49 protein-coding genes and 2 other annotated features (1 of these 51 running past the window's edge) are annotated in these 57,671 nt (G+C 51.2%); of the genes, 28 read left to right on the top strand and 21 right to left on the bottom strand.

Features of this window, described 5'->3' with window-relative positions; all coding sequences use genetic code 11:
• On the top strand, positions 1–352 hold the 3' portion of the coding sequence (locus tag HMPREF3201_RS00245; RefSeq protein WP_062411192.1) for a 4-hydroxybutyrate dehydrogenase. The gene continues 761 nt to the left of window position 1, outside the view; the window shows 352 of its 1,113 coding nt (coding positions 762–1,113); the start codon falls outside the window, past its left edge; the stop codon is at positions 350–352.
• Positions 353–410: 58 nt separating this feature from the next.
• Here HMPREF3201_RS00245 and HMPREF3201_RS00240 read toward each other — a convergent pair whose 3' ends face one another.
• The 3 genes from HMPREF3201_RS00240 to HMPREF3201_RS00230 all read right to left on the bottom strand — a co-directional run bounded on the left by HMPREF3201_RS00240 (position 411) and on the right by HMPREF3201_RS00230 (position 3,816).
• Entirely contained in the window at positions 411–2,573 is a 2,163-nt protein-coding gene (locus tag HMPREF3201_RS00240; RefSeq protein ID WP_062411191.1) for a PTS sugar transporter subunit IIABC, read from the bottom strand.
• A 258-nt stretch (positions 2,574–2,831) separates the two neighbouring features.
• On the bottom strand, positions 2,832–3,245 hold the full coding sequence (locus HMPREF3201_RS00235; protein WP_062411190.1) for a flavodoxin: 414 nt from the start codon (positions 3,243–3,245) through the stop codon (positions 2,832–2,834).
• A gap of 13 nt (positions 3,246–3,258) precedes the next feature.
• Positions 3,259–3,816 (bottom strand): DUF3793 family protein, encoded by a 558-nt coding sequence (locus HMPREF3201_RS00230; RefSeq protein ID WP_062411189.1) that lies wholly within the window; start codon positions 3,814–3,816, stop codon positions 3,259–3,261.
• 198 nt (positions 3,817–4,014) lie between these two features.
• On the opposite strand from HMPREF3201_RS00230, the gene HMPREF3201_RS00225 reads away from it, so the two are divergent.
• The 3 genes from HMPREF3201_RS00225 to HMPREF3201_RS00215 are packed head-to-tail and all read left to right on the top strand — an operon-like array spanning position 4,015 to position 5,516.
• Positions 4,015–4,413 carry a PaaI family thioesterase gene (locus HMPREF3201_RS00225; protein WP_062411188.1) on the top strand — a complete coding sequence of 133 codons (399 nt, stop codon included), beginning with the start codon at positions 4,015–4,017 and terminating at the stop codon, positions 4,411–4,413.
• A gap of 13 nt (positions 4,414–4,426) precedes the next feature.
• Complete coding sequence (locus tag HMPREF3201_RS00220; protein WP_062411187.1) at positions 4,427–5,071, top strand: lactate utilization protein; 645 nt, start codon at positions 4,427–4,429, stop codon at positions 5,069–5,071.
• Between the two features lie 31 nt (positions 5,072–5,102).
• Entirely contained in the window at positions 5,103–5,516 is a 414-nt protein-coding gene (locus HMPREF3201_RS00215) for a SoxR reducing system RseC family protein (protein WP_062411186.1), read from the top strand.
• Between the two features lie 75 nt (positions 5,517–5,591).
• Here HMPREF3201_RS00215 and HMPREF3201_RS00210 read toward each other — a convergent pair whose 3' ends face one another.
• The 5 genes from HMPREF3201_RS00210 to thiS form a co-directional block, all read right to left on the bottom strand.
• Positions 5,592–6,113: a cysteine hydrolase family protein gene (locus tag HMPREF3201_RS00210; RefSeq protein WP_062411185.1), complete on the bottom strand. Its 522-nt coding sequence runs from the start codon at positions 6,111–6,113 to the stop codon at positions 5,592–5,594.
• 18 nt (positions 6,114–6,131) lie between these two features.
• A complete protein-coding gene (locus HMPREF3201_RS00205) occupies positions 6,132–6,722 on the bottom strand; it encodes a thiamine phosphate synthase (RefSeq protein ID WP_062411184.1) in 591 nt (196 codons plus the stop codon).
• Positions 6,723–6,940: 218 nt separating this feature from the next.
• Positions 6,941–8,107, bottom strand: a complete 1,167-nt coding sequence (thiH, locus tag HMPREF3201_RS00200; RefSeq protein WP_062411183.1) for a 2-iminoacetate synthase ThiH — start codon at positions 8,105–8,107, stop codon at positions 6,941–6,943.
• A 14-nt stretch (positions 8,108–8,121) separates the two neighbouring features.
• The gene (locus HMPREF3201_RS00195; RefSeq protein ID WP_062411182.1) at positions 8,122–8,892 is read right to left on the bottom strand and encodes a thiazole synthase; all 771 of its coding nucleotides are present in this window, start codon (positions 8,890–8,892) and stop codon (positions 8,122–8,124) included.
• Between the two features lie 50 nt (positions 8,893–8,942).
• The gene (gene thiS, locus HMPREF3201_RS00190; RefSeq protein ID WP_044505327.1) at positions 8,943–9,137 is read right to left on the bottom strand and encodes a sulfur carrier protein ThiS; all 195 of its coding nucleotides are present in this window, start codon (positions 9,135–9,137) and stop codon (positions 8,943–8,945) included.
• Between the two features lie 257 nt (positions 9,138–9,394).
• Here thiS and HMPREF3201_RS00185 point away from each other — a divergent pair, with 257 nt between their 5' ends.
• From HMPREF3201_RS00185 to HMPREF3201_RS00145, 9 genes are all read left to right on the top strand, one after another.
• Positions 9,395–10,666 (top strand): hexokinase family protein, encoded by a 1,272-nt coding sequence (locus HMPREF3201_RS00185; RefSeq protein ID WP_062411181.1) that lies wholly within the window; start codon positions 9,395–9,397, stop codon positions 10,664–10,666.
• Positions 10,667–10,815: 149 nt separating this feature from the next.
• Positions 10,816–12,216: a MocR-like pyridoxine biosynthesis transcription factor PdxR gene (locus tag HMPREF3201_RS00180; protein WP_062411180.1), complete on the top strand. Its 1,401-nt coding sequence runs from the start codon at positions 10,816–10,818 to the stop codon at positions 12,214–12,216.
• Positions 12,216–13,481: a metallophosphoesterase family protein gene (locus HMPREF3201_RS00175; protein ID WP_062411179.1), complete on the top strand. Its 1,266-nt coding sequence runs from the start codon at positions 12,216–12,218 to the stop codon at positions 13,479–13,481. Before HMPREF3201_RS00180 ends, HMPREF3201_RS00175 begins: the two co-directional genes overlap by 1 nt.
• Positions 13,482–13,485: 4 nt before the next feature.
• Positions 13,486–16,479, top strand: a complete 2,994-nt coding sequence (locus HMPREF3201_RS00170; RefSeq protein WP_062411178.1) for an AAA family ATPase — start codon at positions 13,486–13,488, stop codon at positions 16,477–16,479.
• Between the two features lie 207 nt (positions 16,480–16,686).
• Entirely contained in the window at positions 16,687–18,102 is a 1,416-nt protein-coding gene (locus HMPREF3201_RS00165) for a sigma-54 interaction domain-containing protein (RefSeq protein WP_062411177.1), read from the top strand.
• 281 nt (positions 18,103–18,383) lie between these two features.
• Complete coding sequence (locus tag HMPREF3201_RS00160; RefSeq protein WP_062411176.1) at positions 18,384–19,742, top strand: acyclic terpene utilization AtuA family protein; 1,359 nt, start codon at positions 18,384–18,386, stop codon at positions 19,740–19,742.
• A gap of 4 nt (positions 19,743–19,746) precedes the next feature.
• A complete protein-coding gene (locus HMPREF3201_RS00155) occupies positions 19,747–20,067 on the top strand; it encodes an AtuA-related protein (protein WP_172980554.1) in 321 nt (106 codons plus the stop codon).
• Positions 20,068–20,079: 12 nt separating this feature from the next.
• Entirely contained in the window at positions 20,080–21,267 is a 1,188-nt protein-coding gene (locus tag HMPREF3201_RS00150; RefSeq protein ID WP_062411175.1) for a CaiB/BaiF CoA transferase family protein, read from the top strand.
• 71 nt (positions 21,268–21,338) lie between these two features.
• Positions 21,339–22,634, top strand: coding sequence for a CitMHS family transporter (locus HMPREF3201_RS00145; RefSeq protein ID WP_062411174.1), 1,296 nt, complete (start codon positions 21,339–21,341; stop codon positions 22,632–22,634).
• 132 nt (positions 22,635–22,766) lie between these two features.
• Here the strand turns inward: HMPREF3201_RS00145 and ygiD are convergent, their stop codons facing one another.
• Positions 22,767–23,540, bottom strand: a complete 774-nt coding sequence (gene ygiD, locus HMPREF3201_RS00140) for a 4,5-DOPA-extradiol-dioxygenase (protein WP_062411173.1) — start codon at positions 23,538–23,540, stop codon at positions 22,767–22,769.
• Between the two features lie 278 nt (positions 23,541–23,818).
• Here ygiD and folP point away from each other — a divergent pair, with 278 nt between their 5' ends.
• The 10 genes from folP (at position 23,819) to HMPREF3201_RS00090 (ending at position 35,472) form a co-directional block, all read left to right on the top strand.
• Positions 23,819–24,658 carry a dihydropteroate synthase gene (gene folP / locus HMPREF3201_RS00135; protein ID WP_062411172.1) on the top strand — a complete coding sequence of 280 codons (840 nt, stop codon included), beginning with the start codon at positions 23,819–23,821 and terminating at the stop codon, positions 24,656–24,658.
• 118 nt (positions 24,659–24,776) lie between these two features.
• Positions 24,777–26,018, top strand: coding sequence for an ATP-binding protein (locus tag HMPREF3201_RS00130; protein WP_062411171.1), 1,242 nt, complete (start codon positions 24,777–24,779; stop codon positions 26,016–26,018).
• Positions 26,019–26,159: 141 nt separating this feature from the next.
• Positions 26,160–26,400: a binding site (T-box leader), on the top strand.
• Positions 26,401–26,489: 89 nt separating this feature from the next.
• Positions 26,490–27,500, top strand: coding sequence for a ketol-acid reductoisomerase (gene ilvC, locus HMPREF3201_RS00125; RefSeq protein ID WP_062411170.1), 1,011 nt, complete (start codon positions 26,490–26,492; stop codon positions 27,498–27,500).
• A gap of 55 nt (positions 27,501–27,555) precedes the next feature.
• Positions 27,556–29,253: a biosynthetic-type acetolactate synthase large subunit gene (gene ilvB, locus HMPREF3201_RS00120; protein WP_062411169.1), complete on the top strand. Its 1,698-nt coding sequence runs from the start codon at positions 27,556–27,558 to the stop codon at positions 29,251–29,253.
• Positions 29,250–29,753, top strand: coding sequence for an acetolactate synthase small subunit (gene ilvN, locus HMPREF3201_RS00115; protein WP_062411168.1), 504 nt, complete (start codon positions 29,250–29,252; stop codon positions 29,751–29,753). The genes ilvB and ilvN overlap by 4 nt, the downstream gene beginning before the upstream one ends.
• 46 nt (positions 29,754–29,799) lie before the next feature.
• On the top strand, positions 29,800–31,452 hold the full coding sequence (gene ilvD, locus HMPREF3201_RS00110) for a dihydroxy-acid dehydratase (RefSeq protein ID WP_062411222.1): 1,653 nt from the start codon (positions 29,800–29,802) through the stop codon (positions 31,450–31,452).
• A gap of 103 nt (positions 31,453–31,555) precedes the next feature.
• Positions 31,556–32,569, top strand: coding sequence for a bile acid:sodium symporter family protein (locus tag HMPREF3201_RS00105; protein ID WP_062411167.1), 1,014 nt, complete (start codon positions 31,556–31,558; stop codon positions 32,567–32,569).
• Positions 32,570–32,672: 103 nt separating this feature from the next.
• Positions 32,673–33,350 (top strand): DUF554 domain-containing protein, encoded by a 678-nt coding sequence (locus HMPREF3201_RS00100; protein ID WP_062411166.1) that lies wholly within the window; start codon positions 32,673–32,675, stop codon positions 33,348–33,350.
• Between the two features lie 63 nt (positions 33,351–33,413).
• Positions 33,414–33,989, top strand: coding sequence for a uracil-DNA glycosylase family protein (locus tag HMPREF3201_RS00095; RefSeq protein ID WP_062411165.1), 576 nt, complete (start codon positions 33,414–33,416; stop codon positions 33,987–33,989).
• Positions 33,990–34,128: 139 nt separating this feature from the next.
• Positions 34,129–34,381 (top strand) — a binding site (T-box leader).
• Between the two features lie 86 nt (positions 34,382–34,467).
• Positions 34,468–35,472 carry a bile acid:sodium symporter family protein gene (locus HMPREF3201_RS00090; protein ID WP_062411164.1) on the top strand — a complete coding sequence of 335 codons (1,005 nt, stop codon included), beginning with the start codon at positions 34,468–34,470 and terminating at the stop codon, positions 35,470–35,472.
• A gap of 113 nt (positions 35,473–35,585) precedes the next feature.
• Here HMPREF3201_RS00090 and HMPREF3201_RS00085 read toward each other — a convergent pair whose 3' ends face one another.
• The 12 genes from HMPREF3201_RS00085 to HMPREF3201_RS00030 all read right to left on the bottom strand — a co-directional run bounded on the left by HMPREF3201_RS00085 (position 35,586) and on the right by HMPREF3201_RS00030 (position 51,439).
• The gene (locus HMPREF3201_RS00085) at positions 35,586–36,212 is read right to left on the bottom strand and encodes a hypothetical protein (protein WP_062411163.1); all 627 of its coding nucleotides are present in this window, start codon (positions 36,210–36,212) and stop codon (positions 35,586–35,588) included.
• Between the two features lie 20 nt (positions 36,213–36,232).
• Positions 36,233–37,120, bottom strand: a complete 888-nt coding sequence (locus HMPREF3201_RS00080) for a radical SAM protein (RefSeq protein ID WP_062411162.1) — start codon at positions 37,118–37,120, stop codon at positions 36,233–36,235.
• 83 nt (positions 37,121–37,203) lie between these two features.
• A complete protein-coding gene (locus HMPREF3201_RS00075) occupies positions 37,204–38,100 on the bottom strand; it encodes a DMT family transporter (protein WP_062411161.1) in 897 nt (298 codons plus the stop codon).
• A 79-nt stretch (positions 38,101–38,179) separates the two neighbouring features.
• The gene (locus HMPREF3201_RS00070) at positions 38,180–39,166 is read right to left on the bottom strand and encodes an AraC family transcriptional regulator (RefSeq protein ID WP_062411160.1); all 987 of its coding nucleotides are present in this window, start codon (positions 39,164–39,166) and stop codon (positions 38,180–38,182) included.
• Positions 39,167–39,168: 2 nt separating this feature from the next.
• Positions 39,169–40,128 (bottom strand): alpha/beta hydrolase, encoded by a 960-nt coding sequence (locus HMPREF3201_RS00065; protein ID WP_062411159.1) that lies wholly within the window; start codon positions 40,126–40,128, stop codon positions 39,169–39,171.
• A gap of 36 nt (positions 40,129–40,164) precedes the next feature.
• Positions 40,165–40,929, bottom strand: coding sequence for an SDR family NAD(P)-dependent oxidoreductase (locus HMPREF3201_RS00060; protein WP_062411158.1), 765 nt, complete (start codon positions 40,927–40,929; stop codon positions 40,165–40,167).
• Between the two features lie 250 nt (positions 40,930–41,179).
• On the bottom strand, positions 41,180–45,742 hold the full coding sequence (gltB, locus tag HMPREF3201_RS00055) for a glutamate synthase large subunit (RefSeq protein ID WP_062411156.1): 4,563 nt from the start codon (positions 45,740–45,742) through the stop codon (positions 41,180–41,182).
• A gap of 186 nt (positions 45,743–45,928) precedes the next feature.
• Positions 45,929–46,609 (bottom strand): uracil-DNA glycosylase, encoded by a 681-nt coding sequence (locus HMPREF3201_RS00050; RefSeq protein ID WP_062411154.1) that lies wholly within the window; start codon positions 46,607–46,609, stop codon positions 45,929–45,931.
• Between the two features lie 16 nt (positions 46,610–46,625).
• Positions 46,626–48,236, bottom strand: a complete 1,611-nt coding sequence (locus tag HMPREF3201_RS00045) for an ArnT family glycosyltransferase (protein ID WP_062411152.1) — start codon at positions 48,234–48,236, stop codon at positions 46,626–46,628.
• A gap of 9 nt (positions 48,237–48,245) precedes the next feature.
• A complete protein-coding gene (locus tag HMPREF3201_RS00040) occupies positions 48,246–49,805 on the bottom strand; it encodes an ArnT family glycosyltransferase (protein WP_062411150.1) in 1,560 nt (519 codons plus the stop codon).
• On the bottom strand, positions 49,802–50,395 hold the full coding sequence (locus HMPREF3201_RS00035) for a DedA family protein (protein ID WP_062411148.1): 594 nt from the start codon (positions 50,393–50,395) through the stop codon (positions 49,802–49,804). Before HMPREF3201_RS00035 ends, HMPREF3201_RS00040 begins: the two co-directional genes overlap by 4 nt.
• 87 nt (positions 50,396–50,482) lie before the next feature.
• Positions 50,483–51,439, bottom strand: a complete 957-nt coding sequence (locus HMPREF3201_RS00030; RefSeq protein ID WP_062411146.1) for a hypothetical protein — start codon at positions 51,437–51,439, stop codon at positions 50,483–50,485.
• A gap of 382 nt (positions 51,440–51,821) precedes the next feature.
• Here HMPREF3201_RS00030 and HMPREF3201_RS00025 point away from each other — a divergent pair, with 382 nt between their 5' ends.
• The 5 genes from HMPREF3201_RS00025 (at position 51,822) to HMPREF3201_RS00005 (ending at position 57,584) form a co-directional block, all read left to right on the top strand.
• A complete protein-coding gene (locus HMPREF3201_RS00025) occupies positions 51,822–52,541 on the top strand; it encodes an MgtC/SapB family protein (RefSeq protein WP_062411144.1) in 720 nt (239 codons plus the stop codon).
• 154 nt (positions 52,542–52,695) lie between these two features.
• The gene (locus tag HMPREF3201_RS00020; protein ID WP_082709357.1) at positions 52,696–53,955 is read left to right on the top strand and encodes a pyridoxal phosphate-dependent aminotransferase; all 1,260 of its coding nucleotides are present in this window, start codon (positions 52,696–52,698) and stop codon (positions 53,953–53,955) included.
• Between the two features lie 505 nt (positions 53,956–54,460).
• Positions 54,461–55,504 carry an ADP-ribosylglycohydrolase family protein gene (locus HMPREF3201_RS00015; protein WP_227163170.1) on the top strand — a complete coding sequence of 348 codons (1,044 nt, stop codon included), beginning with the start codon at positions 54,461–54,463 and terminating at the stop codon, positions 55,502–55,504.
• Between the two features lie 100 nt (positions 55,505–55,604).
• Positions 55,605–56,354 carry an IclR family transcriptional regulator gene (locus tag HMPREF3201_RS00010; protein ID WP_062411138.1) on the top strand — a complete coding sequence of 250 codons (750 nt, stop codon included), beginning with the start codon at positions 55,605–55,607 and terminating at the stop codon, positions 56,352–56,354.
• 288 nt (positions 56,355–56,642) lie between these two features.
• Entirely contained in the window at positions 56,643–57,584 is a 942-nt protein-coding gene (locus tag HMPREF3201_RS00005) for a 4Fe-4S cluster-binding domain-containing protein (protein WP_062411135.1), read from the top strand.
• Positions 57,585–57,671: the final 87 nt, after the last annotated feature.

Genomic DNA, 57,671 nt, shown 5'->3' with positions numbered 1-57,671 from the left:
GAGTTATCCCTTGGGGGCCAATTATCACGTGCCTCACGGTGAATCGAATTATGCCATGTTTACCGGCGTCATGAAACATTATATGACGATCAAATCGGACGGGGAAATCGCCCGTCTCAACGCCTTTATTGCTGGCATCTTGGGCTGCGATGCAAAGGCTGTGTATGATGAGCTGGAAAAGCTGCTCAACGTCGTCCTGCCCAAGAAAGCGCTTCATGAATACGGCGTCAAGGAAGAAGAACTGGCTGAATTTGCCAAATCGGTCATGGAAAACCAAGGTCGTCTGATGGCTCATAACTTTGTGCCTTTGACGTATGATGATGTTTACGAAATCTATAAATCTCTCTATTGATTGTACAAAAAAAGGATGCTCCCAAAGGGGCATCCTTTTTTATATCCTATAATTTAGCTTAGAAGTAAACAGCCTGTTCGCCGGCTTTTACGTTTCCTGTCTTAACGAGGGATACGTCCGAAACTTGGTCGGTGTCGGTGAAGATGCACAGGCAAGCGTCAGAAGGCGCGTTGGCTTTGATGTATTCATCATCGAATTCCATCAGTTTGTCGCCTTTCTTGACTTCCTGGCCGTTTTCGACGAAGACTTTGAAGCCCTGGCCATTGAGATTGACCGTGTCGATGCCGATGTGCAGGAGGTATTCAACGCCGTCGGCGGTGGTCATGCCGATGGCATGTTTCGTTTCGAAGACGAAGGTAACCGTACTGTCTTCCGGCGCATAGACGACGCCGTCTTTCGGATAGACGAAGAATCCGTCACCGGTCATCTTGCTGGCAAAGGCTTCATCCGGAGCTTCCGTGATCGGATGGAGGGCGCCCGTGAAGGGAGAGTTGAAGTAGCGTTTTTCGGCGTCTGTTTTGGCCGGAGCGGCTGCTTCTTTTTTCGGTTCTTCTGCAGGAGCTGCTTCTGGAACGGCTTCGATGGGGCCGTCTTGAGGATTGGTCGCCAGGTAGTTTTCAAGATTGGACTTGATGACGGCGACTTGGGGACCGTAAACGACCTGGACGCCGGTACCGCGTTTGATGACGCCGACGGCGCCGGTAGCTTTCAGGGCTGCGTCATTTACCAGGCTGGCATCGGCAACGGAGCAGCGCAGACGTGTGGCGCAGGCGTCGACAGAGGTGATGTTCTGGCTGCCGCCGAGGGCCTGGGTGATCGTCTGGCTGATGGTATCGCTGGAAGCCTTGCCGTCAGCGCCGCCTTTACCGGCAGCATCGCGGGCCTTGACGTCGGCTTTTGTATAGAGCTTCGTTTCCGTATCATCGTCTTCACGACCCGGCGTCTTCAGGTTGAAGCGCTTGATGAGGAAGGTGAAGATGAAGTAATAGAGGAAGAAGTAGATGATGCCGACGGGGATGATGTACATCCAGCTCGTCTTGGCTTCCCCTTGGAGGATACCGAAGATGAAGAGGTCCAGTAAGCCGCCCGAGAAGGTAAGGCCTACGGCGATGTTCAGGATATGGGCGATCATGTAGGCTGCACCGGCCAGGATGACCTGGACGTAGAACAGCATCGGTGCGACGAAGAGGAAGGAGAATTCAATCGGTTCGGTAATACCGGTGAACATGGAGGTCAAGGCTGCGGACAAGAGCAGGCCGCCGGCAACCTTTTTCTTTTCCGGTTTTGCCGTGCGGTACATGGCAAGGGCAGCGCCGGGGAGACCGAAGATCATGAAGATGAATTCACCCGAGAAGTAGCGAGTAGCATCGGCACTGAAGTGAGCGACGTTCGGCGAGGCCAGCTGAGCAAAGAAGATGTTCTGGCCGCCCTGGATGAGCTTGCCGTCGATCATCATCGAGCCGCCGACGCCGGTCTGCCAGAAGGGCAGGTAGAAGACGTGGTGCAGGCCGAAAGGAATGAGGGCACGTTTAATGATACCGAAGATGAGGGTCCCGATATAGCCCGTACCGGTTACGAGTCCGCCGAGGGCAAAGATGCCGTTCTGGACGACAGGCCAGATGAAGTACATGGCAATGCCGACGAACATGTAGACGACGGTCGAGATGATAGGCACGAAACGGGAGCCGCCGAAGAACGATAAGGCATCGGGCAGGACAATCTTATGAAAGCGGTTGTGCAGGTAAGCGACGCCGATACCGACGATGATGCCGCCGAAAACGCCTTCCTGAAGGGACATGATGCCGTTGATGTTGGCAATGGTACCTTCGAGGACGTCCGGGGAGACGGTGTTGTCGGCGAGGACCTTACCAGTCAACTTCAAGACGGAACTCGTCGATGCGTGCATGACTAAAAACGCAATCATGGCCGACAAGGCGGCGACTTCTTTTTCTTGTTTTGCCATGCCGATGGCGACGCCGACGGCAAAGATGATCGGTAAGTTGCCGAAGATGATGTTGCCGGCATCACTCATGATGGTGAGCAGGGAATGAAGAATGGTCCCGTTACCAAGAATGTTTTCCAATCCATAAGTCTGGATGGTTGTGGCATTTGTGAAAGACGCGCCGATACCGAGGAGCAGACCGGCGATAGGTAGTATGGCTACAGGCAACATGAAGCTGCGACCGATAGCCTGTAAAATAGTAAAGACCTGGTCTCTCATGCAATAAAGCCTCCTTTAAAAATAAAAAATAAGAATGAATGTAATACGTTATTATTGTAGCATAGCCAGCAGGAATGCGTACCATGAAAGTAGAGAATACCTGTATCGATATCGCATGGGGTCTTGACAAAAACGTATAAAATTGGGATCAAAAACGTTCCCAATAGAGATTTTGGAGAAAAAATGCGAAAAGGGACCGCATACTGTGTCGGGTATGCAGCCCCTTTCCTAGAGGAGAATGAATATGAAGTTAAAAACTTATGCCTTAGCGGCAAGTTCGCCCAATTCTTTGCATTCGGGAGCATTATCCGGTGTTTCGTTGACGATGGCCGTCCCGATGATGGTGGCGCCAGCTTCTTCTGTACGCTGTTTCCAGTTATCCATCCATTCGCCGGTGCCCCAGCCATAAGAACCGAAGAGGCCGACTTTCTTGCCTTTTAATTTGGGAGCGAGATCTGCAAAGAATGGTTCGACAATCGAGTCTTCCAATTCTTCAGCACCCATGGCCGGGCAGCCGAGCAAAATAACGTCTTTACCGGCTACATCATCGACGGTTGTATCTTCGAAGCGAACCGATTCTACATCTGCACCGGCAGCTTTAACAGCTGCTTCAATTTCACTTGCCATTGCTTCCGTATTACCTGTTCCACTCCAATATGCGATTTCTACCATGATTAAATCCTCCTTATGCTACGATGAGCGATTCTAATGTTGTCCCAATTGCAAAGCGATTTAAGTAATCCTGTCGGCAACAGGTATAGCGCTGGAACGTGCGGGCTGCGGCGTGGACATCGCCGTAGACCTTCCATTCACCACAGAGTTTGGCGTGGTTTCCCCGGTTGGCAATGAATCCGCAGACATCTTCCAGTGGATAACCAAGAAAGATGCCGGCTTCGTGAGGAAAGCAGCCGTCTTCTGCAAAACGCGATGCCAGACGGTCTAAAAATGCCGATATATCCTGACAGTCTGCATAGCCGAATTGCTGTAAAAATGAAGAAATATCTCGCCGCTGTATGTACCTTAAGACCACATTCGGCCGGTATACATACAGTAAGGTGCGCTTGGGACAGGCATACAAGATGCGAAAATATAATCCTTTTACATTATATTTATGATTGTAATTTTCAATTAATTCATCATAAGTATGACCGTCTTCTAAGCGGGGGAGACAGAGAAGGGATGCCTGTTTAAGACCCGCTAAAGTCGGTGAACAATGATTAATCAGCACACAATCCAAATTCATATCGGTATGCCCTCCTTTCGCTTTGTTGCCTTTAGTATAGTGTATTTGAAATCGATTGTCAATATAAAGATGATAACCATTTTCGAATAAATAAACTTTCCTAAAAGGGTGAACTCCTTCACAAAGCTTGTCGAATCTTTCGCGAGACTTGCCAAATATAGTATAATAAAAGAGTATTGAAGTAGAGGAGGGTGTGTTATGGAAGGCGCTAGCGCTACGAATCATTGTTTCGGCTGCGGGCGTGATAACCCGATTGGCTTGAAACTGGATATGCATATGGAAGACGGCCGCTGTGTGGCTTATTTTACCCCCAAGGCGGAACATGAAAGCTATGGGGATCGGATGCATGGCGGACTGACCAGTACCCTGTTGGATGAAGTCATGGGAGACTATGTTTTTCGAACTGCCGGGAAGCCGGCCTATACGGCGCGGCTTGAAATCCGTTTTCGCAGCCCCATCCGCATCGGCGAAACGATTAAAGTCGAAGGTTGGCCTGAAGTACACCGTCGTCGCTTATTCATCATGAAAGGGCGGATAACCCATGCCGACGGCACGCCAGCTGCCGAAGCTACGGCAGAATTAATGCTGGCGAAATGAGGAGGTTTTTAGAATGGATAGAACCGATATGATTCACCGTATGTATGACATTAAGGGACCCTTGGTTGCTAAAAAGTTTGAAGCCCGTGGCTTTGAGGCTACATACTGTCCCACTGTAGAAGAAGCTTTGAAAAAGGCCGTTTCCTATATTCCGGAAACGGATGTCGTCTCTTGGGGCGGTTCGGCTTCGATCAATGAAATCGGCCTGCGGCCGTATGTCTTGGAACACAACCCGGTCATCGACCGCGATTCGGCTAAGACGCCGGAAGAACGCGTCGAATTGATGCGCAAGGCCCTGCTCTGTGATACCTTCATCATGGGCACCAATGCTGCCATTCAGGACGGTCAGCTCATCAACATCGACGGCAATGGCAATCGCGTCGCAGCTCTTTGCTACGGCCCGAAACAGGTCATCGTCATCGTCGGCATGAATAAAGTCGTTCCGACCGTTGAAATCGGCATCGAACGGGCTCATACCGTAGCCTCGCCGAAGAATATCGGCCGTTTCCCTAATGCCGGGACTCCCTGTGCTAAAACGGGGATGTGCGCTCACTGTACGAACCAGGAAAGCATTTGCGCTCAGGTTGTTCGGACCCGGGTCTGTAAGCCGCAGGGCCGGATCAAGGTCATCTTAGTTGGCGAAGATCTGGGCTTTTAAGTCTTAATTATCGATACGAGGGGAGATTTGTATGAGAACGGGAACGGGTGTTATTGAAGAAGTTTGTGCCGACGGCTTGGTCAAGATCCAGACCAACCGCAGTAATCTGTACTCGCCGTGCAGTGACAGCATGTGCGCCGACAACGTCGTCATCGACGCTGTCAATCCGATTGGTGCCAAGAAGGGCCAGTTTGTACAGTTTAATATTCCCGATGCCGGCATGGGGGTCAAGGGCATTGTCTGCTTTGGTGTGCCACTGCTGCTGATCATCGTCTGCGGCATCATCGGCTACGTCTTGGGCGGTCAGGTGAAGGCTGCGCCGGAAATGACGGCCTTTGCCGGCATGATCATCGGCGGCATCATCGGCTGCCTGATTCTAAAAGGCTACGAAAAGAAAATCAATAACAATCAGAACAAGGCGACGATTACGGGCATTATCGCGTAATTAAACCTTATTCCTGCGTCATCAGGATACAAAAAGGCTGCACACCGTGTGATGTGCAGCCTTTTACTTATGAAGTTATACGATATCGATTTGACAACTCTGCATGATCTTCAATGCCATTTCATGGGCCTCCGGCGTTGAACCGGCGCAGCAGGAGCTGTCGACGACGATTTCTTTTTCCGGATAATGGGCTTTCAGTAAGATGGCATTGGAAATGACGCAAATATCGGTGCAAAGACCCATGAGGACGAGTCGGTCATAATCTTTGACTTCATCGACCAGGTCCGGGCAGCCGAAGGATGGTTTTTCAAAAATCTCCGCCATTAGCGTATAAGGCAGGAGCTGTTTTGTGATGCGCCAGCCCCGCGTATCTTTGATGCAGTGGGCAATGGGGAGTTTTTGACCTTCCCGGGTTTCCCGATAATCGCTGCCGTGGGTATCCTGTGTAAAAATCAGATCCGTTTCTTGATCGGTATCTTTTTTGCTGGCAACGATTTTTGCTTCGACATGAGGTACGATGGCTTGAGCCCCCGGCGTGCCTAAGGAGCCGTCGATAAAATCGTTTTGCATGTCGATGATGATATATGCTTGAGTCATACAGCCCTCCCGTATCTGTTAGGAACGAAGTTCTTTCAAGTATTCCGGGACATCCGGGCAGGTCATGAGACCGGACATCAGGGCGACGCCCGTGATGTTGACGTCATGGAGCTGGGATACCGTCGTCGGTGTTACGCCGCCTAGGGCGTAGACCGGAATTTTTACGGCTTTGCAAATCGCTTCGACCGTATCGACGCCGATCGGTGAATCGGACGGCTTGCAGCTTGTCGGGAAAACGTGGCTGGCCATGATATACGTGGCGCCAAGCTGTTCCGCTCTGACTGCTTCTTCGACGGTGTGGACGGAAACGCCCAAGGTCGTCATGTAGTACAGCAGGGAAGAGTGGCTTTCCAGATATGACAGGGAGCATTGGAAACGGGGAATGTGAAGACGAATGGCAACTTTGCCGAAATGTTGAAGGATACACGTCTTTTGGTGAATGCTGCAGAGGCGCAGTGCTCGTTTGGCATAGTCCGTGTAGTCATCTTCAGAAAGCGTTTTTTCACGAAGTACGATGAAGTCTACGTCGGATGCAGCAATTTGTTCGAGCTGGTCCCAGTAGTTTGTCGCCGCGAGTTCGTGGTTTGTAATTGCAGCTACTTTTAACACAATTATCACCTGAATATTAGAGTATTTTATACTACAAATATACAGTAATCTCATACTAACGTCAATGATTATACCAATAGAATATATTGGAGGCCTCGTATGAGTTAAACGCTTTAGAACATGCGGTTTACGACAAAAGCAGGTCGGGGTGGATTAGGTCCTGACCTGCTTTCGTCGTTGTTCTATATAGGTATTTAATAGTGGATATCAGGTAAGTATTACAAATAAATATACTCGCTGGTAAGGGGCTGGAGGCCCATATTCTTGATGTCAGCGTACATCTGGTCGAATGAACGGCCATCGGTGATTTCAAACTGTTCATCACCCATTTCCGAGCCGTCCTGATGGAGGTGGCCGCCGATGCCGACGCAGACGCTGGCCGATACCTTGGTGGCTGCGATTTTCATGATGGCATTGCGGAAGGATGCGCTTTCGCGGCTCGATACGACGATATTGGCGTAGGGCATGAATAGGCGGTAAGCGCAGATGATCTGCGTCAGTTTCCGTTCATCGACGTCTTTGGGGTTGATCTTATCGTTGTTGATGATCGGGCAGAGACGCGGACAGGATAAGGAGATTTCAGCGTGCGGATATTTCCGCTGCATGAGCCAGGCGTGCATGCCCGTAGCCAAGGCGTCTTTCTGGTAGTCGTCGAGGCCTAAGAGTGCGGCAAAACCGACACCGCGCATACCGCCGAGGATAGCCCGTTCCTGGGAATAGAAGCGGTACGGGAAGATTCGTTTATGGCCGGCCAAGTGGAGCGTTTCGTACTTGTCGGAATTGTACGTTTCCTGGAAGACGGTGACGTAGTCGGCGCCGCATTTGTGGAGGTAGGTATAGTCCTTGGTGTTGGTCGGATAGATTTCCATGTTGATGACCCGGAAGTACTGACGAGCGATTTTGACGGCGTTGCCGATGTATTTGATGTCGCTCATCTTGGGACTTTCACCGGTCAGCATGATGACTTCTTCGATGCCCGAGTCGGCGATGTTTTTGCATTCCTGATGGAGCTCTTCGTCGTTCAGGCGGGCCCGTTTTATTTTATTGTGCGAGTTAAAGCCGCAGTAGATGCAGTGGTTGTCGCAGTAGTTGGCAAAATAAATCGGGGTCATGATGGAAATGTTGTTGCCGAAGTGACGGCGCGTGACCAAATGGGCTTTTTGGGCCATTTCTTCGAGGAAGGGGGCCGCGGCTGTCGATAAGAGAGCCATGAAGTCCCGCGGGTCTAAGCGTTCTTTCGATAAGGCCATGCGAACGTCTTTATCGGTAAAGTCTTCGTTATGAAAAGAATCGTGAATGGCAACGACCTGGTCGAGCATATCGGAATCGAGAATTTCCATGCCCGGTAAGTAGGTCATATGGTCGATACGTTTTTCTTCTGTCATAATCGCATTCCTCCTCAGGCACCTAAGAAACCGGTAAGCGGATCCGATGCAGAGGCCGTTTCGCGGATGCGGCCGAGACCGGAGAGATAGGCGTTGCGGCCGGCGCGGATGGCTTCGCCGAATGCCTTGGCCATGAGCGGCAGGTCGCCGGCCGTTGCGATAGCCGTATTCGCCATGATGGCAGCGGCACCCATTTCCATAGCTTCACAGGCCTGGGACGGACGGCCGATACCGGCGTCGACGATGATCGGCAGATCGACTTCGTCGATGAGAATCTGGATGAAGTCTTTCGTTGATAAGCCTTTATTGGTGCCAATCGGCGAGGCTAAGGGCATGATGGCAGCGGCACCGGCATCGACGAGGGCCCGGGCTGCATAGAGGTCAGGATACATGTAAGGCAGGACGACGAAACCTTCTTTGGCGAGGATTTCCGTAGCCTTGATCGTTTCGTTATTGTCGGGAAGCAGATATTTGGAGTCGCGCATGACTTCGATTTTGATGAAGTCGCCGCAGCCAATTTCCCGCGACAAACGGGCGATGCGGACGGCTTCTTCGGCCGTTCTGGCGCTGGACGTATTGGGCAGCAGGGTAACGCCTTTGGGGATGAAGTCTAAGATATTGTCTTTTTCACCGGCTTCGACGCGGCGCAGGGCCATGGTGACGATTTGAGCGGCACCTTGTTCGACTGCCGCCTTGATGAGGTCGACAGAGAATTTGCCGGAGCCTAAGATGAAACGGGACGTGAATTCATGGCCGCCAAGGACCAGTGTATCTTTCTTTTCCATTGGGAGACACTCCTTTTATATTGTGTAGGTTTTCTGCTTAGTCATGAGGGTTAACCCCCGCCGACAAAGTGGACGATTTCCATGGAATCGCCGTCTTTTAAGGTCACCGTGTCATAGGCTTTGCGCGGTACGATGGTGCCGTTCAGTTCGATGGCGATGCGGTCCGTACGATAAGCCTGATCGGTAAGATAGGACAGCAGGTTCTGGCCGTCTGCTGCGATGTCCTTGCCGTTGATGCGTATCATGATGGCCCTCCTTTCTATGCACTAAAAAAAGGCCGCACGAAGACTTACACCCAAGGTGGTGTACCCCTTCGTGCGACCTTTCGTTTCGGTCTCACTCTACCTTTGATTATAGACGATTGACTGGAAAAGTCAATCGTTTTATGCCAATCAGTACCAATCGGTATTCCTGACTGATATGGTCGAAATGGGCCGGACTGGCGGCATGACAGGGAACATAGTATAATAAATTTATAAACTTACGAGAGGTGATGACTGTCATGAAGGAACGGATGGATTGGACGGATATTGCCCGTTATTTTTATTTGCCCGATGAGCGGCTGCAAGCGATTTCCCGTGATTTTTCGGCCGATATCGACAGGGCCTTGGCCGGCGAGGCCGGAGCCACGGTATCTGCTGAAAAATCGTATGCATCCCTGCCGGAAGGGGATGAAACGGGTGTATTTTTAGCACTGGATTTTGGCGGGACGAATGTAAGAGCCTCGCGGATTCGCCTCTTGGGACGGCATTGCTATATCATTGAAAAAAAGGTATCTCGACCATTGAAAGTTGCCGGAGAATACGATTACCTGTCGTCTTCGACGACGGCAGTAGAACTCTTTGATTTCCTGGCCCGGCTCGTAGGCAAAGTAGCCCGCCGCGGCCAGTCTTATCGATTGGGGCATGCCTTTTCTTTTGCTTTGGAACGGACCGGCATCGAAGACGGCCGTCTCCTGGCCTGGTCTAAGGAAATCGCTGTTTCCGGCGTTGAAGGCGAGAACGTCAACGCCTTACTGAAAGCGGCTCTGGTACGACAAGGTCTCTGCGACATCGAGCCAGTAGCCCTTGTAAATGATACGACGGCCCTCTTATTGTCGGCGTCGTATACGATGGACAAGGTGCGCGTCGGCATGGTTTGCGGCACCGGGTTTAATGCTTGTTATTATGAGCCGGAATGGAAGATGATCGTCAACTTGGAAGCCGGCGATTACAACGGCGTTACGGGCCATCATTGGGATGAAGCCGTTGATGCCGGGTCGTCTCAGCCGGGGCTGCATAAGCTGGAAAAGATGATGAGCGGCGCCTATGCTTCGGAACTCTTTCGCCAAACCCTGTTGACCTACTTTGGCGTTCAAGAACTGCCTCCCTTTACGACAGAGGCGATGAATGCCATCCTTCGAAGTGAAGATGACCAGCAAGGCCGGCTTACGATGGGGAAGCTGTGGAACCGCATTGTCCGCTTAGAAGATGTGCGCCCTGTAAGGCATATCGGCGCGTCTATTTTTGTCCGCTCGGCTCAGTTGGTCGGTGCCGTCGGCTGCGGAATCCTGCATCATTTATATAAAGAGCGGCCCATTCCGAATCAGACCATTGCCATCGACGGCAGCGTTTTAAAATACGTTCGCGGCGCTCTGGTGATGATGGAAGATGCCATGCAGGCCTGCCAAAATGAAGGACCTGGACGGGAAAAACAGATTTCCGGCGATCCGATTCTCATCCAGGATGGCGTTTCCGTCGGAGCTGCTATTGCCGCTGCTATGAGCATAAGATAGTTTTTATAAGAAAATCTATGGATTTGCTAAGGAATCACGGCGTATCCCCCTTTTCAGGCGGCGCATTTTTCGGTACAATATAGTATTACAGAGACAACTATGGACATGGCAATGCCACAGAGGGGAGAAGGGGCCTTAGGCCGGATGCAATGCTGCAACTCGACAAATCCATCAGCAAACCATTTTACGTGCAAATTTATGAATATTATCGCCAAGAAATAGAATCGAGCCGCATGGTAGCCGGTATGCGTCTCGATTCTGTGCGTGAATTGGCCCAAGCGGCGGGCATCAGCAAGATGACCGTAGAGAAGGCCTATTACCAATTGGCCAGCGAAGGCTATATCCTGCGCCGTCACAAAGCCCGCTATGAAGTGGCCTCTTTGGGCCGGCGGGAACAAGTGCCGGAAGAAGACCGGCAAACGCGGGTGCAGGAAATCGTCCATCAGCCGGTGTATGACTATGATTTTGCCAGCGGCGACATGGCCTTAGAGCGATTTCCCCTCGACATTTGGCGAAAGTACATGAATCGGGTCTTGTCTGAGCCAGACCGCTTGCTAGCGGCCAATGACGACCAGGGAGTGCCGGACCTGCGCCGTGCCCTGAGCCGGTATGTTTACGAAACGCGCGGCGTTCATGCAGCGCCGTCCCAGATCATCATCGGTGCCGGCACGATTTCGCTGCTGGGCATACTGACGCACTTGCTGCGCTATAAATACGACTGCATCGGCGTTGAAGAACCGGGGTTCAGACTGGGGCGGGAAATCTTTCGCAACAGCGGCTATTCCATCGTTCCCATCCCTATCAAGGACGGTCTCCTTCAGGTCGATGAACTGGAGCGAAGCAATGTCCGCCTGGTCTATGTCAGTCCGTCCCATCAGTTTCCGACGGGAACGGTCATGCCTGCCGGTATTCGCCATCGCCTGCTCCAGTGGGCGGGCGAGACGGACGGCCTCATTATCGAAGACGATTACGACAGTGAACTTCGGTACTACGGGCGCCCGGTACCGGCACTTCAGGGACTGGACCGCAGCGGCCGCGTCATCTATATGGGGGCGCTTTCGAAGGTATTGCCCTTTTTTGTCCGCCTGAGTTATATGGTGCTTCCACCGGAACTCATGCCCTTATACCATGCGCAGCGGGGGCTCTTTCGTCAGGGCGCTTCGGTTCCTGAGCAGTGCGTGTTGGCAGAATATATTCAAAGCGGCGAGCTTTCACGTCAAGTCCGCCGGCTGCGCAAGGATTATCAGGAAAAAGGCGAGCTTTTGCGGAAGCTTCTCATGGAGGCCTTTGGCCCGGAGATCGTCGTCGGCCAACTCGTTTCCGGCATCTATTGCCATGTCCGCCTGCACAGTCCCCTGTCAGAAGCGGAGTTGCTCAAAAAAGCCGAGCAGCAAGGCTGCCGTGTCTTATCGATGCAGTCTTTTTATGAAACACCCTCACAGGAAACCGACAACGAGTTTCTCCTGTCATTTTCAAAAATTCCCAGCTGTAAGCTCCGTGATGCCGTTGCGGCCCTGCATGCAGCATGGTCAGAGAAGGAAGGATACTAATGGCGAAAAATTTGCGGTTTATTCAATGCGGAGATCTTCATTTAGGAAGCCCGTTCCATAATCTGGCCGCCATTGATGATCGCTGGCAGCGCATCATCGGCAAAGCTCCGGTCCGGGCCTTTCAGAAAATCGTACAGCTGGCCATCGATAAACAAGTTCACGCCGTCCTCATCACAGGCGACGTCTATACCAGCGCCAATCACAACCTTACGGCACAGCTCGACTACGTACGGCTGCTGCATAAATTGGCCCAGCACCAGATTCAGGTCTTTGCCGTCCTGGGCAATCACGACCCCCTCGAGGCCTGGAAGGCGAAGATTCCCTTCCCGCCCAACGTCCATATCTTTTCGGCAGAGGCCGTCGAACGGGTCCCCCTGCTCGTTGACGGAGAAGAAGCAGCGGCCGTTTACGGACAGAGCTATGCCAAAAGTGAACAGCGGGACAACCTGGCCTGGAAGTTCAACCGGGCGGCTGGCGATAGATTTTCCATCGGAATGCTCCACACCCAGGTCGGCAGCAGAGAGTCGACGTACGCTCCGTGTACCCTCGACGACTTAAAAGAGTGCGGCATGGATTATTGGGCCTTGGGTCATATCCATAAACACGATATTTTATGTGAAAAGCCATATATCGTCTATGCCGGCAATCCCCAGGGGCTGGACTGCACGGAAAGCGGTCCCCGTGGCTGTTATTACGTCGAAGTTGGACCCTATGGAACGACGAATATCGAATTCATCGATACCAGCATCGTCCGCTGGGAAAGCATCGACATCGCCATCGACGGCCTCGAGTCGGTATCGGAACTGCGCGGTGCCGTGCGCTTTGCCAAAGAAAAAGTGCGTCGTGATATCGGAAAACCGACTTTCCTGACCGTTAATTTTACGGGCAGCGGCAGCATGTACCATGTCATCAATAATCCGGAAGCGACGCAGTACTGGCTGGAAAGCTGGCGTGAAGAAGAACAGGGAAAGTATGCCTTCGTCATGGTCGAACGGCTGCGCAATCTGGCCCGCCCGAAAATCAACATGGATGAACGGAGTAAATTGCCCGACTCCATTGGCGATTATTTAAATGTTTTCGACAATTTAGAAAAATTGGAGCCCGCTGAAAAGGCCAAGGCCCTGCGGGATATCCTCATGAATCGACCGGAGTTCGAACGCCTCGGTGCGTACGGCCGGGCGATTTCGGATGACCGCCTGCTGGAAAACTTTGAAAAAGCCAAGTGGCTGGGCATGCAGCGCTTGCTGGAACATAGAAGAGGATAATGTCATGAAGATTATACAGATGGAATTAGCTGATTTCGGGATTTATCATGGAGTCAAATGGAATCCCCCTGAAAGCGGACTGATCGTCATGCACGGCCGCAATGAAAGCGGCAAGACGACCCTCATGAAGTATGTCCGCTCCATGTTCTTCGGCTACTTGCGGGGCGATTGGCACGGCTATTTCGGCAGTATGGATATCCGCCGGGAAGACGGAAAAGAGTACAAAATCGTCCGCAATGAAAAAGAATATACCTTATCCGATGGTGACGAAAACCTTCAGGAAGAACCGGCCGACTTGTGGTGGCACGGCCTGGATCGTCAGACCTACGATAAGATTTTTGCCATGGGTCTGGAAGACCTTCAGGGCTTTAAAATCCTGTCCAATGAAGCCGTCCGCAATCACTTTTTCAGTATTGAAGGCGGCGTCGCCATGGGCCTGGCCCGCAGCGAAGTGGCCAAAGAGATGGGCGAGCTCCTGGTGGCCTCACCTCAGGGGAAAAAGCCGATCAACGCCCTGCTCAATGAGCAGAAAGACTTCGACCGTCGGATCAGCAGCCTGGCCTTTGATGAAGATGAATTCGCCAAGCTTCAGGAAACGGAACGGACGACTCATGAAATCGAAAACCGTATCCGCCTCGATATCGAAGAATCGAAACAGCAGATCGAACAGATTTCCATGCCCATCGCGGCCTGGGATGTCTATAAACGCGGGCAGGATGCTCTGCAGCAGATGCAGAATTTGGCCGACGTATCGCAGTTTCCCATGGATGGCGCTCAAAAATGGGCCGATATGGACCAAAAGATTAAAGAAATCGACGAACAGATCCAACACCTAAAAGAAATCAACCAAAAGGGTCCGGCTTTTCAGGAATCTTGGAAGCGCTGGCTCGTCTGCGGCCCTCAAATCGACGATATTTACCGCAGCATCCCGGCCTGGAAGCAGGGCTTGGATGAATTAAAAGACCACGAAGATAAAGAAATCGATTGGGACTTTGAAAAAAATAAACAGGCCGAAACCCTGAAAGGGTGGACCGTTACCGGTGAAATCCCGGAAACCGTCGACTGGCCGCGCGGTATGGCGGCGGCATCGGCGTTGGAACACAGCCGTCAGGAAATGGAAAAATGGCAGGCAGCCAAGCCTAAGAACGTATCGGCGCCGGAACCTGAAGCAGAAGATACGGAAAAGACGAAAGACGAGTGGAATACCGTTGGAACAGCAGTCGCTGCCATCCAGTCGGCCGTTACGGAACGGCAGACCCTGCAGGAACAGCTCGATTGGCTTAAAAATGGGGCTACGGGCCCCTCCAAGGCCTTTACCGTATTGGGCGTCCTTTTCCTGTTGGCGGCTGTAGCCTGCGTCGCCGCCGTATATCTGGCGGACTTTGATTCGACGCTTGGCCTGGGGGCCGGCGCGGCCTGTGCCGTCATCGCCGTTATTTCCCTGGCCCGTCAAAAAACGGGGACCGATCGCATTCCCCGTAAAATCGCTGAAATAGAAGGCCAGTTGGGAACGCTTGACCAAAAAATCAGCGAGCTTTCAAAAGATGCTGAAATCACCTTGGACGTCGAAGCTGCCAACGACCGTTGGCAGCAAGAATTGGACGGCGTCCGCAAACAGTATATGGACTGGCAGACGCGGGAATCGAAGAATGCCTGGCAGAAAGAACAGAAGGTCATGTACGATGCCATCTATGAAACCTGGCAGGAAGACGGAAACGCCTGCAAGAAAAAACTCTTAGCCAGTGAAACGGCTTGGGAAGGCTGGCGCGATCAGTCGGGCTTTACGAAACTCGAAACGGCGGACATGGCCAAAGCCAAGGAAGCCTGGGATACATGGAAGCAGATGACGACGGCGTCGGCGGACTGGAAGCGGCGCAAGCTCGATGTCAACAGTTCTATTTCCCGCTGGACCGATACGGCTGAACAGATCTTCCGCGAAGTCGGCGTTAAAAAGCCCGTATCGCCCGATGCGGCAGAAGCCGTATATAAACAGTGGCAGGATATCCGCGTCCAGGCTGAGGTCGCGAAAGAGCAGGACCGTCAACAGAAAGAACGGGAAGCTCAGATTGAAAGCCTGTCTGAAGAACGGGAACATAAAGTTCAGATGCAGAGAGAACTGCTCAGTGCCGCCGGGGCCAAGACCGATGCGGAATTCCGTGGGAAATTACTGAAATTCCGTCAATTCCAGCAGTATAAAGAAGTCTATGACCAAACGGAGGCCCATATTCGGCTCATCGCCAAGAATCCTAAAAAGCTGTCGGAACTGCGCCATGAACTAAAGATACATACCTTGAAAAACTGGACGGACGAACGCGATTACTATCAGAAAAAAATCGCCGATGCCGAAAAGAAACTGGCCGAAGTCGCTGAAAAACGCGGCAGCATCATCGAACGCCTGAGTCAGATGGCCAAGAGCGACGAATACGGAAAACTACTCCAGACACAGCAGAACCGCAAGGCCGATTTGGACCGCCACGTCGACGATTGGCTGACCTATATGTATACCCAGTACATGCTCGAACAGGCTCAGGATTATTACGAACGAGTCCGCCAGCCCATCGTCATCCGCCAGGCCGGTGAATACCTCAATCTCATGACCCAGGGCCGTTACACCCTTCAGGCCAATCTCGACGGCAAGCAGCTCTTTGCCGTCGACGGTACCCAGCGCCGCATTCCGGAAAAACAGTGGAGCAGCGGCTTAGGTGACCAGATTTACTTAGCCATTCGGGTCAGCCTGGCCATGGCCTTTTCACGGCAGATCGAACCGATGCCGCTCATCCTCGACGACATCCTGGTCCGCTTCGACGAACAGCGCCAAAAAGAAGCCATTCATTTCCTGGCCTCCCTTGGGAAGAAAGAACAGATTTTCCTGTTCACCTGCTCGGCAGCGACCCAGAAAGTGGCTCAGGAAGTTCAAAAAGAACTTTCCGGGGAAACCGATACGATTCACATCTTTGAAATCGAAAAAGGCACCATTCAGCCCCAAACGGCTTCGTAAAGAGACTCTAAGTATAACTATTAACAGCTCGGTTCACGCCGGGCTGTTTGTTGTACAATGGGAAAATGTGATTTTTCGTTGACTTGAAATACGGCGGATAGGCAACCTATTGTTGGAATATGATGAAACCGGTTTTAATCCGATTGACATTACCCCATTGAGTAATATTTTGTTATAAATTATGTTTTTGATAAGGTAGGTGATTTTATGGGTGTACTGGCAGAAAACGATGCTATTGCCAGTGTGATGATGTGGGAGGCCATGGATGCGGTTAATGATGGGATCGTTATTGTCGATAAAACCTCCCGTATCCTCTATGTAAATAAGGCGTATACGAAAATTCTTGCTGTATCAAAAGATAAAGTCCTTCATAAGCAAGTAAAAACGATTGAACCAGGGGCCCTTATTTTGCAGGTTCTTCAGAATAAAGAGCCAGTTCTTCAGCAATTAGTAGAAGTAAAGACGAGGGGCAAAAAAATACGAGTCAATATTACACCGATCATGAAAGACGGTACACTTCTAGGCGCCGTATCGGTATTCAATGACATTACGGAACTGTCTCGGAGCCAGGAAGAGTTGGAAAAGGCACAACGACTCAATCAATCGATCTTTAAAGCGGCTGCAGACCGCGCGTTTCATGCTGAATTTTCTCATATCATTGGACAGAATCCTAACTTTTTGCGATGCTTGCGGCTGGCTGAACTAGTGGCACCGACAGATGCAACCGTTCTCATTGAAGGGGAGAGTGGGGCAGGGAAAGAAGTTTTCGTCAACGCCATACTAGCAATCAGCGGAAAAAGAAAGCAGCCTTATGTCAATTTAAATTGTTCGGCCATTCCAGAATCTTTAATGGAAAGTGAACTTTTCGGTTACACGTCCGGTTCTTTTACCGGAGCCGTCAAGGGCGGCAAGAGCGGAAAGTTTGAACAAGCTGATGGTGGTACGATTTTTTTAGATGAAATCGGGGAGATGCCCCTCTTTATGCAGTCAAAACTGTTGAGAGTACTGCAGTCCGGAGAAATCCAAAAAATAGGCTCACAAGTAGTTCAAAAGGCGGATGTTCGGGTGATCGCTGCTACGAATCGCGATTTGAAGCAAATGGTCCGAGAAGGTAAATTCCGCGATGACTTATATTTTCGCTTAAACACCTTTAAAATAACTATTCCTCCGTTGCGGGAACGTGGTGAAGACGTCCTTTTGTTAGCTGATTTCTTTTTAGAGAAATATGCGCGAAAGTATGGGAAAAAAGTTACAATCTCGCCCGAAGTGAAACAGTATTTTTTAACATTCCCTTGGAACGGTAACGTTCGTCAATTACAGAGCTGTATGGAATATGCTGTCATTGTTTGCAATGAAGGGATCATTCAATTAGAGCATTTACCAGACGACTTGCTGCAGCATGACAATCAAGTAAGCACAACTTCTTATTTTGATGCGGATGAGTTTGAAGCTGGTTGCGATTATTCCTTGAAATCAGGACTTCAGATGATGGAAAAGAAACGGATTCAGCAGGCAATATCAGAGGCCAATGGAAATAAAACGAAAGCCATGAAGGCCTTGGGGATTAGCCGGCGGACTTTCTACAAGAAGTGGAAACAATATGGGCTTGATGAAGAAAAATAAAGTGTATACTATGTAAACAAAATGAACATAGTGATTTGTATATTATGTAAACAATACGGCCTATTTAGGTATACAACTGTGTGCCTAAATGGGCCGTATTATTTTGCCAGTAAAATTTTAATTATGGAAGATAAATGGGATGGCTACTCGTTTTTCAAGAACGGAATATCATGGTTCTCCTCGCTTTTTTATTTCTTGGCATAAAAATTTCATATATAGAGTCGTGTTAGTAATATTACGATACTATATGTATACAATACAAAGAAAAGAGGTAAATCCGTATGAAAACAATTCGAATCGGTGGCGGACAAGGCTTTTGGGGCGACTTAAGTGATGCCCCCATTACGATGGCCAGAGAGGATAATTTAGATTATATCTGCTGCGATTATTTGGCAGAATTGACCTTATCTATCATGAGAAGGCAACAGGAAAAGCGCCCTGAAGCAGGTTATGCACGAGATTTTATTACGGCATTAAAAGGGATGCTGCCCTATATCACGCAGAAGGGCACGAAAGTCATCACCAATGCCGGTGGTATGAACGTCAAAGCCTGCGTTGAAAAGGCGAAAGAAGTCATTCGCGACGGCGGATACAACTTAAAAGTAGGGTATGTTCTCGGTGATGATGTGCGTGAAATGATTCCTCAGCTCAGAGAAAAAGGAATCACGATGAAGCATATGGACACCGGAGAAGATATTGACCGCATCTTACCGAATATGGTCAATGCCAATGTTTATTATGGTGTAGAACCTATTGTTAAATGCTTGGAAGACGGTGCCGATATCATTATTTTGGGCAGATCGACCGATACGGCTATGTTTGAAGCTCCGCTCATGTATGAATTTGGCTGGAAATCGGATGACTGGACCGCCAAGGCAACGGGGATTTTAGCAGGTCACCTTTGTGAATGCGGCGCCCAGGCAACTGGCGGTAACTATGATTATGATTGGGAACATGTTCCCAGTCCGGAAAATCTCGGCTATCCGATCGTCGAAGTCAGTGAAAAAGGCAGCCTCATACTGACGAAAACAAAGAATACCGGCGGTCTCGTCACGCCTCAGTCGGTTAAAGAACAATTGCTTTATGAAATTCACGATCCTTCAAAATATATTACGCCCGATACGGTGGCTGATTTCAGCAAAATTACGTTAGAAGAAATTGAACGAGATCACGTGGCCGTTCGCGGTGTTACGGGGACACCAGCTCCGGATACGTTAAAGTTGTGTGTAGGTTATCTTGAAGGGTATCGCACGATTGCTTATTTGCCTTATTCTTGGCCGCGAGCTTTAGATAAAGCGAAGATGGCGGCTGATATTCTCGATAAGCGATTGGCGATGAAAAATGCTCATATTGTTCGTAAACATATCAGTTATCTTGGGGTAAATGCGCTTCATGGTCCGTTGGCACCGGAACTTAATGCTGATCTCAATGAAGTTGTCCTTCGTTATGCCATTATGACTGAAAATAAGCAGGAAGGCTTGAAACTGACGCCGGAAGTAGCGGCTGTAAGTAATCTGAATGGTCCGGCACAGGGATGCTTCTTCGGTGGCCGCAGTCGTCCGAGCGAAGTCTTTGCTCTCTGGCCAACCTTGATTCCGAGAGATGCCATCAAGCTTACGACATACGTTGAGGAGGTATAACATCATGAAAGTACAGTTAAAAGACATTGCACACGGTCGTTGCGGAGATAAAAGCGATACGTCTAATATTTGTATCTATGCAAGAGAACCTAAATATTATAAATTTATGGAAGCGCAGTTGACGCCGGAAAATGTTCGCCGCCATTTTGAAGGCTTAGTTTTTGGTGACGTTACTCGTTATGACGTGCCTCAGTTAGACGGCTTTAACTTCGTCATGCATCATGCTCTTGATGGTGGAGCTACGCGGTCACTGCGCCTGGATACGCTGGGGAAATGCATGGAAGCAGCCCTCCTGCGGATGTATATTGAAGTGGATGATGAATAGGAGGCTGTCATTATGTCAAAACCGTTACAAGGAATTCGTGTCCTTGATTTGACGCGAGTCCTGTCTGGACCGTATTGCACGATGCTCTTGGCCGATATGGGGGCTGAAGTTATTAAGATTGAATCACCCAGAGGTGATGATAGCCGTGCCTATCCGCCATTTTCTAAGGGAATCAGTGCCTATTATGCCAATTTAAATCGCAATAAAAAAAGTCTTTGCCTGGATCTGCATGATGAAAAAGCAAAGGATGTACTTCGCGAACTCATCAAAATTTCCGATGTTTTTGTCGAGAATTTTAAACCTGGCACGATTGCCAAAATGGGCTTTTCTTATGAAGAAGTAAAGAAGTTAAACCCTAATATCGTATTTGCTTCTATTTCCGGCTTTGGCCAGACCGGGCCCTATCGACTGCTTCCTGGCTATGATGTCATTGCCCAGGCCTTGAGCGGTATGATGAGCGTTACCGGGTGGCCTGACTCGCCTCCAACTCGGACTGGGACGGCTATTGGCGACGTATTGGGCGGCCTTAATTGCTGCATCGGTATTTTAGCGGCCCTGCAAGGTCGGAATACACAACATCATGGTGAGTACGTCGATATCGGACTTGTTGACTGCTCGGTCAGCGCTATGGAAACGATTACTGAAATCTACATGGTCGAAGATAGAATCCCGCAGCGTGCTGGTAACCGTTATGAATTTATATATCCATACGATTCCTTTGAAGCTTCTGATAAATGGATTGTCATCGGTGTGGGCAATGATGCTATTTGGAACCGTTTTTGCAAGGCCATTGGACATGAAGATTGGTTAGCCGATGAAAGTCTTGCCCTGAATAAGGATCGGGCAAAACAAAAAGATAGATTGAATACGATGGTTACGGAGTGGACGAGACAGCATCCAGCAGTAGAAATTATTGAGTTATTGCGGGCTCATAGTGTCCCTTGTGCGCCAATCCATGACGTGGCCGATGTCGTAAATGATGAACACATTGCCAAAGCACGCCAGATGATTTGTGAAATTGATCATCCGATTGAAGGTAAAATGAGAGTCACCGGTAACCCCGTTAAGATGACGGAAGCAGACTCTTATACGTATGCCAAAGCTCCGACACTGGGGAAAGATACTGGGGATGTTCTTAGCAATCTGCTACATCTTTCTGATGAGGATATTTCGTACTTCATGAAGAAAACTACTGACTAATAGGCTGTATTACCACGATTCCCGACCTCTTAAAAAACGAGGTCGGACGAATCGGGATAAGGAGGTTTACTATGTTAGCTATTGTGGGTTTAGTTACGGTCCTATTGGTACTGATTAGTATATTAACTAAAAAATTATCGACAATGTGTGCGTTGATTGCAGTACCAATTATCGCTTGTTTAGTTTTAGGATTAGGCGGCGAAATGGGAAAATTTATGATGGCGGGGATTAAAAGTGTAGCGCCTACAGGTGCTATGTTCATTTTTGCAGTACTTTTCTTTACCATTATGGGAGATACAGGTGTTTTCGAACGCATTGTAAATAAAATTTTAAGCATTGTTGGTTCTAACCCTATAAAGATTTGTATTGGTACTTACGTTATTACACTTTTAACCCATTTAGATGGTTCTGGGGCGAGTACATTTTTGATTACGGTTCCGGCCATGTTGCCGATTTATAACAAGTTAAAAATGGATCGAAAGATTTTAGCGACAATTGTTGCACTGGGTGCTGGTACTATGAATATTGTCCCTTGGGGAGGACCTACGATTCGAGCTGCGACAGCACTAGATATTCCTGTTATGGATTTATTTTCTCCGATGATTATTCCTCAAATCTTTGGGATACTGGCTGGGGTTGCAATTTCTATTATGTTTGGCATGAAAGAAAAACGTCGTTTAGGGAATTTGTTGACTAATATTAGCTTGGAACCAGCACCGCTTTCTGAGGAGGAGGCTGCACTACGTCGGCCTAAACTTTTTTGGTTTAACTTATTGTTGATTGTTGCTACTATTGCGTTGTTGGTAAAAGGTACTTTTCCACCTGCAGGATGTTTTATGGTGGCATTGGTTATTGCATTAACTGTTAATTATCCCAGTATTAAAGTTCAAAGTGAGTTAATTGATAGTCACGCTAAATCAGCATTGATGATGGCAAGTGTATTGTTTGCAGCAGGTATTTTCACTGGCATTATGAAAGGTGCAGGGATGTTGAATGCTATGGCTCAAGGGCTAGTTTCTATTATTCCAGAAGCACTGGCAGCACATTTTGCGGTTATTATTGGCATTATCTCGATGCCGGCAAGCTTGCTATTTGACCCGGACAGCTTTTACTTTGCTGTATTACCAGTATTAGCTCAAGCGGCAAATGCAGTAGGTTTAGCCGGTGTTGATTTAGGTAGAGCGGCAATTTCTGGTCAAATGACGTTAGGCTTTCCTATTTCTCCATTAACTCCGTCTACTTTTTTACTGGTAGGATTAGCTGGTGTGGATTTTGGTGAGCATCAGAAGCATACTTTCTTTTGGGCTTGGTTAGTATCCCTGGTGATTTTATTCGTTGCGGTTATTATTGGTGCAATTCCGTTGTAGAATCACAGCTACATAAAAAGCGCAGTATATCGATGTAAACGCACCCTGTAACGTACACAAAAAGGCGATTTATTCTAAAATTTTAGAATAAATCGCCTTTTAGATACAAAACCTTACCTATAAACTGAATGTTTAAGCCCAGATGAATCCGGCCATGGACAGAGACCCCATGGTGCAGGTGTTGTTAAATACCGTTGCCGGATCGTCTCCGGCAGCGCCGAGACAGTAAAGAAGCGGCATATAGTGGTCCGGTGTCGGGACGGAATAGGCTGCGTTTTCGTGGTCTTGGTAGTGAATGGCGGCATCGACGTCGCCTTTAAGGACGCTGTCTACGATGTATTTGCTGAAGCGTTCGGCTTGGTCGGAACCGCCGCGGTTGTTCCATTCGATGCGCCGCAGGTTGTGGACGATGTTGCCGCTGCCCCAAATCAGGTAGCCCTGTTCACGAAGAGGAGCAAGCTTTCTCCCGATTTCGACACACTGTTCCGGTTTTAAATTGCCGTTTACCGACAGTTGTACGACGGGAATGGAGGCATCGGGAAACATATGGACCATGACGCTCCATGTACCGTGGTCGATGCCCCAGCTGTCGTTGATGGAAACGTCATCGCCGAGGAGGCAGCAGACTTCTTTCGTGAGTTCTGCATAGCCTTTGACAGGATACTGAAGCTGGTAGAGTTCTTCCGGGAAGCCGTACATATCGTATACTTGACGTGGTTTTTCGGCGCTTTGGATATACGTGCCCGGTGCGAACCAATGGGCGGAGACGGCTAAGATGGCCTTCGGTTTTTCCGGGCTGTTTAGAATGTCGGCGCCGATGCGCTGCATTTCGCGCGTAAGATCATTTTCGTCGATGGCCAGCATGGGGCTGCCATGTCCGACGAAGATAACAGGCGTCTTTTTCATAGAACAAATCCTCCTTTGTCTTGTATTTCGTAAATATAAACCCCTTTCAGTATATCATAAACATACTTTACGTCAACAAAGGGGCTTATTTCATATATTGAGTTGAAGAGAAACTTTTTCTAAAAAAACAAGTGTCTAGTCTGGACGGGCTTATTGCTCGAAAACGTTTTTTTTGGTATACTACATAGTAACGTACAGGTTACGGACTTTTTTAGGGATAACGACTGTGCGTCCTTTTGGACGCCTGGGTTATCTCTTTTTTTTATAGGAGGCATACTATGGAAATTCGTCACTATCGTTGGAATGATGGGAAATCCCTGACCGTCGGAGAAAAAACGCTGATCATGGGAGTTTTAAATTATACGCCTGATTCTTTTTCCGATGGCGGTAAGTGGAATGATGTCGACACGGCTTTACGCCATATGGAAGATATGGTGGCCGATGGTGCGGATATCATCGATATCGGCGCTGAATCGTCCCGACCGGGTTTTACGCCCATTTCAGCGGCTGAGGAAATTGAACGATTGGAACGGATACTTCCCCGCCTCGTCGAGGCCTGCCCGGTTCCCATTTCTGTCGATACGTATAAAGCGGAAACGGCAGACTATGCCATGAGCACCGGCGCCCACATCATGAACGATATCTGGGGCCTGCAATATGAACCGGAACCGGGGAAAATGGCTGCTGTAGCCGCTAAACACGGCGTTCCCGTCGTCGTCATGCATAATCAGGACGGGACGGAATATGGCGACATCATCGGCGACATGAAGCGTTTCTTTATTCGCTCGTCGATCATTGCCGACCGGGCCGGGATGAGTCAGGAACAGATCATTACCGATCCGGGCATCGGTTTTGGCAAGACCTTTGAACAGAATGTCTATGTCATGAAGCATTTGCGTGACTTAACGTCTCTGCCGTATCCCATGCTGTTGGGGACGAGCCGCAAGGGCTTCATCGGAAAAATCCTCGATCTTCCCGTCACGGAACGGATGGAAGGAACGGGGGCGACCTGTGTAGCCGGAGTCCTTTCGGGATGCACTATCGTTCGCGTTCATGATGTAAAACCCATTGCCCGCATGTGCCGCATGGCCGATGCCTTAGTGGATAACCTTCAGTAAAAATAGTATTATTTATGCATAAATATTGACATACCTCTTGACCATTGTCCTTTCTAGAAGTATAATAGCCCAAATACTGCGGACGCCATGAGCGGTTCCGCAAGGGGGAGATGGTTCCATGAAGTGTGAAAGTCTACGAAGCCTCGTCGTTTGTCGAGGCTTTTTGCATGATCCTGTTGTCAAAGCCTTGATGGCTGTTCAAGAAGATGAGCGTCAAGGCGATTCTTTTTCACGGCGAGCCGGTGCGGCGGTCTTACTGGAAGCGGCTGAGCGGTTAGGCTTGAGGGGCAATGTGCTGCGGCAGTATTTTTTTTACCTCTTTGGGGAGGGACGGACGGTTGCTGCCGATGTGATGGAACGAGTCGGCCGGACCGGCACGGGGATGACGAAGGCCCTGACTTTCGATATGGAGTTGATCTTTCCCTATTTACAGCAAAAGGCGTCGGACTTTTTCGATGTGGACTTCCTGGATGATTATGAACCGGCTGCAGTCCGAGACGATGCCTGTATCCGGACCTTAGCAGAAGCCTTTCAATCGGTGGATACGCCGGAAAATGCTGCCGCGGCCCTGCTCGATTACTATGCCGCTTTCGGCCGTGGGAAGCTCGCTCGCTTCATCGCCTTTCGACTGTCTGCAGACGGCCGTCTTATCGGGATTGAAGGGTTTCCGCAGTTTGATTGGAATGACCTCATCGGCTATGCCGCCCAGAAGGAAAAGCTCCTGGCCAATACCGAGGCTTTCGTCAACGGGAACGAGGCCAATAACGTCCTCCTGACGGGATCGCGTGGTACGGGCAAATCGACGGCCGTCAAAGCCTTGGTCTCACGCTATCATGAACGGGGGTTGCGCCTGGTCCAGCTTCAACGCGACCAGCTGCAGGGACTGCAGACCCTTATGGAAAAGCTGGGCGCTATTGGCAGCAAGCGATTCATCTTGTTCCTCGATGACCTGTCTTTTGATGAAAATGAAGCTTCCTATAAATACCTGAAATCGGCTATGGATGGCGGCGTTACGCCACAACCGAAAAATGTGGTTATTTATGCAACTTCCAATCGCCGCCACCTGCTTAAGGAGACCTGGCACGACCGCAATGACGAATGGGAAGAAGTCTACCGTGACGATAACACCAATGAAGCGATCTCTTTGTCAGACCGTTTCGGACTCATCCTTCATTACGCCGCGCCGACCCAGGATGAATACCTGGAAATCATCGGCCATGAATTGAAAAAAGCCGGCATCGATCTCGACCCGGAACAGCTGCGCATCGAAGGGCTGCGCTGGGAGATGGAACATTCCGGCCGCAACGGTCGAATCGCTCAGCAATTCGTCAAATGGTATCTCAATAATCACAACTCCTAAAAATATTAGGAAGTCAAGCGTTTAACTAAAGAAAATTAGATTAATTTCAAAAAAATCATTGACAAATGATGTGTCGTTTTGTAGAATGTGTTCAAGCTTTTCAAACGAGCCGAACTGATAAGGGCTCGCAAAAGCATAGAGTAAAATCTGATGACGGGAAAGAGTAGGTCGTCCGGACATTTTCAGAGAGTCGGCGGGTGGTGCGAGCCGATAATGGAAGTCGATTGAAAATCATCCCTGAAGAGGAGTGCTGAAGTACATTAAGCACTGACGACTTTTCCACGTTATAGGAAACGCGTATGTTGGTACGTTGTAGAGAGCCTGGCGCAGTAATGAGCTGGGAATCAGGGTGGTATCGCGGAATAAAAACTCCGTCCCTATTAGGGCGGAGTTTTTTTTGTTACCTCTTTCGACGCATCTCTAAATTCCAACGAGAATAAATTATTTTATACTCAAAGGAGCGATGTTATTATGGCAAAGGTTTTTTATGATCAAGATGTAAATTGGGATGTCATGAGAGGTAAGAAGGTAGCTGTCGTCGGTTATGGCAGCCAAGGTCATGCCCATGCCTTGAACTTGAAAGAAAGCGGCGTCGACGTCGTCGTCGGCTTGTATGAAGGCAGTAAATCCGTAGAAAAAGCGAAAAAAGCAGGACTTGAAGTCAAGACCGTTGCCGAAGCCGTTAAAGAAGCGGACGTCACCATGGTCCTTATTCCGGACGAAAAACAGGCGGACGTCTATGCTTCTGAAATCGCTCCGAATTTGAAATCCGGCAGTGCCCTGGCTTTTGCGCACGGCTTTAACGTTCACTTCAAACAGATCGTACCGCCGGCCGACGTCGATGTCTTCATGGTAGCGCCTAAAGGACCGGGCCATCTCGTTCGCCGTACCTTTGTAGAAGGCGGCGGCGTTCCTGACGTATTTGCCGTTGAACAGGATGCGACGGGAACTTGTTTCGACTTGGCACTGGCTTATGCCCGCGGCATCGGCGGCACTCGGGCCGGCGTCATCCAGACGACCTTCCAGGAAGAAACGGAAACGGATCTCTTCGGTGAACAGGCTGTCCTCTGCGGCGGTATCTGCCAGCTTATCACCAATGGTTTTGAAACCCTTTGCGAAGCCGGTTATCAGCCTGAAATCGCTTACTTTGAAACCTTCCATGAAATGAAATTGATCGTCGACCTCATGTATGAAGGCGGCATGGCCAAGATGCGTAAATCCATCAGCGATACGGCGGAATACGGCGATTATACGGCCGGCCCCCGCGTCGTCACCCAGGCTTCGAAGCAGGCCATGAAAGACGTCCTCGATGATATCCAGTCCGGTGCCTTTGCCAAAGATTGGCTCCTCGAAAATAAAGCCGGCGGCCGCGCTCATTTCCTGGCGATGCGCCGTCAGCACGCAGAACATCCGCTCGAACAGGTCGGTGAAAAGCTCCGCGCTATGATGCCCTGGCTCCACAGCAACGATCAGAACGACTAATGTCTCCATGGCCCATAGGCCATGATCTTTATACCATGATAACGAGGTGAATAGAATGAACATGACCGGCGCACAAGCTGTCCTTGAATGCTTAAAGCGAGAAGGTGTAGACGTCGTATTCGGCTATCCCGGCGGGGCCGTCCTAAGCCTATACGACGAAGTGTATAAAGCGCAGTTCCCTCATATTTTGACGGGACACGAACAGGGTGCTGTTCACGCTGCCGACGGTTATGCTCGAGTGACCGGGCGGCCCGGCGTATGCTTTGCGACCTCAGGGCCTGGGGTCTGCAACATGGTCACGGGCATTGCAACGGCCAACATGGATTCTATTCCCTTGGTTATCATCAGCGGTCAGGTAGCGACGCCGCTCATTGGCCGCGACTCCTTTCAAGAGGCCGATATTTCCGGCATTACGACGCCGATTACGAAGCACAACTATCTCGTAAAGGACGCGAAAGAACTGCCGCGGGTTTTAAAAGAAGCCTTCTACATTGCGTCCACAGGTCGGCCGGGACCGGTCCTGGTTGACATTGCCAAAGATGTATTCGATACGTCCTTTGACTTTGAATACCCGGAGGAGGTCCACCTCAGAGGTTACAAGGGCAATCCCGAAGGCTGCGAAGACGATGTAGCCCGTGCTGTTCAGGCCTTGGCTAAGGCCAAGCGGCCGGTACTCCTTACCGGCGGTGGTGTCGTCTTATCGGGAATGGCGGACACGCTGCGTTCCATTGTACAACAGCTGGGTGTACCGGTCGTCACGACGCTCATGGGGAAGGGCAGCATTCCCGACCAATGGGACTGCCACTTGGGCATGGTCGGCATGCACGGTTCCTATGCTGCCAATATGGCCGTTACCCAGTGTGACCTGCTCCTGGCCGTCGGCGCTCGTTTTGATGATCGCGTTACCGGTGACGCTGCCAACTTTGCGCCCCAGGCGAAAATCGTTCACTTCGACATCGACAAGGTTGAAATCAATAAAATCGTCCATGCCGATATCAGTGTCAACGCCGATCTTCGCTGGTCTCTGCCGCACCTCTGTGAGGGATTGAAATTCGATGGACAGGCACTCTATGAAAGATATGAGGATTGGCGGCACTCCGTTTTGGATATGAAGGCAGTGCATCCCTTTGCAACCCGTCATTTAGAGGGAACCATTTCTCCACAGTCACTTTTTGAAGCCCTTCAGGCTGTGACCGATGATGACACCGTCGTCGTTACCGACGTCGGCCAGCATCAAATGTGGTCGGCACAGTTCTTCAACTTGAACAAACCGCGGCACTTCATTACCTCCGGCGGCTTGGGAACCATGGGCTACGGCCTTCCGGCGGCCATGGGAGCGAAAATAGGCTGTCCTCAATCTACGGTCGTCCTCTTTACCGGCGACGGCAGCATCATGATGAACTGTCAGGAATTTGCTACCCTTCATAAGTACGGCGTCGACGTCAAGGTCGTCGTTCTCCACAATAACGTCCTCGGGATGGTCAATCAGTGGCAGCGCATGTTTTACAGCGGCCACTGTTCGCAGTCGGTCATTTCCGACAATCCTGATTTGACAGCCCTTTCTGGGGCGATGGGAGTTCCCGGACTTTCTGTCCGCAATCCGGAAAAACTGGATGATGCCGTAGCCTGGTTGTTCCATACCGAAGGACCGGCTCTACTTGATGTATTCATTCCACCTGATGAAAATGTCTATCCTATGGTTCCCGGAGGAAAACGATTGGACCAAATGGTACTGGGAGGTGTAGCCGAGTGACAAGACAACACCTGGCTCTGCTCTGTGACAATAAGCCCGGCGTTTTGACCCACGTTGCCGGCCTCATCAGCCGCAGAGCCATCAATATCGAATGCATTAACGCCGGGTACACGGAAGAATCCGATGTGACCCGCATCAATATCGTCGTTTCCGTCGAAAATCGATGGGAACTCGATCAAGCCGTCAATCAACTGGCAAAACTCATCGACGTCATCAAGGTCGTAAACCTTGATGATGCCCCCTTTGTCAGTTACGAACTGGCCATGATCAAGATCCGGAGTCTGACACCCGAAATCCGGGAAGAGTTGACCAATATCGCAAATTTATTCAAGGCTAAGATCGTCGACGTCCAGCGAAATTCGCTGACTATGCGCATTACAGGCCGAGAAGACCGCATCGAGGCCCTGCTTGAAATGTTGAAAGACTATGAAATCATTGAAATTGCCCGGACGGGCCAGATTTCTCTCTCTCGAGGGGAACCTGCCGTGAAGGATATGTAATAGATAGCTGCCGAAGCCAATACGGCAGGAAGAGAGGATGGATACTATGCGCAGTGATGTTGTAAAAAAAGGGGTTACCCGAACGGCCCATCGGAGTTTGTTCCATGCCATGGGCTATAGCGATGAAGATTTGAAGAAGCCTTTAATCGGCATCTGCAACGCCTTTAATGAAATTATTCCGGGGCATGTTCACTTAGGTGAAATTGCCCAGGCCGTCAAACTCGGCGTAGCTTCTGCCGGCGGTACGCCCATCGAATTCCCGTCTATCGGCGTCTGTGACGGCATTGCCATGGGCCATCGGGGCATGAGTTTTTCCCTTTCGAGTCGCGAATTGATTTGCGACTCCATTGAAGCCGTGGCGACGGCCCACGCCTTCGACGGCTTGGTCCTCATCCCAAACTGCGATAAAATCGTGCCGGCCATGCTCATGGCCGCTGGCAGACTGAACATCCCGACCGTCGTTGTCAGCGGCGGACCGATGTTGGCCGGACGCTATAAGGGACGGAACATCAGCGTCAGCACGATGTTCGAAGCGGCCGGTAAGGTCGAATCGGGCCAGATGACGGCTGATGAAATGCACGAAATGGAATTTCATGCCTGCCCGGGCTGCGGCTCCTGTTCCGGCTTATTTACGGCCAATACCATGAACTGCATGACTGAAGTCTTAGGCATGGGCCTTCCCGGCAACGGCACGATTCCGGCTGCCTATACGGGACTTCGCCGCATGTTGGCGAAAAAAGCCGGCGAAGTCGTCCTGGACCTCGTTCGCCGCGACGTAAAGCCGCGGGATATCATGACCCTCGAAGCCTTTGAAAATGCCATTGCCGTCGATATGGCTATCGGCGGTTCGACCAATACGGCCCTGCACCTGCCGGCCATTGCTCATGAAGCGGGAGTAGAACTGTCCCTCGATGAATTCGATGCCATCAGCCGCAAGGCTGCTTATATCTGCAAGATGAGCCCCGGCGGGACCTATCATATGCAGGACCTCGATGAAGCCGGCGGCATCTGTGCCGTCATGAAGGAAGTCTCCAAGTTGGGCCTCATCCATCCGGAAGCAAAGACCATTACCGGCACCGTCGGCGACCGCATCAAAGATGCAGAAGTCCTCAATCGGGATGTCATCCATTCCGTCGATAATGCCTATATGAATAAAGGCGGTATCGCCGTCCTTAAAGGAAATTTAGCGCCCCTCGGCTCGGTCATCAAGGAAAGCGCTGTCGACGAAGACCTATTGGTCTATGAAGGGACGGCCAAGTGCTACGATGCCGAAGAAGATGCCATCGAAGCGATTATCCGCGGCGATATTAAAGAAGGGCACGTCGTCGTTATCCGCTATGAAGGACCGAAAGGCGGACCGGGCATGCGTGAAATGCTCAATCCGACGGCGGTTATCACTGGCATGGGACTAAAAGTCGCCCTTCTGACCGACGGCCGCTTCAGCGGTGCCAGCCGCGGGGCCTGCATCGGCCATATTTCACCGGAAGCCATGGAAGGCGGGCCACTGGCCTTAGTCCACGACGGTGATACCATCTCCATCGACATTCCGAATCGTAAACTGGAATTAAAAGTCAGCGATGAAGAATTGAAGAAGCGCCGGGCGGCATGGAAGCAGCCGGAACCAAAGGTCAAGACGGGCTACCTGTCACGGTACGCCAAATTAGTTACGTCGGCCAATACCGGCGCCGTCATGCAATAAAGATAACTCCTGCTTCCTTCCCTTTCGCCGATGTGGCGGAAGGGGTGTCGGGGCAGGAGTTTTATTTTCTATATAAACAAAGCGTTATGAAAAGAGGCTTGCTATGAAACAGGTTTGTGCTCTCATCGGTAAATTTTTTGGCGTCATCGCCATCATCTTTCTCATCATCGGTCTTACGATGCCGACGAGTTTTTCTTGGGTCTTAGGAAACGTCGGCGGTATTTCCGTCTTATCGGTCCTCTTGGGCATCATCATGTTTGGCATGGGTATGACCATGAGTGCCCATGACTTTGTCCTCGTTTTGAAACAGCCTAAGGACGTCTTTTTCGGCGTCTGCGCCCAGTATTTTGTCATGCCTTTTCTGGCTTTCCTCCTGTCGACGGTATTTCGCCTGGATCCGGCTCTGACCGTCGGCGTCGTCTTGGTCGGGACCTGCCCTGGCGGCACGTCGTCCAATGTCATCACCTTCATGAGTAAGGGCGACGTTCCCTTGTCGGTCACGATTACCAGTATTTCGACCCTCTTGTCGCCGATTATGACGCCCCTTTTGACGTACCTCATCATCGGTCAGCGCATTTCCTTCAATCCGGTCAGCATGTTCTTATCCATCGTACAGATCGTCATCGTCCCCATTGCCTTGGGGCTCTTGGTCAAACGCTTCCTTCCGAAACTGGCTCAAGGGGCGCTCGATTACCTGCCGGCTGTATCGGCCATGGCCATTTCCTTCCTCATTGCCGGCATCATCGGTGCCAGCCGCGATTCTATCCTCAACAGTTCCGGCCTCATCTTGTTAGTCGTCATCTTGCATAACTGCCTGGGCTACGCCTTGGGCTTCTTTATCGGCCACCTCTGCGGCATGAGCTGGAAGAAGATGGTTGCTGTATCCATTGAAGTTGGTATGCAGAATTCGGGCCTTGCTACGGGCCTTGCCAAAACTCATTTTGCAGCCCTTCCCATGGCCGGCGTCCCCGGTGCCATTTTCAGCGCTTGGCACAATATTTCTGGAGCGGGGCTTGCCTATCTCTATGTCAATTATCTGAACAAGCGCTTTGACAGCGAATACGAAGGGGTAGAAAGTCCGTCGGCAAGGACTTCTTTGTCGACTGCTCATAAGTAGGTTGATAGCGACGATTCGTATTATAAAAAAGGTGTTGCTTTATGTGCGGCAGCACCTTTTTTTTGCTATAATAAACACAGTCAATGAGTCAGGAGGCAGAACTATGATCGGTATTATTGTCAATGCAGTGACTTCGTCCTTGGCAGCGCTTCTCGGGGTCGGGCTGAATAATCGGATTTCTGAACGATTTACGACGGCCATTTTAGGCGTCATTGCCCTGGGTCTGTCCGCCATGGGGATTCAAGGCGCGGTTCAAAGTCAAAATTTGCTCCTCGTCTTGGCCAGCATGGTCATCGGCACCCTCATTGGAACGGCTATCGGCATCGAAGACCGGATGAATCAATTCGGTGAATTTCTGAAAAAGCATTTGAGCCGCGGTGATGATTCTAAATTTGTCAAAGGATTTGTGACCTTATCGATGATGGAAACTATCGGCGCCATGGCTATTATCGGCCCCATTCAGGCGGCTTTGGGGAGCAATGACTTGCTCTATTTTAAAAGCGCCATTGACTCTGTGTCGTCCTTTATCTTCGGTGCCCTATACGGGATTGGCGTTGTCCCCGTCGGCATCGTCCTTTTTTTCTACGAAACGGTGTTCTACGTCCTGGCTACCTTTTTTATGCCCTTGATGACAACCGACGTCGTTCGCGAACTCAACGCCGTCGGCTGTCTCATGATCCTGGCTATCGCCCTCAACATGCTTCAAATGACGAAATTCAAGGTTGCCGATTTCTTGCCGGCCTTATTTATCCCCATCATTTACTATAACTTTTTAATATAATATTTTTGGGCAGAGATTGGGCTACCGATTTCTGCCTTTTTTCAAAAAAGGAGGACTTGCGTTATGAACTTACAGGATGTTATCGACCAGCTGCGTCGCGATGAACGAAATAAAGACTATACGGAACGAGGCATTGGGCCTATTTTTCAGATTCATGAAGAAGCTAAGATCTTGATTATCGGCCAGGCTCCAGGCCGAAAGGTCGAGGAATCGGGCATTCCCTTTCATGACAAGTCCGGTGAAACCTTGATGGATTGGATGGGCATCGACGCGTCTGTTTTCTACTCGAAGGCTGTTTCTATCATGCCCATGGATTTTTACTACCCCGGTAAGGCCAAGACCGGCGATAAACCGCCGCGCAAATTCATTGCCACCGAATACCATCCGGATATCCTAGCCCTCATGCCCGATGTGTCTCTGACGATACTGATTGGGAAATATGCCATGGATTATTATTTGAAGGGGCGGAAGGGGCGCAATCTGACTGAAACGGTGCATAATTTTGCGGCTTATTTACCCGATTATTTCCCTATCGTCCATCCCAGTCCTCTCAATTTCCGCTGGCAGGCGGCCAATCCCTGGTTTAAAGCCGACGTCGTTCCGGTGCTGCAGCAAAAGATTGCCCAGATTCTGGCGTAAAGAAGAATTTCTCTAGTAAAACGTTATAATAGATAAGATTACATTTTGTAAAACTTAACTTAGATATATAACATGAAAAAATACTTAATAATCTATTGACGACTGGCGAGAAGGGCTGTATAATTACAACAACAAATACAGAACAGTGTTGAATGGAAAAAGTAGTGTCAGGGACGCCATGACAGAGACCTGCTGAAAGCTGAGAGGCAGGATGGCCAATCGACATGAAACATCATCCAGGAGCTGCTGCCCGAACGCAGATTTGCTAGTAGACGCAGCCGGCAGGCAACCGTTATCCAGCCAGGCATTAGAAGGGGAACCCCGGAGATGCTGGAAAAGTGGTCGTTATGACAATAAGAGTGGTACCGCAGAGTGAAGGCTTTGTCTCTTTATGAGAGGCAAAGCCTTTTTTTGCTCCATCAAAACCGTTTGCGTATTTGTATATTATTCAGTGAGATTTGAAAGGATGTGCCTTACTATGATGGATTTCATCGGAAAGTTAAGCGGTTTTGTGGGAAAGAATTTGACGTACATCGTCCTCGTCGTCGTGGTGGCAGCTTATTTCATGCCGGACGCCTTTTTATGGGCCGTGCCTCATACGGTTCTCTTGTTGGGAATCATCATGTTCGGTATGGGCATGACGCTTCACGCCAGCGACTTTAAATTGGTCGTCCAGCGGCCGAAGGAAGTTCTCGTCGGCTGTGCCGCTCATTACACCATCATGCCTCTCCTGGCCTATGGTCTGGTCCTGGCTTTTGAAATGCCGCCGGAAATGGCCGTCGGCATGATTCTCCTCGGTTCCTGCCCGAGTGGTACGGCGTCGAATGTCATGGGCTTCTTAGCAAAGGCCGACGTTCCCTTGTCGGTTTCGATTACAACCTGCTCGACACTCTTGGCGCCGATCATGATGCCCTTTATCGTCTGGGGCTTGGCCGGACAGTGGGTTGAAGTATCCTTTACGGCCATGGCCATGACGGTTATGAAAGTCATCTTGGTTCCTCTGGTTTTGGGCCTCTTAGCACATCGACTCATGGGAGAAAAACACGTCGTCTCTCTGTCGAAGATCTTGGTCCTCGTTTCCGCCTTTGGCGTTTTAGTTATCCTCGGCGGTGTCATTGCCGTCAACGGGGCTAAGATTCTGGATATGGGTGTCTTCGTCATCGTCATGGTCCTCCTTCACAACCTCGGTGGTTTCCTCCTGGGATATGTCGTTACGGGTCTGCTCGGACTTGGAAAAAAGCAGCAGCATTCGGTTACCCTTGAAGTTGGGATGCAGAACGATGCCCTGGCTATTTCCCTGGTATCGGTATTCTTTGCCCCGGCAGTCGCGATTCCGGCTGCCGTCGGAGCCCTTGTCCATCAGGTAACGGGATCCATCTTAGCCGGTGTCTTTGCTCGTCATATGGAAGCTCGCGAAAAGAAAAACAGCGAAGCGAAACTTCAGGCTCAAGCTGTCGTCGATATGGTTCCGGGCAATCACTAAATTGAATCAGCGTAACGACTACACTAAAAAGCACCATTCCGTTAAAGGGAATGGTGCTTTACTGTATAAAAAATGGTAAGGCGAAAAGAGCCTTTTGTATCTTCCCGTCTTTCTTAAATGGACTGGGGGAAGGTATTGGTCAGGATTTTAGCGCCGCCGTCCGTCGTTTTTGTCTGCAGGCCCGGAATGGTGCTGCTCGTCGTTTCGATATCAGTCGGGATTCGTTTATACGGGAGCTTCTGTAAGATGCGGGCCATGGCCGGATAGAGGACGTCGTCAGGATTGTTTAAAATCGACGTCGATTCGATGTCGCGGCCGCTGTCGGAATAGCTGCTCATCCGGTCGGTCCGCTTGTCGTAGGCGTAGACCGTCAGGCGATAGCGGTATTCGGTATACATTTCACTGTCGGCGCGAAGGCGGTAGCCGCTCATGAACTGGCGCCAGTACCAGGTCTGGACGACTGGAACCAGGACGACATCGGCCTTATACTGCGAGGCCAGCCTTCGCAGGTTTTCTTCGGTCACGTCCGACGGAGATAAGATAGCCGGGGTGTCGATGCGGTTCCAATAGGGGATGCGGAAAGGCTGTACCAGGGCTCGTTTCATATATCGGGCCGCGTAATTGTCCTGCGTCGTATCAGCGATGACGACGGTGCGCATGTTGTCGAAGCGAACACTGTCAGCGCTGACGGCGATGGCTGAGAGCAGGAAGAAGAGGAGCAGAAGGACGATTTTTTTCATGGAGATCACCTCCCGTTACATTAGAAATTGCCGTTATCGTTTAAAAGGGGACGCGTATCGTCGGCCAGAGGGATATACTGTTCCAGGGCAGCCAGCATCTTTTCCTTGTCCATGGGCAGGGTGCCGCCGACGGGGAAGAGGTTTGATACGTGATTACTGCGGAAGATGCAGGGGCTGGTCATATCCGTATGGCGCAGGATCATGTCCAGTTCCTTGAGGAATCCCCGCGCCGTCAAGGGCGTGAATTTGCCTTTTACGACATCGTCGTAGAGGGGGACTTCATGGGGAATGATGAGGGACAGGGCACTGAGCATGGTCGGATTGATGGCCGAGACGACGTGAGCCGTGTGGAGGGCATGTTCTACCGTCCGTTCCTGGCCGCCGAGGCCGAGGAGAATCATCGTCGACAGTTTCATACCGGCGGCGAGGGCTTTTTTGCCCGCTTCGATGGTAAGGTCGGCTGTCGTCCCCTTGTCGACGTAGGTCAGGACGTCGTCGTCGCCACTTTCAATACCCATGTAGACGATGGCCAGGCCTGCTTCGCGGAGTCGCTTTAATTCTTCCGGCGTCTTGCGGATCAAGTCGGCCGGCGTGGCATAGGCGCCGATACGGGTGAGCTTCGGGAATTTTTCGTAGCATTTTTCCATGATGGCGATCAAGGTGTCGGTCGGAAGGACCAGGGCATCGCCGTCAGCCAGGAAGATGCGGCGGATAAAAGGCAAGGCTTCGGCACCGCGTTCGATGATTCCTTCGATTTCTTCGAGGGGGCGGATGCGGAATTTCGAGGCTTTATACATATTGCAAAAACGGCAAGTATTATGAGAACAGCCGATGGTTACGCGCAGGATAAAGCTGCGGGCTTCACTGGGCGGGCGAAAAACGAGGCCGCCGGCATCGTCAATGATCATAAGAATCACACCTTTCAATAAAGCGTATATAGGATACTCAGATATACTCTATTATACACGAAAAATACGCATTACGAAACAGATTATGCTGGCGTTTTTTTCTGAAGGATGATGATGAATACCGTGGCGATGATACAGGCATAGCCGACGAGTTCGACGGGATGGAAGGTCGTTCCCAGGACGATGGCTGACGTTACCGAGGCGATGACCGGTTCCAGTGTTCCGATCAAGGTCGCTTTCATGGGGCCGATTTCGCTGATGCCGGTAACGAAGGCCGTAAAGGAAATGGCTGTTCCGACGATGACGATGAAGGCTACGGCCATCCAGCCCATCATATCGAGGGTCGGCCAGTTCGTCCACACCTGTGTCGACAGGCCTAAGACGATGCTCCCGATGATCATGCCCAGGCCGTTGGTAATGAGGGCGCCCCAGTGGGCAGCCAGTCCTTGGGATAATACCGGGTAGGTCACGCAGGAGACGGCGCCGATCAGGCCCCAGGCAAGGCCCAGGGGAGAGAGGACCATCGTCGACGGATTGCCCTGTGTCGCCGCCAGGTAGACGCCGCCAAAGGCCAGGATGACCGAGATAATTTCCCTCGTCGTTGGCTGCTTGCGAAAGCGCACGGCCAGATACAGCGACATGAAGACGACACATAGCGTCTGCAATACCGTCGCCGTGCCGGCGTTAGAATTTTTTATGGACGATAAATAGGCAAATTGGCTTAGGATGAGGCCGAAGATGGAAAAAATAATTAAGTGCCGCAGACTGATCGGGTCGTGCAGCATTTGGCGGATTAAATGGCTTTTTTTCGGGATGACCATCAGTGTCAGGAGCAAGCCTGCCAGGCTCATTCGAATCGTGGCTACCCACGATGGCTCAACGGGATAATTGGAGAGCAAGAATTGACTGACGACGCCATTGATACCCCACGTCGTCGCTCCGATGACACAAGCCATGATGCCGTGCTGTGTTTTTGTCATGCTAAAACCTCCTCTGCCTGCGATGTACATTGTCATTTTAGTATACACGAGTGATTGGTCGCTAGCAAGAGGAGGTCGGTTATCGGTGTGTTTCTTTATATTGGGTGAGGCTCATGTTGGTCCATTTATGAAAGGCCCGCTGAAAGGTGCTGACATCCTGATACCCCAGAAGGTAGGTCATGTCGGCAAGGGTGAGCGACGGGTCGCGCAGATACTGTTTTGCCAGGAGAAAGCGGGTATGATCCAGCTCTTTTTGGAAGGTCGTCCCTTCATTGGAAAGAAAGCGCTGGAGCGATCGCCGGCTCAGTCCAAGCTTTTGGGCTACCAAGTCGATGGAGGCCGTTCCGCCCGGCAAAAGGTCGATGAGGGCGCTGCGGACGCGGACTTGAAAACTGTCTTCCAAGGTCATTTCGGAAAGGCGGCGCTTCAGTTCAGGCTCAAAATATTCCCACATGGCATCGTTGCGGCTGATGAAGGGGATTTCTAAATCGACCGGGCGAAAGATGATGCTGTTGGCGGTACCTTTCTTGACGGCGATGCCGGCAAATTTTTCGAAAGCCTGGCCGGGAGGGGGGACTTCCAGTATCAGGGATACGGGTCGGATGTCGGTTTTGGTGGCCCTTCTCAAGAGACTCAAGATGAAGACGAACTCTGTCTCCGCCAGGAACGGCGGCATTTTCCGCGGATCGGTCGGCATGGAAATGGTCAGCTGAAGGCCGGCATCGGTTTCGGTGATTTCAAAGAGAAGAGGGCAGATGAGCCGTTTATATTTTACCAGGCGATGGAGAAATTCTCTGCCGTCGGGACTGGAATAGGCTGCAAAAATGGGAGGCGAGAACATTTCTATTTTATCAGAAGATCCGATGGCAATGGGCAGTTCGTCGTCTTCTATCTGGCCGGCAATGGCTTCCATGAAATCATGATAGCCCGCCGTAGTCATGGACGGAGACGGATGGGCAAACAAATCTTCCGGCTGGTGCGCCCGGCGCAGGGCGGCGCCGACGTCGATGCCGTGCTTACTCAACAGTTCCCGATATTGACCGCTCAATAAGAATTTATCATTCATCATTATTTTCCTAACTTGGCGGTATAAAATTCATCCAGTTTATTGACGGCGGCATCGACGTATTCCGTCTTATAGTACATTTCGATATGCGTGGCGTCGGCGACCCAATAGAGTTCCTTTTCCGGTCCTGCTTTTTCAAAAGCTTCTTCTGAAAAATAGCGGGTCTGGGCTTCCGTGCCTGCAATGAGGAGCAGCGGCCGCGGGGACAGGGCGTCGACGTGACTCAAGGCGGTGAAATCTAAGATGCGTGAAGCCCGGGACAGGACGAACTGACTCGGTGCGTTGGGATGGGCTGCCGGAGAATTCCGGTAATATTCATAACCTTCGCGATAATCTTTGGGCATGGAGGCTGCGTTTTCAGCCGTTCTGGGGACAAAGGGACTGTAGACGACGGTTTCACCCCTGGCTTCTTTTGTCCGCTGTTCGGCAATTTGCTGCCGGAAGGCTGCCTTCATGTCTTCCGTCTGTGTGCGCTGGAGACCGTTTTGGAAGAGGTCGCCCAAATCGGCCATGCTCACCGTGGCGATGGCTTTGAAGCGGATGTCGGTCTGGGCCGCATGGATGGCGTAGCCGCCGGAGGCGCAGATTCCCAGGACACCGATGGTATCGGGGTTGACGTCAGATCGGGATAAGAGATAGTCCAAGGCGCAGCGAAAGTCTTCGACACGGGCTGCCGGGTCTTCCAAGTAACGGGGCGAGCCGCCGCTTTCGCCCTGATAGGCAGCGTCGAAAGTCAGTGTCAGGAAGCCGAGTTCGGCCAATTTTACGGCATAGACACCGGCTGTCTGTTCTTTGACGCCTCCCGTCGGATGGCCGATGACGATGGCCGTATAGCCGGCAGCGGGCTTTTCCTTATTGGGATCGAGGTAGACGTTGGCGGCGATGGGGATGGAATCGTGGAGAAACGTCGTGTGGCTTACGTTGACGTGGCTGTTGTCAAGGACTTCATCATAGTAATACATCAGGATACCTTCTTTCTGTTTTTAATAAAGGAAAATTTATGTTGACTGCTGCATATTATAAATCTGTTTCATGATCAGCTTTTTGGGCAGGAAGGGCAGGAGCTTGAACGAGAGTTTTTGGATGAAATTCAACTTTTCGATGAGCTCCATCTGTCCCCGCAGCATGGCCGCATAGGTCGGCTCTGCGATTTCACGTGGAGAAAATACCATCTGTTTGGCAAGACTGGTATTCTGCAGGCCTGAGGCGGCGGCAAATCCAGTGTCCATGCCGCCCGGCATCAGGAGGGTCATGGTGACGCCGCTTCCTTGGATTTCCTGCCAGATGGCATTGCTTAAGGAGGTGACGTAGGCCTTCGAGGCGTAGTAGACGGCCTGCAGGGGGCCGGGCATCAGGGCAGCCGTTGAAGATACGTTGAGGATGCGCCCTGATTTACGCTTTAAAAAGTCGGGCAGGAAGAGTTTTGTCATTTTCGTCAAGGAGATGATATTGACGGCAATGAGGTTCATGTCGATTTCCATCGAGCGTTCTGCAAAAGCGCCTTGGCCGCCGAGACCGGCATTGTTGATAAGATAATCTACCTGAAGGCCTTTGGCCTGGACTTCGGCATAAATTTCTTCCGGTGCCGTCTCTTTCGACAAGTCTTTTGAGATGATATATACGGTGGTACCGTATGTATCTTGAAGTTCACGGGCCAGTGCTTCGAGCAAGTCCTGCCTGCGGGCGACGAGGATGAGACTGCCGCCGCGCCGGGCATGGATGTAGGCCAGTTCTTTGCCAAGGCCGCTCGAGGTGCCGGTGATGAGCGCTAGTTTTCCTCTTTAGTCTTGGCTTTTCATATCGGTTGTCATGTAGATCCCTCCTGACTGTTTTTCGATGGGTGTGTTTTACAGCCTTATTGTACCCGGAAATAGACGCCATGAACATATCTTTTTACGCCAATAAGACAACAAATCGCGCCAAGTGAATGATAAAAAATGACCTCGCAGTCTGATCCGATACCGTATTCATGAAGATAGGCATCGGGTGTGATTTGCGAGGTCGTTTCTCTTATTACTTTTTACCGTTCTTACCGTGTTTCTTTTCGAAGGCAATCATATGGGCTTCTTCGTCGGAATGGCCGTCGGCTTTGGCCTTTTCGATGAGGGCTACCATTTCTTCATACGCTTCGGGGATAACCTTGGTCAAATGATTTACCGTGTCATCCCAGTTTTCGAGGAGAATATGGCCTAAGTTGCTGTCGGTGTAGCGGACGTGTTTTTCTAACATCGCCTTGACGGCTTCTTTTTCGGCTTCATCGGTGAGGGTTTCCAATTTTACTAAATCGGTGTTGCATTTTTTCGGGTCTAAGTCGTAGATATAGGCGATACCGCCGGACATACCGGCTGCAAAGTTGTGTCCTGTTTTGCCGAGGATGAGGATCCGACCGCCGGTCATGTATTCACAGCCGTGATTGCCGACGCCTTCGACGACGGCATCGATGCCGCTGTTGCGGACGCAGAACCGTTCACCTGCCGTGCCGTTGATATAGGCTTCGCCACTGGTAGCGCCATAGAAGGCGACGTTGCCGATGATGATGTTGTCTTCGGCGGGGAAGACCGATTCCCGCGGCGGCGAGACGATGATCTTACCGCCAGAGAGGCCTTTACCCAAATAGTCGTTCGCATCGCCTTCAAGGGACAAGGTCAGCCCGTGGGGAATGAAGGCGCCGAAGCTTTGTCCGGCAGAGCCGACGAAGGATAAGGCAATCGTGTCTTCCGGAAGGCCTTTTTCGCCGTAGGCTTTGGTGATTTCACTGCCGAGGATGGTCCCTGTGACGCGGTCGGTGTTTTGAATGCGCAGGCGGGCCCGGATATGCTTCTGCTGTTCCAAGGCTGGCCGGCACATGCGGACCAGTTTGGACATATCGAGGGTCGTATTGATCTGATGGTCTTGGGGAGTCGTGAAGTGATGGCCGACGGAGACGTCCGTATAAGGTCGGTATAAGAGATTTTTCAGATTAACCGTCTTGGCCTTCCAATGACCGACGTGGTCCTTCTGTTTTAAGCAGTCGTAACGGCCAATCATTTCTTCGACGGTGTGGAATCCCAGGCGGGCCATGATTTCTCGAAGGTCTTCGGCGACGAAATGCATGAAGTTGATGATGTATTCCGGTTTGCCCTTGAAGCGCTTGCGCAGTTTTTCATCCTGGGTGCAGACGCCGTAAGGGCAGGTGTTGAGATGGCAGACACGCAGCATGTGGCAGCCGATAGCAAGGAGGGGAGCCGTACCGAAGCCGAATCGTTCAGCGCCGAATAAGGCGGCAATGGCGACGTCGCGGCCGGTGAGGAGCTTGCCGTCGACTTCCAAGGTGACCCGGTCGCGCAGGCTGTTGAGGAGAAGTGTCTGTTGGACTTCGGAAAGGCCGATTTCCCAAGGCAGGCCGGCATGGCGCAGGCTCGTGCGCGGCGAGGCCCCGGTACCGCCGTCGTAGCCGCTGACGACGATCGAGTCGGCCTTGGCCTTGACGACGCCGGCAGCGATGGTGCCGATACCGGCGCCGGCCGTCAGTTTTACGCCGATGGAAGCCCGGCGATTGGCATTTTTCAAATCGAAGATGAGTTCGGCCAAGTCTTCAATGGAGTAGATGTCGTGATGCGGCGGCGGTGAAATGAGGGCGACGCCCGTTGTGGCGTGACGGGTCTTGGCAATATCCGGGTAGACCTTATTGCCCGGCAGATGGCCGCCTTCACCGGGCTTGGCCCCTTGCGAGCATTTGATCTGCAGTTCATCGGCGTGGATGAGGTAGTCGCTGGTGACGCCGAAGCGGGCCGAGGCGACTTGTTTGATTCCGTCGTTCTTTTCAGTATGGAAACGGGCTGCGTCTTCACCGCCTTCGCCGGTATTGCTCATGCTGCCGAGGCGATTCATGGCCGTGGCGATGCATTCGTGGGCTTCTTTGCTGAGGGCGCCGTAGCTCATGGCACCGGTGCGGAAGCGTTTGACGATAGCATCGGCCGACTCGACTTCTTCGATAGGGATGCTGCAGCCAGCAGGGTATTCAAAGTCGAGGAGGTCCCGCAGGCGGAAAACGGTTTCTCGGTTGACGTGAGCGGCGTACTGTTTATAGGTGGCATAATCGTTGGTCTGGACGGCTTTCTGTAAGAGCTGTACCGTTTCCGGATCGATGATATGAGGCTGGCCGCCTTTATGGTATTGGTAAAAATCGCCGCGGTCCAAAGTATCGCCGGTCTGGTAGGCTTCTTGATGGCGCATGGCGTTTTCGTCAGCGATTTCGGCGATGCCCAGTCCTTCGATGGGGGACGGCGTATGACAAAAATACTTGTCGATGAGGTCGCGGCTGATGCCGACGGCTTCAAAAATCTGGGCGCCGTGATAGCTGTGAATGGTCGAAATCCCCATCTTGGACATGACGGCTAAGATGCCTTTTACGGCAGCGTCGATATAGTTCTGACGGGCCTGTTCATAGTCGAGGCGGGGGAGTTTTTTGCCGGCAATCAGTTCTTTGATCGATTCTAAGGCGATGTAAGGATTGATGGCCGTAATTCCGTAGCCGATGAGGGTACAGAAATGATGGACTTCGCGCGGTTCTCCCGATTCCAGGACCAGGCCGACGTCGGAGCGGACGGCTTTGTCGATGAGGTAGTGATGGAGGGCGGCCGAGGCCAAGAGGGCCGGGATGGCTGCCATACGGGAGTTGATGCCCCGGTCGGATAAGACCAGGATGTTGGCTCCATTTTTAATCGCCTTCAAGGCGTCGATGCACAGGGATTCGATGGCCGTTTCCATCCCTTCGGCACCGTTGTTGACGGGATAGAGCATGGATAAGGTCGCCGTGTGCAGTTTGGGCGTCATGAGTGACTTGATGACCGCCAGTTGTTCATTGGTCAAAATCGGCGTCTTCAAGTAGAGTGCCGCTGTCGACGCTTCGTTTGGTTCCATGATATTGGCTACGTTACCGACCATGATCGATGACGACATGACTGTCTTTTCACGGACGCCGTCGATGGCCGGATTGGTTACCTGGGCAAAATTTTCTTTAAAATAATCATATAAGAGCTGGGGCCTGTCATTCAAGACCGCCAGGGGGACGTCGACGCCCATGGAATCGATGGCGTGGTGGCCGTCGCGGGCCATGGGCAGGATGACCTTGTCCATGTCTTCCTGGGTGTAACCGAAGACCTTTTCCTGTTCTTTTAAATCGTAAGGGATGATGGCTTCGCTGTGAGGCAGGGCCTGATTATCCATGAGGTCGTCCAGGTCGGTGATGTGTTCTTTATACCAGTCGGCATAGGGGTGTTCGGAGGCGATTTCGTGTTTGATTTCATCGTCGCCGATGATGCGCTGCTTTTTCGTATCGACGAGGAGCATCTTACCCGGTTCGAGGCGCCCTTTATAAAGGATGTCTTGGGGCGGAATGGTGACGACGCCGACTTCAGAACTGACGATGACCCGGTCGTCGAGGGTGACGTAATAGCGGCCCGGACGAAGGCCGTTTCGGTCGAGCATGCCGCCGATGACCGTGCCGTCGCAGAAGCCGATGGCCGCCGGCCCGTCCCAGGGTTCGAGCATAAAGTTATGGTAGCGGTAGAAGTCGCGCTTTTCCGGGCTCATGAGGGGATCCCGTTCCCATGGTTCCGGAATCATCATCATCATGGCATGAGGCAGAGAATGGCCGGTCATGTAGAGATATTCCAGGCAGTTGTCGAACATGGACGAGTCGCTGCCCGTATCGTCGACGACGGGGAATACTTTTTCCATGTCCGGGAAGAAGGCCGATTTTGACTTGCCTTCACGGGCATTGAGCCAGTTGATGTTGCCCTGGATCGTATTGATTTCCCCATTGTGGACGATGTAGCGATTCGGATGGGCCCTAGCCCAGCTGGGGAAGGTATTGGTACTGAACCGGGAGTGGATGAGGGCCATGGACGTGATGAAGTCGAGGTCCGATAAGTCGAGGAAGAAGTGGCGCAGCTGGACCGACGTCAGCATGCCTTTATAGACGATAGTCTTCGACGACAGGCTGGCAATATAGAAATCCGTTCCCTGTTCCTGGCTTTTGGGAACGATTGCTTTTTCCGCCAGTTTACGGATGACGTACAATTTTCGTTCAAAGTCCATCTGGGTCTTCATGGTCGGGTCTTTCCGGATAAAGACCTGCAGAAAATGGGGACACGTTTTTTTGGCGATATTGCCGATCAGGCTTTCATCGACGGGGACGTCGCGCCAGCCGAGGATAGAAAGGCCTTCGGAACGGACGATATCTTCAAAGGCATCCATTTGTTCCTTACGAAATGTTTTATAGCGATGGGCAAAAATCATGCCGACGCCGTAGTCGCCCTCGTCGGGAAGGGTAAAGCCTAAGACGCCGCATTCACGGCAGAAGAATTGGTGCGGTATCTGAACCAAGATACCGGCGCCGTCACCACTGTTGGCATCGGCTCCTTCGGCGCCGCGATGGCGTAGATTTTCTAAAATCGTAAGGGCGTCGTCGATGATGCTGTATGATTTTATCCCTTTTATATTGGCAACGATACCGATACCGCAGGCGTCGTGTTCGTATGACGGATCATACAGGCCTTGCGGCTCCGGCAGATCGCGCATTTTTTTGTTCATAGACAAGTCCCCCTTTGCGTATATAAAAACGAGCCGTCACTGTATGAGAGAGGGCTCGTGGATACTGTGGTGCATCTATGATTATAGACGATTTGTAAGGACGATGCAATGACTTTTTTGAATATATGAACAAAAATACCGATAATTTTAATGTGTAAAACGAATTTATTGTTATTTTAAAAAGAATTAAAGAGAAAAACGTGAAAATTGTTTCCTGAACAAGGAAGCTCCGCCGTTGGCCGGGTGACGCATGGACTGAGCCGAAATACCGGCGGCTTCTAGGGTTTCTGCCGATTTTCGGCCAATGGCGGCGACGCGGATGTCCGGCCGGCAGAGATGGAGCAGGGCTTTGGCATAAGAAAGGCCGGCAGCCAGTTCGGCATCACTCGGCGTGCGGTTGGAAAAGGGCGATTTTTTATGAGGGTGGAAGGGGAAAATGTTCCACAGCAGGACGTCCTTTGGATCGAGGCCGTTATCGACGATGGCGCCCCAAACATAGGTGTCAGTCGGTTCGTTCATCCCCTTGTCCTGTTGGGGGCGGCTGGTCATGAAAGTGCAGTCGGGGCGGCTCGTCCGTTCTCCCTGCCGGCCGAGGATGATCGATGACGAGATCTGTTTATGCGCATCGAGGAGCATCCGTTCGCAGGTGATGGGAATGCCCGTAAAGCGGCATCCCTGGTAACCGGCGGCTTCGGCAATGAGCAAAATGCGGGCACGATGCAGGCGAGGTTCCAGATAATCCCGGAGCTGACGGCAGCGGATATCCGGCGCTGCCGGGCCGATGTCGCACTGCTCGTCATATTCTGACCAGGGATTGAAAACGCCGGGTTCATGGTAATCGCAAAGTGTATGGATGAGGTTTTTCATGATATTCCCTTTCTGGCTATGGCGCCGGCGTAAAGAGATAGTAGGAGCCGACGTGTGCCGTTTCGCGGGTCAAGGGGGCAAAGTTCGAGGCCAGATAATTTTGGTATTGGCTGCGGGGGACGATGAGAGTCAGGTCCTGATGATTTTGCAGACGGTTGATGACGGACGCTTCTTCTTCCTTGGGGTAGAGATATTTTTTTGCCCAAACGGCGTCGCGCTTTTGTGTAGAATTTTTATCGGACTTTCCGGCTGACGTCCAGATGGCGGTCTTTCCCGTGTAATAGGGGTAAGACGTCCGATACTCTTCAAAGAAGTAGGCCTGTCCCGTTATGGGTGCCGTAGTCAGGCTTTGGGCCGATCGGTATTGATAGAAGGGGATCAACACCTGGAAGGTTACGATGAGATAGGTAACGGCAGTCATGGCCGTAATGAGAATGGGCAGGGCGATATAGGCTTTTTGCCACCAGGCCAGTAAGATGAGGAAGGCCATGATGGCGATGAAGATCGTCAGCAGTAACAGGCCGTCGACGGGGAAGGGCGCTTTGCTGGTAAAGAAGTTCAGTGCTGCAAAGAGAAGGCCGAACAAGAGGGCCGGAATGATGACGATGAGCCAGAGGCGATGGCGGTCCTCTTGGTGGAAAGAATCGATGGCCCAAGCGCCGAGATAGAGTAAGGGCCAGTTGGCGATGTAGGCATAGGTCGGGTATTTCGTAGCCATGAGGCTGTAAAATAAAATGGTCCCGATGGCCCAAACGGCCATGAACACATAGGTGTCATCGCGACGGCGCCGTTTCCATAAGCCGTACAGGCAGGGGCCGGTCCAGGGAAGGAGGCTGACCGGAACCAGGACCAGATAGTAGTACCAGACGTTGTCTTTCGGGTGTTCAGAAACCGTAGCCCGGACGACGTTATTAAATCCCAGGAAGCCATCGATGAAATCCTGACCGTGGAGGCGATACATCGGGCCGTACCAGCTCAGGACGAGGAGGAGGAATAAGGCGATGCCGACCGGCGGAAAGAGTCGTTTGGCATAGGCGGCATTGCGCTGAATGATGGCAAAGAGGAGGAGAAATAAGCCGGGCAGGACGAGGCCGACCGGTCCTTTGGTGAGGACGGCGCCGGCAGCCATGACATAGGCGGCGATGACATAGTTCTTTTTGGCTTCCGTAAGGCCGATAAAGGCAAAGAATAAGGTGGCGCCGCTAAAGAAGAACAAGGGCTGATCGGTGATGACCGAACGGCTGATGAGCCAAACGGCAAGGGACGTCGCCGTCATGGCTGCAAAGAGAACGGCCGTTGCCGTACGCTGCGTCTGGCGCAGGGCGAACCAGGCGGCCAGGGTGCAGGACATGGCCCCAAAGAGGACGGCCGGCAGGCGGGAAGCAAAGTCCGTGGCGCCGAAAACACTGTAGGACAGACTCAGGAGCCAATAGAGAAAAATCGGTTTATCGTACCAATAGATGCCATAGATCTGCGGCGAAATCCAGTCGCCGCTCTGAACCATTTCAAGGGCCGTCAGGGTGTAATTGGATTCGACGGGGTCGGTGACGGCCAAGGCAGATATACCGACTGCCAGAAACAGAAAGGTTGCTGCAAAGATGAGGGTTAGCAGGGATGACTGTTTCATACGTACCTCCTAGGGGTGATTGATGAGGATGACTTGTGACGGCGTTTCTCCGGCAATGCCGAAGCGGTCGATTAAAGGCTTCGATTTGGTCAGCTTATGAAAGGTCGCTTTGGACATGATGAGAAAAATTTTCTCGTCCTGCGTAAGGAGCGTGTCCAGTTCGGGATTTTTTACAGGGTCCCATTCTTCCCCGGACTTGCCGCTGTAATAGGTAATGCCCGGGCGGAGAAATTTTTCGATGTACAATTGGGAATGATCGTCGTAGACGTTAGGTAGGATTTGGGCTGTATCATAGGACGTGACATAGCTCTTTAGCTGTGGGATGACATGTCCGAATATGGCCCAGGAAAAACAGACCATCGTGGCGGTAGCGACGATGAAGGCCATCCGGAAGCGGCGGCGCCATAAAAAATACGTCGGTAGAAAGAGGGCGGCCGTAAGCCCTGCCGATACCCAGGCGATGGCGGGTCGGAAGAAAGCTGCGCCCGGGCTCAAGGGAAGGGCGTTGCAGGCCAGCAGCAAAATGCCGAGTATGTAGGATGCGGCCAGAAGGGCCCGCGGGAAGGAGCGTTCAATATAGGACCGATACCAGTACCAGCCGATGAGATAGGCCGTCGGCGGGAACATGGGGGCGATATAGGTGACGAGCTGCGTCTTCGAGAGGGAGAAAAAGAGGAAGATGAACCCGGCCCAGACCAGGCAGAACTGCAGGGCGTCGCGGAAGGGATCCCGTTTTTTGAACAACCGCCGGAGCGCCGGTCCGAGATAGACCGTCCAAGGCATCATGGCGGCTAATAAGACCGGGATGAAGAAGAAAAGACTGTTCTGACCGGGATGTTCCGGAGCGGCAAAGCGGGTGATGTTGTGGTAGCCGATGAACGTGTCTAAGAAAGCTTCGCCGTGAACCTTGTACATGAGGACGTACCAGGGTAGGCCGACGGCAAAGGCTAAGAGGATTCCCTGGGGAATCTTCATGTCTTTCAGCAGCGACCATTGGCGGGTCCAGGCGATGTAAATCAGCATGATGAGGGCCGGAAAGGCGTATCCTATGGGACCTTTGACCAGGAGCGACAGGCCGCAGAAGAAATAGGCCGTATAGTATTTTTTCCGGTAAAAGGACATCATGGCGACGGTCAAGGTCAGGACCAGGGTCATATCGGTGACGGCGGCCTTGCCGATATACATGAAGCCGAAGCTGGTTACCAGCAGCAAAGATGACAAGGCAGCAATCGGCTTATTGAAGATGTCACGGCCGGCTGCATAGATGTAAAGCGTCGTTGCCATGGCGGCCAGGGCGCTGGGCAGGCGGGAGGCAAAGTCCGTGACTCCGAAGAAGCTGTATGAAATCATTTCCAGCCAGTAAAAGAAAGGCGGTTTGTCATACCAGAAATTGCCAAAAATGCGCGGCGATAGCCAGTCGCCGGCAGCCAGCATTTCCCGGGCCGTTTCACCGTACACCGGTTCGTCCGGATCCATGAGCGGCACGGCACCTAAAAAGGGCAGCAAAATAATTGCTGCCACTAAGGCGACGATGAGGCCGTAACGATTGTCATATAACCATTGTTTCATGCGGCATTTCTCCGACGGCGTTTATGCCAAAAATAGACGATCCCTGCGATGACGCAGACGACGGCGATGACGATAAGGAAGATGTGATTGTACTGAATGAGGTCGCGCCAATGACTGCCGAGGAGCGATCCGGCCCATACCAGAAGCAGGGTCCAGGGGATGGTGCCGATAATCGTGAAGATCGTGAATTTCCAGAAGGGGTAGCGGGCGACACCGGCCGGGAAGGAGATAAAGGTGCGGACGCCGGGCAGGCAGCGGCAGATGAGGACGGCAGCACCGCCGTACTTATTGAACATGTTTTCTGCCATTTGGAATTTGTGCTCGTTAAAGAAGATGTATTTGCCGTACTTTAAGAGCAAAGGGCGGCCGCCGTACGAACCGAGCCAATAACTTAAGACCGAGCCGACGAGGCCGGCCAGACAGGCGACGATGAAGGTCGTCCAAAAAGAGAAGATTTGCTGAGAAATGAGAAATCCGGCAAAGCCCAACACGACTTCACTGGGGATGGGGATATTAGCATTTTCTAAGACCATAGCGACGAAAAGGGCGATATAGCCATACGATTCCATGAGTTGTAATAGCGTATCCAATGAGGCACTCTCCTTAGGGTGACTAAAAAATAAACTTTACGATATATCATAGCATAGATGGCCTGTGCGGGCTAGTCACTATGCGAATTAGCCCTTGCTTTTAAAGCATGATAGATGGAGCAGGGCGTATCGGCAAAGCAGGTAACTGTAAACGACCAGAATGAGCAGGGTCAATAAAGTTTTCAACCACGAGGCAGCTGCCAGCGGGTGGAGGAACCAGGTCGTATGAATGATGATCGGTTCGCTGATGAAGAATAAGCCGTAACCCAGGCGATGAAGAGACTGGGACCACGGGCGATGGCCGTTAAAATACTGATGAAAGAAGGCTGTCAGGCCTAAGACGGCGGTCATGGGAAGGGCAGCCGATAAGGGTGCAGCTACCCAGGGGATCGTCGGGATGACGCCGGTCATCAGCAGGCTGTTCGCTATCAGGACGACGATAAAGGCGATGAAGCTTCCCATAGACGGGACGTATCCATTGGCCGTAAACCAGCGGCTGCGAAAGGCTTGAAGTCCCAAGATGAAGGAAAACAAGGACAGGATCAGCCAATCGGGCCGGATGATGGCGAGATAGGGAATCATCACCGATGGGGGCAGGAACAGATGGGCGCCATAGAGGGCGGCTGCCCATAAGAGGAAAAACAGCGTTAGAAACGGAGCGGTCGGACGGCCGAGTTTTCGCTGCTGCAGGAAGCTGTGAGCGGCCCTCTTTACCAGGCTCAATAAGGCAAATAACAGCAGCAGCCAGGCCAGGGCCCACGATACGACGGGCAGGGTGCCGGTCACGAGTCTTTCTTCAATGCCAAAGAGGATCAGCACGATGAGGGGCAGGCCTAAGCGGTGCCAACGATCTTTGAGAAAGAATGGGATCGTTCGTATCCGCAGTTTGGACGCACCGAAATAGGCGCTGATAAAAAAGACAGCGGCAATGGCAATGGCCGCGCTTTCTTCATAAAAGACCGTTCCCAAAGGAAGTAATAGGGCGGCCAGGGTCAATATAATCGATAAGCTGCGCAGGTTATCGAAATAAATGAATCGATTCATAGTTCGTGACCTTCTTTCTTAGGGGCAGTAAAACCGAAGCGCTGGTTTGAACTGCTTCTATATACTATAGTGATATTATAACGTTTTCTTAACGGATGTAAAAAATATTCTGAAAATAACTTTCTTTACGGGCTTTAAATGGGCCTGACGAAGGGGCATGGTTTATGATACACTGTTGAAAGAACGATGTGCTTCCTCCCGCGCCTTCTTTCCATCGGCATCTTGATAGGGTGTACTTGCCCGGCTTCAGTCCCTGTCAGAAGGGGCACGGCCTTTTTGTTCGATAAATAGGTCGCCAGGAGGCGGTTCTATGGACTCATCATATCATAGTTCTGATTTATTGAGGAATATAAAATAATGTTTTGAAAGAAGTGATTGTTTTATGATTTCAACAGAAGACAGCATCATCCGCTTGGTCATATCCCTCATCCTGGGGGCCATCATCGGATATGAACGGCAGTCTCAAAGTAAGTCGGCCGGACTCCGGACCCATACGCTGGTATGCGTCGGCTCCTGCCTGTGCATGATTATTTCTATCAACGTCGCCATGGAGTATTTTTTTGAGTTCGGCTACCGCAATGCCGACCCCGGGCGCATTGCCGCCCAGGTCGTATCGGGTGTCGGCTTCATCGGTGCCGGAACGATTTTGGCCAATCAGAAAGAACGCAGTGTCCGCGGGCTTACGACGGCGGCCGGCGTTTGGGCCGTATCGGCCATCGGCCTTGTCGTCGGTGCCGGTTATCTGGTCGTATCGATCGTGGCAACGGCCCTTATCTTTTTAGTCCTGACCGTCTTCGTTCGCTTAGACGCCCGCCTCGAAGGACAGTTCCGGAAAAAATATATCATGCATGTCGTCATGAAGAACAATATCGGCCAAGCGCGGAGACTGTCCGGTTTTGTAAGCGACCATCAGCTCCATATTAAAAAGTTCCACAATTACAGTGACGATGAGGCACCTTTTTCGGAGATTGAATTGGAATTGACCGCCGTGTCCCATCTGGATGCGCCGGAAATCATCAGTGAGCTCTTAGCCGTGAAAGGCATAAAAGAAGCCGATTTTTATGCCGATGACGGTCAGAAAAAAGCCGTTGTCGGGCCTTGAAGATACTGTATACAATATACTTCTCATGTATACAGTATTTTGCGCCCTTTCCTATATAAAAATGGCGGTTTCGGTGCTATAATGCAGAGCGTTGGAACCTTTGCCGTGTCAAAGGGGAATGGATAGATAGAGAGGGGTTTTTACGATGACGATTATGGCAGCAGCAAGCAGAGAAGGAAAGGTTTTACGCGACGTCGTGTTTTCCGCCAGCGCCGCCGCACGAGAAGCGGCCGCTCAGTATGGGGCAGAGCGCGTCGTCAACGCCGCCATCGGCTGTTATGCCGGAGATGATGAACAATTGGCCTGTCTGCCCGTTGTAGAAGAACTCTACCGCGCCTTGCCAATGCGCGATTTTATCACCTATGCACCGCCGCTGGGGTTAGAATCCTACCGTCAGGGGGCCATCGAGGAAGCCTTTGAAGACTGTCGCCCCGAAGGCTACACCGATGCCGTCGCTACGGCAGGCGGTACCGGGGCCATCCATATTGCCATTGCCAATTATTCTGAAGTGGGTGACGTCGTCCTTACGACGAATTGGCGCTGGAATATTTACGATGCTTTGTGCCAGGAAATCGGCCGCCGTCTCCGCCCTTTTTCCATGATTGATTCGAAGGGCCATTTTAATATCGTTTCCTTTTCGGCGGCTGTATCAGAGGCCCTTGAAAGTCAAGATTCCTTGCTGATTATCCTCAATACGCCGGCCAACAACCCGACGGGGTTTGCCCTGTCCGACGAAGAATGGCGCCAGGTCCTCGACGTCTGCCGTTTCCATGAAAAGCAGGGAAAGCGACTGAGCCTTCTCGTCGACATCGCCTACATTGCCTATGCCGGTGAAAAGAATAAGGTGCGCTCCTTTATGAAACAATTCTCTAACCTTCCGGCCCATATCTTTTCGATGTTTGCCTTCAGCATGTCGAAGGGCTATACCCTGTACGGTCAGCGAGCCGGCGCCCTCATCGGCGTGTCGTCGAGTAAAGACGTCATTGACGAATTTGCCGATCTTGGCAAATATTCGGCCCGGACGGCCTGGTCTAATGTTAACCGGGCGGCCATGACCTTGCTGACGGAGATCCGCGGAGATCAGTCCCTGAAAGCACGCCTCGATGCCGAACGATTGGCCTTTGCCGATAAACTTCATCGCCGCGGGGCCGTATTCGTCGAAGAAGCACGGAGCTGCGGCCTGCAGCACGTTCCTTATCAGGGCGGGTTCTTCATTTCCGTCCCGACGGCTCATTCGACGGCACTATGCCAAGCGCTCCAAGAGGACCTCATCTTTGCCGTACCTTTGGCTGAAGGCGTTCGCCTTGGGATTTGCTCCATTGCTGAAAGCAAGATGACGGGCCTTGCCGGGACCATCAAAAAAGCCGTCGACCGGGTGGCGCTGATGGATTCGGCAAGCCTGGCTGCTAAGTAAAGATTTTTTTACCATAAAAGACAAAAGGATGACCAAAGTTTTTGTATTGGTCATCCTTTTTATTTGCAAAAATGTCTCAGAACCTGTATAATGGAAGTACAAATTTATAATTATATACTATTTATATAAAGTTGTAAAGATTGTGAGTAGAACGGGTAACGGACGAGGTCCTCTGTAGGGAGGGCAGCGTTTTTGGCACGGCATATGGAACATCGGAGCAACTTTTTTTATTCCATATGGAGCAATGCTCAAGCACAGGCAGAGGCCCTTGAGCGGAGTGTTACTTTACAAATTGAGAAAGGTGGGACAACTGCTGCTGCCTCTGCAGACATGGATAGGAAGATTGCGTCCGTATAATGTTTTGTAAGCCCTTTCGCTTCTGGGAGAACAACTGTATATGGGGAATAAGTCCGTCTCCGTTGCGAACATCTTGTTATAGGACAAAAGAACTCCTGTTTTCTGTGTTTTAGCAGCAGTGAGCTGCATGGATGGATTGAATCGATTTATGGGTTGTATGTTGGGCGGCGCTGTCGGCGATGCTTTGGGGTTTGTTATTGGCAAAGACGATTTGAAAACGATTCATAAGAAGTATGGCCCTTATGGACTGCGGACCGTTTTAAAGTCGGCCAAGAACGGCAATAAAAGTATCATTTCGGATGATACCCAGCTGTCCTTATTTACGGCAGACGGCATGTTGTGGGCCGATCACGACGGACTGGAACCGACCGAAGGCCTGTACCGGTCTTATATGCGCTGGTACTACACACAGACCGAGCGCATCATCCGCCCGGAACAGGAAAAATGGATGAATCGCCAGGACCATGAAGTCGACCTGGAATATGACATGATGGGAGAACAGGCTTTGTTTGCCCGCCGTTCTCCAGGGAAGACCTGCCTGACGGCCCTGGCATCGGGGAAAAAATTGTCTCGTGATGAAACCCTCAATCACAGCAGCGGCAACAGCACGGTCATGCGGGCGGCTCCCATCGGGCTCTTTTATGAAGGCGATCCGGAGATGGCCTTTTTTGTCGGATCTCAGGCGGCCAGTCTGACCCACGGCAATCCCAAGGCTTTCCTGTCGACGGCGACGATAAGCGCTATCATCGCATCCTTGGCGGTAGGGAAGGATATCAGTACGGCTCTCGGCGGAGCCCTCCATATCCTGCAGCGTGATCCCGAAGGCGCACGCCTGTTGAAATTGCTGCTGCATGCCATCGATGAAGCCGTTACCGACCGCAATCCTGCCCGGTCGATGAAAAAAATCGGCCTTGGGAAAAAAGCCGATGAGGCCCTGGCCTTATCCATCTACTGCGTGCTCAAGACGGGTACCTTGAAAGAAGCCGTCCTCATGGCCTGCAATCAAGACGGCGACAGTGATACCTGCGGAGCGATTTGCGGGAACATTATGGGCACTATCTTTGGCGATAAGGCGATTCCTAAGAGCTGGAGCTGTAATTTGGAATGCGATGTCTTAATCCGGAAATTGTCGCAGTGCCTCTATGAGCACAACCGGATGCAGCAAGTGGAAGGAGAAGCTGTCAGTCACTGATGGTTCTTCTGCGTCTTTTTTCTTGACATTATGTGTGCATCCCATATAATTAAGATTATTATTCTTGGCGTCGTGATGATGCCGGATCGGGGGAGCGCTTATGATTGAATCCATTGACCGGGCCCTGGCCGTTTTACAGCTCTTTTTAAAAGAAGAGCGGCCCCTCAGTGTAACGCGTATCAGTAAAGTCATGGAACTCCATAAAAGTACGGTCAGCCGTACGTTGGAAACGCTGGAACACCGCGGGTTTATCCAAAAGGATGAAGAAACGGGAAAGTACTGGCTCGGACTGCAGGCGTATGCCCTGGGGATGCTGTTTCGCGAAAAAGATAAATTTCATAAAGTCGCCTATCCCTATGCCAAGGCCTTGTCCCTGCAGTGCAACGAAGGCGTCCATATCACGACCTTTGCCCATAATGGGGCAGCCTATCCGCAGCACATCATCTTGGAAAAGATCAAGTCTCCCAGGACCATCGATACGGCGCCGCCCATCGGAGCCGTCCGCCCTGCCTACTGTTCGGCATCGGGCAAGTGCTTGCTGGCCTTTTCGGAAGAATATCGACAGTCCTATACGGGTTGTACCCTGAAAAAATTTACGGAGTATACCGTGACCGATTGGAAGGAACTCTTACCGGAATTGGACGAAATACGCAACCGCGGCTATGCCATTGAACGGGAAGAAGTTGAGCTCGGCATGGCCTGTGTGGCAGCTCCTATCTTTCGCAGCGGCCGTATCACCGCTGCCATCAGTGTTTCCGGTCCGGCCGAACGAGTGGCAGATGCCAATCGGGAGACTACGATTGAGGCCGTTATCAAGACGGCCGGCGACATCAGCCAAGCCTTGGACTGAGTCCGGCGTGATTTCTTTTGCCATAAACGAAAAATGTTCTTCGATGTGAATTGTTTGGTATAAAAATCATGCAAAACGGGAATATACTACATGCATTTGCAGAAATGGACTTTTATGGTACAATAGGCATGGATACTACATTCGGGTCACAAGATTGTCTGTTGTGAAATGAAAAAATCTTTCCTTTTCAATTGCAGCAGTGTGGGAACAGCTTGGGATCTTATCCATGATTCGAGGCGAAAAAGAATGCAAACTACAATCAGTATGGCTGCAACGACAGTGCCACGTGTGGCCTACCCATATAAAACGCGCGATGGGGGCGCTACGGTTACTATTTTTGTGCCTTACAATTGCCATAATCATTGTCCTTTTTGTATCAACAAGGCTGAATATGAAGACATGACCGGCTTTTCGGAAGAAGCTATTTGCCGGAGTATTCGCTTGATGGACAGCATTACCCCCTCTTGTGATTTTGTCTTTACCGGGGGCGAACCCTTTGCTGACATGGAATCGCTGCAGCGCATGCTGGACTGCATTCCCGTGACACATAAGGTCTATATCAACACGACACTTCCGGTTTTTGAGACGCAGACGGAAGACGATATCGTCGCTTTTACACAGCGGAATCGGCATAAAATTACGTGCATCAACGTTTCACGCCATATGCAGCATTATGTGGAAGAATCGAATGATCAGCTCCTGACGAGATTGGCCGTTCCTTTCCGCATCAACTGTGTCCTGTATAAGAAGTACCCCGTCGACCAGCTAAAACCGTATCTGGATCGGTTTATTAAAATCGATGGCGCGTCGATTCAGTTCCGCTTTGATTATACGGAAACGACGCCGGAAAACTTGTACGAAGAAGAAAATGATCAGATTCTTCACGACTTAAAAAATATCGCTGAGTATACGGGCCTCGACGGTTGCCGTATGCGCTGCGGTTTTCATTTTGATTATCAAGGGATGGAATTGACCTATCACAAGACCCTGCCGTACAGCACGGTCATTGAACGGGATGAAAAAGACGGAAAGAATTACGACATCCTCTATGATATCCTGATCAAACAGAATGGTGCCATCCATTCCGACTGGGATGGGACGCCCCTTGATCTTGAAGCCTACCGCAAGGTCGTCTTTGAACCCTATGATCTCCGCTGGCTTCAGCCGTCGCGGACCGGTCTTGGCAAACATCTGCCGTTCTTAAAGACTGCCTGTGCTGCTTTTCATTAATTGAATAGACTGTGTAGACCTATAAGGGATTGCTGCAAGCGCGGCAGTCCCTTTTTGTTTATTGGCGCCGAATAGGCATGATAAAAC

Origin of the sequence: Megasphaera sp. MJR8396C, from assembly GCF_001546855.1 — a bacterium.
In the GTDB taxonomy this organism is placed as follows: Bacteria; Bacillota; Negativicutes; order Veillonellales; family Megasphaeraceae; genus Megasphaera.
Note: the sequence above shows the minus strand (reverse complement) of the source record. Positions and strands in the feature narration are given on the sequence as shown.

Excerpts from the sequence above, each read along its gene's own strand:
- HMPREF3201_RS00240 (WP_062411191.1), bottom strand. The coding sequence starts at position 2,573 with ATGAGAGACCAGGTCTTTACTATTTTACAGGCTATCGGTCGCAGCTTC.
- HMPREF3201_RS00235 (WP_062411190.1), bottom strand. The coding sequence starts at position 3,245 with ATGGTAGAAATCGCATATTGGAGTGGAACAGGTAATACGGAAGCAATG.
- HMPREF3201_RS00230 (WP_062411189.1), bottom strand. The coding sequence starts at position 3,816 with ATGAATTTGGATTGTGTGCTGATTAATCATTGTTCACCGACTTTAGCG.
- HMPREF3201_RS00225 (WP_062411188.1), top strand. The coding sequence starts at position 4,015 with ATGGAAGGCGCTAGCGCTACGAATCATTGTTTCGGCTGCGGGCGTGAT.
- HMPREF3201_RS00220 (WP_062411187.1), top strand. The coding sequence starts at position 4,427 with ATGGATAGAACCGATATGATTCACCGTATGTATGACATTAAGGGACCC.
- HMPREF3201_RS00215 (WP_062411186.1), top strand. The coding sequence starts at position 5,103 with ATGAGAACGGGAACGGGTGTTATTGAAGAAGTTTGTGCCGACGGCTTG.
- HMPREF3201_RS00210 (WP_062411185.1), bottom strand. The coding sequence starts at position 6,113 with ATGACTCAAGCATATATCATCATCGACATGCAAAACGATTTTATCGAC.
- thiH (WP_062411183.1), bottom strand. The coding sequence starts at position 8,107 with ATGACAGAAGAAAAACGTATCGACCATATGACCTACTTACCGGGCATG.
- HMPREF3201_RS00195 (WP_062411182.1), bottom strand. The coding sequence starts at position 8,892 with ATGGAAAAGAAAGATACACTGGTCCTTGGCGGCCATGAATTCACGTCC.
- thiS (WP_044505327.1), bottom strand. The coding sequence starts at position 9,137 with ATGATACGCATCAACGGCAAGGACATCGCAGCAGACGGCCAGAACCTG.
- HMPREF3201_RS00185 (WP_062411181.1), top strand. The coding sequence starts at position 9,395 with ATGAAGGAACGGATGGATTGGACGGATATTGCCCGTTATTTTTATTTG.
- HMPREF3201_RS00180 (WP_062411180.1), top strand. The coding sequence starts at position 10,816 with ATGCTGCAACTCGACAAATCCATCAGCAAACCATTTTACGTGCAAATT.
- HMPREF3201_RS00175 (WP_062411179.1), top strand. The coding sequence starts at position 12,216 with ATGGCGAAAAATTTGCGGTTTATTCAATGCGGAGATCTTCATTTAGGA.
- HMPREF3201_RS00170 (WP_062411178.1), top strand. The coding sequence starts at position 13,486 with ATGAAGATTATACAGATGGAATTAGCTGATTTCGGGATTTATCATGGA.
- HMPREF3201_RS00165 (WP_062411177.1), top strand. The coding sequence starts at position 16,687 with ATGGGTGTACTGGCAGAAAACGATGCTATTGCCAGTGTGATGATGTGG.
- HMPREF3201_RS00160 (WP_062411176.1), top strand. The coding sequence starts at position 18,384 with ATGAAAACAATTCGAATCGGTGGCGGACAAGGCTTTTGGGGCGACTTA.
- HMPREF3201_RS00155 (WP_172980554.1), top strand. The coding sequence starts at position 19,747 with ATGAAAGTACAGTTAAAAGACATTGCACACGGTCGTTGCGGAGATAAA.
- HMPREF3201_RS00150 (WP_062411175.1), top strand. The coding sequence starts at position 20,080 with ATGTCAAAACCGTTACAAGGAATTCGTGTCCTTGATTTGACGCGAGTC.
- HMPREF3201_RS00145 (WP_062411174.1), top strand. The coding sequence starts at position 21,339 with ATGTTAGCTATTGTGGGTTTAGTTACGGTCCTATTGGTACTGATTAGT.
- ygiD (WP_062411173.1), bottom strand. The coding sequence starts at position 23,540 with ATGAAAAAGACGCCTGTTATCTTCGTCGGACATGGCAGCCCCATGCTG.
- folP (WP_062411172.1), top strand. The coding sequence starts at position 23,819 with ATGGAAATTCGTCACTATCGTTGGAATGATGGGAAATCCCTGACCGTC.
- HMPREF3201_RS00130 (WP_062411171.1), top strand. The coding sequence starts at position 24,777 with ATGAAGTGTGAAAGTCTACGAAGCCTCGTCGTTTGTCGAGGCTTTTTG.
- ilvC (WP_062411170.1), top strand. The coding sequence starts at position 26,490 with ATGGCAAAGGTTTTTTATGATCAAGATGTAAATTGGGATGTCATGAGA.
- ilvB (WP_062411169.1), top strand. The coding sequence starts at position 27,556 with ATGAACATGACCGGCGCACAAGCTGTCCTTGAATGCTTAAAGCGAGAA.
- ilvD (WP_062411222.1), top strand. The coding sequence starts at position 29,800 with ATGCGCAGTGATGTTGTAAAAAAAGGGGTTACCCGAACGGCCCATCGG.
- HMPREF3201_RS00105 (WP_062411167.1), top strand. The coding sequence starts at position 31,556 with ATGAAACAGGTTTGTGCTCTCATCGGTAAATTTTTTGGCGTCATCGCC.
- HMPREF3201_RS00100 (WP_062411166.1), top strand. The coding sequence starts at position 32,673 with ATGATCGGTATTATTGTCAATGCAGTGACTTCGTCCTTGGCAGCGCTT.
- HMPREF3201_RS00095 (WP_062411165.1), top strand. The coding sequence starts at position 33,414 with ATGAACTTACAGGATGTTATCGACCAGCTGCGTCGCGATGAACGAAAT.
- HMPREF3201_RS00090 (WP_062411164.1), top strand. The coding sequence starts at position 34,468 with ATGATGGATTTCATCGGAAAGTTAAGCGGTTTTGTGGGAAAGAATTTG.
- HMPREF3201_RS00085 (WP_062411163.1), bottom strand. The coding sequence starts at position 36,212 with ATGAAAAAAATCGTCCTTCTGCTCCTCTTCTTCCTGCTCTCAGCCATC.
- HMPREF3201_RS00080 (WP_062411162.1), bottom strand. The coding sequence starts at position 37,120 with ATGATCATTGACGATGCCGGCGGCCTCGTTTTTCGCCCGCCCAGTGAA.
- HMPREF3201_RS00075 (WP_062411161.1), bottom strand. The coding sequence starts at position 38,100 with ATGACAAAAACACAGCACGGCATCATGGCTTGTGTCATCGGAGCGACG.
- HMPREF3201_RS00070 (WP_062411160.1), bottom strand. The coding sequence starts at position 39,166 with ATGAATGATAAATTCTTATTGAGCGGTCAATATCGGGAACTGTTGAGT.
- HMPREF3201_RS00065 (WP_062411159.1), bottom strand. The coding sequence starts at position 40,128 with ATGTATTACTATGATGAAGTCCTTGACAACAGCCACGTCAACGTAAGC.
- gltB (WP_062411156.1), bottom strand. The coding sequence starts at position 45,742 with ATGAACAAAAAAATGCGCGATCTGCCGGAGCCGCAAGGCCTGTATGAT.
- HMPREF3201_RS00050 (WP_062411154.1), bottom strand. The coding sequence starts at position 46,609 with ATGAAAAACCTCATCCATACACTTTGCGATTACCATGAACCCGGCGTT.
- HMPREF3201_RS00045 (WP_062411152.1), bottom strand. The coding sequence starts at position 48,236 with ATGAAACAGTCATCCCTGCTAACCCTCATCTTTGCAGCAACCTTTCTG.
- HMPREF3201_RS00040 (WP_062411150.1), bottom strand. The coding sequence starts at position 49,805 with ATGAAACAATGGTTATATGACAATCGTTACGGCCTCATCGTCGCCTTA.
- HMPREF3201_RS00030 (WP_062411146.1), bottom strand. The coding sequence starts at position 51,439 with ATGAATCGATTCATTTATTTCGATAACCTGCGCAGCTTATCGATTATA.
- HMPREF3201_RS00025 (WP_062411144.1), top strand. The coding sequence starts at position 51,822 with ATGATTTCAACAGAAGACAGCATCATCCGCTTGGTCATATCCCTCATC.
- HMPREF3201_RS00020 (WP_082709357.1), top strand. The coding sequence starts at position 52,696 with ATGGCAGCAGCAAGCAGAGAAGGAAAGGTTTTACGCGACGTCGTGTTT.
- HMPREF3201_RS00015 (WP_227163170.1), top strand. The coding sequence starts at position 54,461 with ATGGGTTGTATGTTGGGCGGCGCTGTCGGCGATGCTTTGGGGTTTGTT.
- HMPREF3201_RS00010 (WP_062411138.1), top strand. The coding sequence starts at position 55,605 with ATGATTGAATCCATTGACCGGGCCCTGGCCGTTTTACAGCTCTTTTTA.